Annotated in this window: 53 protein-coding genes and 1 pseudogene (1 of these 54 cut by a window edge); 21 read left to right on the top strand and 33 right to left on the bottom strand. The window is 56.4% G+C overall.

Translation table 11 applies throughout. The annotated features are described in order from the left end of the window. Both NUX24_RS05985 and NUX24_RS05990 read right to left on the bottom strand, forming a co-directional pair. A protein-coding gene (locus NUX24_RS05985) for a LysR substrate-binding domain-containing protein (protein WP_257830238.1) crosses the window boundary here: on the bottom strand, nt 1-669 show its 5' portion. 255 nt of this gene lie to the left of the window's left edge; 669 of the gene's 924 nt are visible here — the first part of the coding sequence; its start codon is at nt 667-669; the stop codon falls past the left edge of the window. A gap of 24 nt (nt 670-693) precedes the next feature. After that, the gene (locus tag NUX24_RS05990) at nt 694-1,230 is read right to left on the bottom strand and encodes a MarR family winged helix-turn-helix transcriptional regulator (RefSeq protein ID WP_257830239.1); all 537 of its coding nucleotides are present in this window, start codon (nt 1,228-1,230) and stop codon (nt 694-696) included. Nucleotides 1,231-1,360: 130 nt separating this feature from the next. On the opposite strand from NUX24_RS05990, the gene NUX24_RS05995 reads away from it, so the two are divergent. Beyond that, on the top strand, nt 1,361-2,521 hold the full coding sequence (locus NUX24_RS05995) for an MFS transporter (protein WP_257830240.1): 1,161 nt from the start codon (nt 1,361-1,363) through the stop codon (nt 2,519-2,521). 298 nt (nt 2,522-2,819) lie between these two features. Here NUX24_RS05995 and NUX24_RS06000 read toward each other — a convergent pair whose 3' ends face one another. From NUX24_RS06000 to NUX24_RS06010, 3 genes are all read right to left on the bottom strand, one after another. Continuing rightward, a complete protein-coding gene (locus NUX24_RS06000) occupies nt 2,820-4,310 on the bottom strand; it encodes a hypothetical protein (protein ID WP_257830241.1) in 1,491 nt (496 codons plus the stop codon). Further along, the gene (locus NUX24_RS06005; RefSeq protein ID WP_193804410.1) at nt 4,310-5,962 is read right to left on the bottom strand and encodes a hypothetical protein; all 1,653 of its coding nucleotides are present in this window, start codon (nt 5,960-5,962) and stop codon (nt 4,310-4,312) included. The genes NUX24_RS06000 and NUX24_RS06005 overlap by 1 nt, the downstream gene beginning before the upstream one ends. Nucleotides 5,963-6,330: 368 nt before the next feature. Further along, nucleotides 6,331-6,813 carry a glutathione peroxidase gene (locus NUX24_RS06010; RefSeq protein WP_257830242.1) on the bottom strand — a complete coding sequence of 161 codons (483 nt, stop codon included), beginning with the start codon at nt 6,811-6,813 and terminating at the stop codon, nt 6,331-6,333. A 137-nt stretch (nt 6,814-6,950) separates the two neighbouring features. Between NUX24_RS06010 and NUX24_RS06015 the strand changes: the two genes are divergently transcribed. After that, a complete protein-coding gene (locus tag NUX24_RS06015) occupies nt 6,951-8,222 on the top strand; it encodes a serine hydrolase (RefSeq protein WP_257830243.1) in 1,272 nt (423 codons plus the stop codon). Here NUX24_RS06015 and paaY read toward each other — a convergent pair. The 13 genes from paaY to paaA all read right to left on the bottom strand — a co-directional run bounded on the left by paaY (nt 8,131) and on the right by paaA (nt 19,280). Then, the gene (gene paaY / locus NUX24_RS06020; protein WP_106105952.1) at nt 8,131-8,727 is read right to left on the bottom strand and encodes a phenylacetic acid degradation protein PaaY; all 597 of its coding nucleotides are present in this window, start codon (nt 8,725-8,727) and stop codon (nt 8,131-8,133) included. The two genes, NUX24_RS06015 and paaY, sit on opposite strands and share 92 nt — an antisense overlap. Before the next feature lie 9 nt (nt 8,728-8,736). After that, on the bottom strand, nt 8,737-9,669 hold the full coding sequence (paaX, locus tag NUX24_RS06025; RefSeq protein WP_047651386.1) for a phenylacetic acid degradation operon negative regulatory protein PaaX: 933 nt from the start codon (nt 9,667-9,669) through the stop codon (nt 8,737-8,739). Nucleotides 9,670-9,771: 102 nt separating this feature from the next. Beyond that, nucleotides 9,772-11,088 carry a phenylacetate--CoA ligase PaaK gene (gene paaK / locus NUX24_RS06030; protein ID WP_257830244.1) on the bottom strand — a complete coding sequence of 439 codons (1,317 nt, stop codon included), beginning with the start codon at nt 11,086-11,088 and terminating at the stop codon, nt 9,772-9,774. Nucleotides 11,089-11,115: 27 nt separating this feature from the next. Then, nucleotides 11,116-12,321, bottom strand: a complete 1,206-nt coding sequence (gene pcaF, locus NUX24_RS06035; RefSeq protein WP_257830245.1) for a 3-oxoadipyl-CoA thiolase — start codon at nt 12,319-12,321, stop codon at nt 11,116-11,118. Further along, a complete protein-coding gene (gene paaI / locus NUX24_RS06040; RefSeq protein ID WP_126328441.1) occupies nt 12,314-12,742 on the bottom strand; it encodes a hydroxyphenylacetyl-CoA thioesterase PaaI in 429 nt (142 codons plus the stop codon). The genes pcaF and paaI overlap by 8 nt, the downstream gene beginning before the upstream one ends. After that, on the bottom strand, nt 12,732-14,156 hold the full coding sequence (gene paaH, locus NUX24_RS06045; RefSeq protein ID WP_257830246.1) for a 3-hydroxyacyl-CoA dehydrogenase PaaH: 1,425 nt from the start codon (nt 14,154-14,156) through the stop codon (nt 12,732-12,734). The genes paaI and paaH overlap by 11 nt, the downstream gene beginning before the upstream one ends. 1 nt (nt 14,157) lies before the next feature. After that, the gene (gene paaG / locus NUX24_RS06050) at nt 14,158-14,946 is read right to left on the bottom strand and encodes a 2-(1,2-epoxy-1,2-dihydrophenyl)acetyl-CoA isomerase PaaG (protein ID WP_257830504.1); all 789 of its coding nucleotides are present in this window, start codon (nt 14,944-14,946) and stop codon (nt 14,158-14,160) included. Next, nucleotides 14,946-15,713 carry a 2,3-dehydroadipyl-CoA hydratase PaaF gene (paaF, locus tag NUX24_RS06055; RefSeq protein ID WP_257830247.1) on the bottom strand — a complete coding sequence of 256 codons (768 nt, stop codon included), beginning with the start codon at nt 15,711-15,713 and terminating at the stop codon, nt 14,946-14,948. Before paaF ends, paaG begins: the two co-directional genes overlap by 1 nt. Continuing rightward, on the bottom strand, nt 15,710-16,780 hold the full coding sequence (paaE, locus tag NUX24_RS06060) for a 1,2-phenylacetyl-CoA epoxidase subunit PaaE (RefSeq protein ID WP_126328438.1): 1,071 nt from the start codon (nt 16,778-16,780) through the stop codon (nt 15,710-15,712). The genes paaF and paaE overlap by 4 nt, the downstream gene beginning before the upstream one ends. Before the next feature lie 7 nt (nt 16,781-16,787). Then, on the bottom strand, nt 16,788-17,285 hold the full coding sequence (paaD, locus tag NUX24_RS06065) for a 1,2-phenylacetyl-CoA epoxidase subunit PaaD (protein ID WP_257830248.1): 498 nt from the start codon (nt 17,283-17,285) through the stop codon (nt 16,788-16,790). 11 nt (nt 17,286-17,296) lie between these two features. Further along, nucleotides 17,297-18,043: a 1,2-phenylacetyl-CoA epoxidase subunit PaaC gene (paaC, locus tag NUX24_RS06070; protein ID WP_257830249.1), complete on the bottom strand. Its 747-nt coding sequence runs from the start codon at nt 18,041-18,043 to the stop codon at nt 17,297-17,299. Between the two features lie 8 nt (nt 18,044-18,051). After that, nucleotides 18,052-18,339 carry a 1,2-phenylacetyl-CoA epoxidase subunit PaaB gene (gene paaB / locus NUX24_RS06075; protein WP_003857353.1) on the bottom strand — a complete coding sequence of 96 codons (288 nt, stop codon included), beginning with the start codon at nt 18,337-18,339 and terminating at the stop codon, nt 18,052-18,054. A gap of 11 nt (nt 18,340-18,350) precedes the next feature. After that, the gene (gene paaA, locus NUX24_RS06080; RefSeq protein WP_257830250.1) at nt 18,351-19,280 is read right to left on the bottom strand and encodes a 1,2-phenylacetyl-CoA epoxidase subunit PaaA; all 930 of its coding nucleotides are present in this window, start codon (nt 19,278-19,280) and stop codon (nt 18,351-18,353) included. A 286-nt stretch (nt 19,281-19,566) separates the two neighbouring features. Here paaA and paaZ point away from each other — a divergent pair, with 286 nt between their 5' ends. The 7 genes from paaZ to NUX24_RS06115 all read left to right on the top strand — a co-directional run bounded on the left by paaZ (nt 19,567) and on the right by NUX24_RS06115 (nt 28,837). Next, a complete protein-coding gene (gene paaZ, locus NUX24_RS06085; RefSeq protein ID WP_257830251.1) occupies nt 19,567-21,612 on the top strand; it encodes a phenylacetic acid degradation bifunctional protein PaaZ in 2,046 nt (681 codons plus the stop codon). Between the two features lie 200 nt (nt 21,613-21,812). Further along, on the top strand, nt 21,813-22,295 hold the full coding sequence (locus NUX24_RS06090) for an Hcp family type VI secretion system effector (protein WP_047651374.1): 483 nt from the start codon (nt 21,813-21,815) through the stop codon (nt 22,293-22,295). Nucleotides 22,296-22,405: 110 nt separating this feature from the next. Next, a complete protein-coding gene (locus NUX24_RS06095; RefSeq protein ID WP_223604042.1) occupies nt 22,406-22,702 on the top strand; it encodes a polymorphic toxin type 44 domain-containing protein in 297 nt (98 codons plus the stop codon). Next, on the top strand, nt 22,680-23,075 hold the full coding sequence (locus NUX24_RS06100) for a hypothetical protein (protein ID WP_047651373.1): 396 nt from the start codon (nt 22,680-22,682) through the stop codon (nt 23,073-23,075). Before NUX24_RS06095 ends, NUX24_RS06100 begins: the two co-directional genes overlap by 23 nt. 161 nt (nt 23,076-23,236) lie before the next feature. Further along, nucleotides 23,237-25,513 carry a primary-amine oxidase gene (tynA, locus tag NUX24_RS06105; RefSeq protein WP_257830252.1) on the top strand — a complete coding sequence of 759 codons (2,277 nt, stop codon included), beginning with the start codon at nt 23,237-23,239 and terminating at the stop codon, nt 25,511-25,513. Nucleotides 25,514-25,681: 168 nt separating this feature from the next. Then, nucleotides 25,682-27,655 carry an alkyl/aryl-sulfatase gene (locus tag NUX24_RS06110; protein WP_257830253.1) on the top strand — a complete coding sequence of 658 codons (1,974 nt, stop codon included), beginning with the start codon at nt 25,682-25,684 and terminating at the stop codon, nt 27,653-27,655. A gap of 72 nt (nt 27,656-27,727) precedes the next feature. After that, a complete protein-coding gene (locus NUX24_RS06115) occupies nt 27,728-28,837 on the top strand; it encodes a GGDEF domain-containing protein (protein WP_257830254.1) in 1,110 nt (369 codons plus the stop codon). Between the two features lie 39 nt (nt 28,838-28,876). Here NUX24_RS06115 and NUX24_RS06120 read toward each other — a convergent pair whose 3' ends face one another. Beyond that, nucleotides 28,877-30,376 (bottom strand): aldehyde dehydrogenase family protein, encoded by a 1,500-nt coding sequence (locus NUX24_RS06120; RefSeq protein WP_214575680.1) that lies wholly within the window; start codon nt 30,374-30,376, stop codon nt 28,877-28,879. Nucleotides 30,377-30,617: 241 nt separating this feature from the next. On the opposite strand from NUX24_RS06120, the gene feaR reads away from it, so the two are divergent. Beyond that, a complete protein-coding gene (gene feaR, locus NUX24_RS06125) occupies nt 30,618-31,526 on the top strand; it encodes a transcriptional regulator FeaR (protein ID WP_257830506.1) in 909 nt (302 codons plus the stop codon). On the opposite strand, the gene NUX24_RS06130 is transcribed toward feaR, so the two are convergent. The 4 genes from NUX24_RS06130 to NUX24_RS06145 form a co-directional block, all read right to left on the bottom strand. Next, nucleotides 31,527-31,844 (bottom strand): YdbL family protein, encoded by a 318-nt coding sequence (locus NUX24_RS06130; RefSeq protein ID WP_047958482.1) that lies wholly within the window; start codon nt 31,842-31,844, stop codon nt 31,527-31,529. A gap of 7 nt (nt 31,845-31,851) precedes the next feature. Next, nucleotides 31,852-32,043, bottom strand: a complete 192-nt coding sequence (locus NUX24_RS06135) for a YnbE family lipoprotein (RefSeq protein ID WP_014169918.1) — start codon at nt 32,041-32,043, stop codon at nt 31,852-31,854. Next, nucleotides 32,040-34,679 carry a YdbH family protein gene (locus tag NUX24_RS06140; protein WP_257830255.1) on the bottom strand — a complete coding sequence of 880 codons (2,640 nt, stop codon included), beginning with the start codon at nt 34,677-34,679 and terminating at the stop codon, nt 32,040-32,042. The genes NUX24_RS06135 and NUX24_RS06140 overlap by 4 nt, the downstream gene beginning before the upstream one ends. Nucleotides 34,680-34,806: 127 nt before the next feature. Then, nucleotides 34,807-35,130, bottom strand: coding sequence for a hypothetical protein (locus tag NUX24_RS06145; RefSeq protein ID WP_047651366.1), 324 nt, complete (start codon nt 35,128-35,130; stop codon nt 34,807-34,809). A 326-nt stretch (nt 35,131-35,456) separates the two neighbouring features. Here NUX24_RS06145 and NUX24_RS06150 point away from each other — a divergent pair, with 326 nt between their 5' ends. Continuing rightward, on the top strand, nt 35,457-36,446 hold the full coding sequence (locus tag NUX24_RS06150) for a 2-hydroxyacid dehydrogenase (protein ID WP_163353756.1): 990 nt from the start codon (nt 35,457-35,459) through the stop codon (nt 36,444-36,446). A gap of 19 nt (nt 36,447-36,465) precedes the next feature. Here the strand turns inward: NUX24_RS06150 and NUX24_RS06155 are convergent, their stop codons facing one another. Continuing rightward, entirely contained in the window at nt 36,466-37,674 is a 1,209-nt protein-coding gene (locus NUX24_RS06155) for an MFS transporter (RefSeq protein ID WP_257830257.1), read from the bottom strand. Nucleotides 37,675-38,129: 455 nt separating this feature from the next. On the opposite strand from NUX24_RS06155, the gene NUX24_RS06160 reads away from it, so the two are divergent. Both NUX24_RS06160 and uspF read left to right on the top strand, forming a co-directional pair. Beyond that, nucleotides 38,130-38,801, top strand: a complete 672-nt coding sequence (locus NUX24_RS06160; protein WP_033145409.1) for an MgtC family protein — start codon at nt 38,130-38,132, stop codon at nt 38,799-38,801. A gap of 244 nt (nt 38,802-39,045) precedes the next feature. Beyond that, nucleotides 39,046-39,480 carry a universal stress protein UspF gene (uspF, locus tag NUX24_RS06165; protein ID WP_126328429.1) on the top strand — a complete coding sequence of 145 codons (435 nt, stop codon included), beginning with the start codon at nt 39,046-39,048 and terminating at the stop codon, nt 39,478-39,480. A 45-nt stretch (nt 39,481-39,525) separates the two neighbouring features. Here the strand turns inward: uspF and dcp are convergent, their stop codons facing one another. Next, on the bottom strand, nt 39,526-41,559 hold the full coding sequence (gene dcp, locus NUX24_RS06170; RefSeq protein WP_257830258.1) for a peptidyl-dipeptidase Dcp: 2,034 nt from the start codon (nt 41,557-41,559) through the stop codon (nt 39,526-39,528). A 142-nt stretch (nt 41,560-41,701) separates the two neighbouring features. On the opposite strand from dcp, the gene ydfG reads away from it, so the two are divergent. Both ydfG and NUX24_RS06180 read left to right on the top strand, forming a co-directional pair. Then, entirely contained in the window at nt 41,702-42,448 is a 747-nt protein-coding gene (gene ydfG / locus NUX24_RS06175) for a bifunctional NADP-dependent 3-hydroxy acid dehydrogenase/3-hydroxypropionate dehydrogenase YdfG (RefSeq protein ID WP_047174824.1), read from the top strand. 91 nt (nt 42,449-42,539) lie between these two features. After that, complete coding sequence (locus tag NUX24_RS06180; RefSeq protein ID WP_023311557.1) at nt 42,540-43,226, top strand: GntR family transcriptional regulator; 687 nt, start codon at nt 42,540-42,542, stop codon at nt 43,224-43,226. A gap of 33 nt (nt 43,227-43,259) precedes the next feature. Here the strand turns inward: NUX24_RS06180 and NUX24_RS06185 are convergent, their stop codons facing one another. Further along, on the bottom strand, nt 43,260-43,691 hold the full coding sequence (locus tag NUX24_RS06185) for a universal stress protein (RefSeq protein ID WP_214575674.1): 432 nt from the start codon (nt 43,689-43,691) through the stop codon (nt 43,260-43,262). Between the two features lie 288 nt (nt 43,692-43,979). On the opposite strand from NUX24_RS06185, the gene ydfZ reads away from it, so the two are divergent. Next, entirely contained in the window at nt 43,980-44,183 is a 204-nt protein-coding gene (gene ydfZ / locus NUX24_RS06190) for a putative selenium delivery protein YdfZ (RefSeq protein WP_257830260.1), read from the top strand. 43 nt (nt 44,184-44,226) lie between these two features. Here the strand turns inward: ydfZ and NUX24_RS06195 are convergent, their stop codons facing one another. The 5 genes and pseudogenes from NUX24_RS06195 to NUX24_RS06215 form a co-directional block, all read right to left on the bottom strand. After that, nucleotides 44,227-45,690 carry a mannitol dehydrogenase family protein gene (locus NUX24_RS06195; RefSeq protein WP_257830261.1) on the bottom strand — a complete coding sequence of 488 codons (1,464 nt, stop codon included), beginning with the start codon at nt 45,688-45,690 and terminating at the stop codon, nt 44,227-44,229. Nucleotides 45,691-45,909: 219 nt separating this feature from the next. Beyond that, nucleotides 45,910-47,277, bottom strand: coding sequence for an MFS transporter (locus NUX24_RS06200; protein ID WP_257830262.1), 1,368 nt, complete (start codon nt 47,275-47,277; stop codon nt 45,910-45,912). Nucleotides 47,278-47,350: 73 nt separating this feature from the next. Further along, nucleotides 47,351-48,370: a Zn-dependent oxidoreductase gene (locus tag NUX24_RS06205; RefSeq protein WP_257830264.1), complete on the bottom strand. Its 1,020-nt coding sequence runs from the start codon at nt 48,368-48,370 to the stop codon at nt 47,351-47,353. A gap of 14 nt (nt 48,371-48,384) precedes the next feature. Beyond that, nucleotides 48,385-49,599 carry a D-mannonate dehydratase ManD gene (gene manD, locus NUX24_RS06210; RefSeq protein WP_032657497.1) on the bottom strand — a complete coding sequence of 405 codons (1,215 nt, stop codon included), beginning with the start codon at nt 49,597-49,599 and terminating at the stop codon, nt 48,385-48,387. A 111-nt stretch (nt 49,600-49,710) separates the two neighbouring features. Further along, nucleotides 49,711-49,835, bottom strand: a pseudogene (locus NUX24_RS06215) (hypothetical protein); the annotation flags it as partial. Nucleotides 49,836-49,987: 152 nt separating this feature from the next. Here NUX24_RS06215 and NUX24_RS06220 point away from each other — a divergent pair. Both NUX24_RS06220 and speG read left to right on the top strand, forming a co-directional pair. After that, nucleotides 49,988-50,326, top strand: a complete 339-nt coding sequence (locus tag NUX24_RS06220; RefSeq protein WP_008502414.1) for a DUF1283 family protein — start codon at nt 49,988-49,990, stop codon at nt 50,324-50,326. After that, on the top strand, nt 50,326-50,886 hold the full coding sequence (gene speG / locus NUX24_RS06225) for a spermidine N1-acetyltransferase (protein WP_023311549.1): 561 nt from the start codon (nt 50,326-50,328) through the stop codon (nt 50,884-50,886). The genes NUX24_RS06220 and speG overlap by 1 nt, the downstream gene beginning before the upstream one ends. 17 nt (nt 50,887-50,903) lie before the next feature. On the opposite strand, the gene NUX24_RS06230 is transcribed toward speG, so the two are convergent. Further along, nucleotides 50,904-51,614, bottom strand: coding sequence for a YnfC family lipoprotein (locus NUX24_RS06230; protein WP_047651352.1), 711 nt, complete (start codon nt 51,612-51,614; stop codon nt 50,904-50,906). 104 nt (nt 51,615-51,718) lie between these two features. Here NUX24_RS06230 and NUX24_RS06235 point away from each other — a divergent pair, with 104 nt between their 5' ends. The 3 genes from NUX24_RS06235 to dmsD all read left to right on the top strand — a co-directional run bounded on the left by NUX24_RS06235 (nt 51,719) and on the right by dmsD (nt 55,262). Next, nucleotides 51,719-51,985 carry a DUF1161 domain-containing protein gene (locus tag NUX24_RS06235; protein ID WP_029739394.1) on the top strand — a complete coding sequence of 89 codons (267 nt, stop codon included), beginning with the start codon at nt 51,719-51,721 and terminating at the stop codon, nt 51,983-51,985. A 131-nt stretch (nt 51,986-52,116) separates the two neighbouring features. Beyond that, nucleotides 52,117-54,555 (top strand): selenate/tellurate reductase subunit YnfE, encoded by a 2,439-nt coding sequence (gene ynfE / locus NUX24_RS06240; RefSeq protein WP_257830266.1) that lies wholly within the window; start codon nt 52,117-52,119, stop codon nt 54,553-54,555. 92 nt (nt 54,556-54,647) lie between these two features. Next, a complete protein-coding gene (gene dmsD, locus NUX24_RS06245; RefSeq protein WP_047651350.1) occupies nt 54,648-55,262 on the top strand; it encodes a Tat proofreading chaperone DmsD in 615 nt (204 codons plus the stop codon). Nucleotides 55,263-55,302: 40 nt separating this feature from the next. On the opposite strand, the gene NUX24_RS06250 is transcribed toward dmsD, so the two are convergent. After that, the gene (locus tag NUX24_RS06250) at nt 55,303-57,018 is read right to left on the bottom strand and encodes a SulP family inorganic anion transporter (RefSeq protein WP_047651349.1); all 1,716 of its coding nucleotides are present in this window, start codon (nt 57,016-57,018) and stop codon (nt 55,303-55,305) included. Between the last annotated feature and the right edge of the window lie 28 nt (nt 57,019-57,046).

Consider the following 57,046-nt stretch of genomic DNA (forward strand, 5'->3'; position numbering starts at 1 on the left):
TCCCTGCTCCAGGGTGTCGAACACGATTCCACGACTCACGTCGAGCCCGGGGAATAACCCGGTTCTTTTCAGCCAGCGCTTCCAGTCCCGCCTGTCCGGAGAGGGATGGATAAGATCGCACTGCGCAAGCTGTTGCCGGGCTGAATCAAGCAGCGACGTGGTACAAACCGGAATGAGCCATTCACTGAAGAGCAGCCTGCTTTCCGTTGACTCGCCGAAATAGCCATTACCGAGGAGGATCGCACAATCATAGGGCTCACGGCTGAAGTCAACGGTGTCGAAGTCCATCCAGACGCTGGAAATTTCAATTTTTGGCTTCGCGTGGTTCTCGCGAAAGGATTTAAGCACATTCAGAAGCCACCGCATCGTCAGGGTGCTGGGGGCTTTGAGGCGCAGAAGGTGGTTTTCGCTTCTGAATGCGCGACAGGCCCACTCAATATTCGAGAAACTTTCGCTGAGCTGTCCGGCCAGAATACGTCCGGCATCACTGACCTCCACTCGCGGCCCCTGGCGTTTAAAGAGCTCACAGTCGAACCACATTTCAAGCGTCCGGACATGCCTGCTGACCGCGCCCGGCGTGATATTCAGTGCTTCGGCCGCTTTGCTGAAGGAGTTCAGCCGCGCGGCGACTTCAAAAGCGCGAAGCGCATACAGTGGCGGTAAAGACATACATTCCCTTACTGTGAGGTTTAGCTATGCAGTGTTTGTATTATCGGCACTCGGTGACCTGTCGCTCAGGTCCTCAGATGAGAACGTCAGCAGCAGCTCCCTGAGCAGGGACTCAAGCTGCGCGCGCTGCGCGTCAGATAAGCTGCTCAGCAGCGCATTTTGGGTTTGTGTATGCACGATCAGCGCCTGTTCGATACGCTCATGCCCGTGCGGCGTCAGGCTTACGAGGGTGCTGCGCTTGTCATCCGGATCGGCAATTCGCCTGATAAGCCCAAGCTGTTCGAGATGGCTGAGCCGGTTTGTCATCGCCCCTGAGGTGATCAGCAGCGATTTATACAGCTGCGTGGGGGAAAGACAGTACGGCTCACCGGCTCGGCGCAGCGTGGCGAGCACGTCAAACTCGCCCTCGCGAAAACCAAACTGCGCCATCGCCTCCGCCCATTCTTTTCCCAGATGCTTCATCAGCCTGAGCATTCGGCCAAAAATTTTCATCGACGAGGCGTCCAGCTCCGGCATGGCGCGGCTCCACTGGCCGACAACGAAGTCTACGTGGTCTTGCATTTTCACCCCTGATGGCGTGCGAATTTATCCTGTTGTGCGGTACATCTTACGCAAAAACACATTTTATCTTAACGTTAAGATAAATGCTCGTAGCAATTTGCCCGGGCCATTAACAATCGAAAAGGACTCCATGTTGAAACGCACGTCGCCTTTACTCTTCGCCGTTATCGCATTTATCGTCGGGCTGAACCTGCGCCCTATTCTGGCTTCTGTCGGACCGCTGTTTTCCGTGCTGCAGCGCGAAGCGGGACTGACCGCCACGCAATTCAGCCTGCTGACTACCCTACCGGTCGCGATGATGGGGCTGGCCGCCCTGTGTGGGCCCTGGCTTTTAGCCAGAGTCGGCGCCGTACGAGGAATTATGCTCGGGCTCTTCATCCTGCTTGTGGCCTGCTTATTACGCGGTTTTAGCGCCTCACCGGAGAGTCTTATGGGCACCGCGTTACTGGGCGGGGCCAGCATCGGCACGATCCAGGCGTTAATGCCTGCCCTGATAAAAAAGGAATATACGCAAACGGCCAGTACGGTGATGTCGCTCTTCAGCACGGGCATCATGGCCGGTGCGGCAGTCGCCGCCGCCAGCGCCGAGCCGTTGTTCTCATGGCTCGCGCTCAAGCCCACGCTGGCTATGGCCGGGCTGTTAGCGCTGCTGGCGCTGATACTGTGGTTAACGCTGGTTAAGCAGCCTCAAGGGGAAAAAACAGCACACGAAAACGTGACGCTCTCGTCCTCCCGGACAGTACTACTGGCGATCTTTTTCGGCGTGGGAACGGGAGCCTACACGCTGGTACTGACCTGGTTGCCCCCGCTCTATATTCAGGCGGGATGGTCCGCACGCAGCGGCGGCTACATGCTGGCCTGGCTGACGTTAACCGAGGTTGTCGCCGGGTTTGCCGTCTCCGCGCTGATCGGTAAATTCCCCGACCGCCGCGTGCCGCTGATCGCCGTATTGCTGTTGCTGCTGGCAGGATTACTGTGTCTGGTCTTTGCGCCGGGTACGACGCCGGTGTTATCCACGCTGCTGCTTGGCACCGGGATCGGCGCCCTCTTCCCGCTGTCGCTCATCGTCACGTTCGATCATGCGCGAACGCCCTCGCAGGCCGGGAAGTTGCTGTCTAAAGTTCAGGGAGGCGGATACACGATCGCCGCGCTTATGCCGTTAATTGCAGGGATCGTTCGCGATAGTTCGGTCTCGCTGACCAGCGCATGGCTGATCATGAGTGCGGGAGTCGTGCTGCTGATCGTCATCGCGCTGAATTTTAAACCCGTCGTGGACGTGCAGGCACGGTGAACGCGATACCAGATTTGAGAGTCGTATTTCCGCCGATCGTAAGATAAATTCAGGGTGAATTTCACCTCATTCAGGAGTGGATATCTCGCAGACGTTACCGGAAATTGATGTCTTGTTCGTCGCCGGGTTCGGGCCCATTTCGCGGGATACGATTACGCCGTGGCTGCGGGGGTAAAGGGGGGTTGCTTTGGGCGGATTTGTGAAGGTGCCTTTTCTGCTTTGCATTGACGGATTCGCCTGGAGCCTGGCTTATCAAAGCCAGGCTCCAGGCTTTACGATATTCAACGAGGTCGTATCGTTAACCCGCTTTTAGCATTCGCCGAAGTTCATGGTCCATATATTCATCTACAGCACTGGCGTCAATTCCACCCGCTTGGTACCATACATGGAGTTCTTTAATCGCCAGAGTGCCAAACCTTGCCCAGCCGATGAGGTTCGTTCTCAGGAGGAACTGAATCATGTCTCCTCCTGAGCGAAGTGCCGCGTCGCCAGCATCCATCAAACACAAGGTTCCATGCGCAACCAGCAACATTCGTCTGAGTTCTGGGTTATTCGCAGAAGGAATACATTCCCCCCATGCCTTCTTATGGTAGCAACGTTGTTTAACCGTCCAGGTGATCCGCACAAGCAATTCGGTAATCAGGACAGGGATAGCCATCGCTAATCCATGCCGTAGGTCGTATCCTTTCTCAAAAACCTGGACGGCAATGGTCGCGAAAGACTGACGATGCTGACCAAATTCACCCACGTTAATAAACTGAAGTAAGGAAAAGAATGGAATTGGGATACCAGAGCCTCTCCCTTCAGCACCAGAAGAGCCCGCCATATCAGAGAAAAGATGGCCCAGCCAGTTTACGAAGCCACTGAATACCTTAGAAACAAAGTTATTCCCTTTAAGCTCAAAAGTTTCGGTATCTACGGAAACCAGTTTTCCGTCTGCCACAAAATGTGCCGTGCTGGTAAATTGATCAAGGATAGAGAAAAATAAACCGACCAGGTCCGGGGAGTGGGCAAGACTTTTAATATGGTGATTCTTCGTATTCATCCTGAAGAGACCGTCAACATCGCCGCCATGCCGATGGTCATAATTGACCTTAAATTTTCTCTCCAGAAAGCCGATAGCGCTTTTTGTAGGATCGCTCCCTTCTGAACCGCCTTTCCATCCAAATGCTGAGGCGAATTTCTCGACTGCTCCGTCCACCGCATTATCTGCAAGCCTGGTCAGTTTTCCTTCACCTGGTGCGCCTACCAGAAAAATATCGATAAGCCCGCCAATAACGCCACAGGTGCCGGCGATCATGTAATCATATTTATCGCAGCGGGCGGTCTTTAAAGTAAAGTCTTCCTGAATGCGTTTCTCCAGAGCAATTCTCTGAGTTGGGGACATCAGGGCGCTAAACGGATCGACCTTTAAATCGATATTGTGCTTATGAGCATAGTCCGATACGGACTGGGAATAAGTTTCCCAGTCCGTATCGCTCGTGAACGCTATTGTTTCAATCATCGACAGTTTACTGATACTGGACGATGGCGGGATCAAACCGGATTCAAGGTAATCGCTGAATTCACTGGAAACCGTTGTATGGATGTTCTCATCAAAGGTGATACCTGCGTGTTCCAGGACGCCCTCCATAGCGAGAATCATTTCATCTAAAGCAGCATCTGTATCAGTTTGCAAAGCGTTAAGGGCGTCCAGAGCGGCATCAAGGTCACTCAATTGACCCTCGCTTTGTTCAAGCTGGTGCTTCTGCACCAGCAAGGCCGATACCTGAGTATCCGGTTTTTTCATTATGAGAACAATCCAGTCAGTTTGCCTTTAATAACGTCCCCCGCTCTGAAATAACCGATGCCTTCAAAGATGGCGGCAAGTTTTTCTAATTGCTGAGTGGATGTGTTTTCTTTAATCTTACGTTTTTTCACTTCAACGCTCTTACCATCATGTTGCTCTTCAACAATGCATTCTTCATAGTATGAAAGAACGATATCATGGAATTGTTTTTTGACAGGTTCTCTGGTCAGCGAACTAAGTTTAGCCTCATCAAGGTAGACAGGGCACTTAAGTTTGAGTGCACTGTTTTGCATTTTATTCGATTTCTTATTCAATTCATCCGCCGCGCCGGTCAATGCATTCATCATCTTCTGGAGCTTTTGAATTTTTTCACCTTGCCGATTATGCGCATCCAGAGCGTCGTTAAACTTACCAGAAATATAATTGAGATCATTAATTAGCGCGGACAATGTGGATTGTGTCTGCTTGATGACTTCATTAAGCATAAGCTCCCGGCGCTTGGATTTATCCAGTTCATTAGCACCCGTAAGATGACGAATCCCTTTATAGGCACCCACACCTATTAACACCGCAACACCAATACCCGTTGCCATACTTGAAAAGCCCAGCACGCCGCCAAGTCCAAGCGTTGCGAGGCCAGACGTGATGCCCGCAGCGGACATACCGATGACAGAGCCAGAAAGATAGACAGCAGCGAGCGGCACACCTACCGCACCGGCTTTTGCCGTAAGTTCTTTCATGCTGCGTTTCAGCGCATCATCGGAAAAATCTTCTCGTAACATCTTAAAGTCTTGCTGAATAGCCATCACCGCAAGTTCTATTTCTTCGTCAGTTACGCCAAGCAGGGGTTGCACCTGCTGAAGAAATGGAAAGTTTTTATATTCACCATCATTAACACTCATGAAAATGCTAATCAGGTCTTTAACAAGAGAGATTTTTATTGACTTGTTATGGCCAGGCACGCATTCCCGGTCAACAATCGCTATTAACTCTTCGACCGACATTAGACTGGATTCTGCACCGATGTAACTACGCAGCGTAAATCGGGATTCGGTCGTTAACTCAAGTCGAGTCATCAACAAGAGAATTTCGGCAAACTCTTTTTTATCAACCTGACCGTCATCGGAGAACGCCATGTTAACAATGATTTTGACGTAAGCCACTTTAAGAGCTTCTGACATTTCAGCAAGGGTGATGAGCTGATCTTCTTCTTTGAACTCATCAAAGTCACTGATGGTATGCTCAAGAATGTCGCTCAGCCTCTTATAGTTGCACTCCATCAAACTTTTGAGTGGTTTTACTTCGCCATTTTTTAGTTTGAGGGAGACAAATTCTGTTCGCTTTTCCTTGCCTTTATCATTTACTGTGACATCTTCTATATATTCTACGGTTTCAATATTGTTGTAGTAGACGTCATAAGGACTTTCAAACGCTTCTTTTATAACCAGTTTTTCGCCGGTAAAAACGATGCCATCTTTTGCACTACCAAATACCGTATTGTCATAAATGGCCAGCACAGCATTCAGGTTATCAGAGACATTGAATGCTTTAGCGACGTTATTCAGTTTTTTTTCAGGGATACCTGGAGCAACAAAAACGTTCTTACTTACTGAAGGTAAATTTTCCTTAAGGAAGGAATTGACGTTATTCACAACTTTCTCCTTATTCGTTGCAACGGATCGACGAATAATCGACCCCGGATTTTTACAAATTGTGATTATATCCACCTGGAGTGTCACATTTTGTCATTAGCTCATAGGTATATGAGTAAAAATACAAAGAGGAGTATGCCATCCGCACAAGTAAATCATTCACGAAATAGTCAAAGGTATACGGTGCTGTTCTGCCGTTTGAGTGGCATAAACTGATAACATGTTTTAACTCAATAGCTTAAACGAAAGCTGATGTCATCATCACGATGATGCAATGTGCTGCATTTGCGCATTCTACGGGCGTATTTAAGTAACATATTGAACATGGAGGGAACAGAGATGCTGGTTAATTCCATTCACCAAAACTCTCACCTCCCCAAAACTTCCACAATCGCCCCCTCCATTTTCTCTGGGGTGGTCATCGGAGCAAAACGCTTCAGTGGTTTGCCGTCGCGGCCAATCAGAAACTTAGTAAAGTTCCACTTGATCCGCTCCCCCAGCACGCCGGGCAATTCGTTTTTCAGGTAACGAAACAGCGGGTGCGCCACATTGCCGTTGACCTCAACCTTCTCAAACATCGGGAAGCTCACGCCGTAGTTGATGTAACAGGTCTTCGAGATTTCGTCGGCGCCGCCGGGTTCCTGTTTACCGAACTGGTTGCAGGGGAAGCCCAGCACCACTAATCCTCGATCGGCGTATTGCTTGTATAGCGCTTCAAGGCCAGCATATTGCGGCGTGAAGCCGCACTGGCTGGCGGTATTGACGACCAAAACCACCTTTCCCGCATAGTCGGCCATTGAGATAAGGCGGCCATCCAGGCGGGTGGCGGAAATTTGATAAAAGCGAGTCATACTGAAATCCCTCAAGGCAGGCCGAAAAGTCACGGTGACCATCAACAGGGCCGCCGCCGTTTAGAAAGTTTACATTCAGGCAGGCTATTTGTGATACATTCCTGGCGCGTCAATGACCACCACACTCGCTATCAGGTATGCAGAACATAACAAAAAAAACTCGCTGGCTTCTGCTTACTCTCCCACTCCTCAGCGGTTGTGGCACGCTCTCGCAAATGTCCTCCCCGGAAGGTACTCAGGAACTTCTCACCCATGATTCGCTGGATGGCGACGTGGACAGCGTGGTGCGTCACTATATGGCGCAAAAATCCGTTCCCGGGATGACGGTCGCGGTGATCCATAATCACGGCTCGCCGCAGTTTTACACCTGGGGCGTAACCGATGCGGTCAATCGTTATCCGGTCAGGCCCGACACCCTGTTTGCGCTCGGCTCGCTCAGCAAAGGGATCACGGCGGAAGTGGTGGCGTGCCTGGTGAATGAAGGGCAACTGAACTGGAACGATAGCCTGGCAACATTGCTTCCGCCGGCTACGCCGCTTAGCGCGGATGCACAAAAAATCACCCTGCTTGAACTGGTAACACACACCTCCGGCCTGCCGCGTCAGAATATGGATGTTCCTATGCTTGGGAAATTCATCGGCTATTTAAGCACGGGCGAAAATTTCTACGGCGAGCTGGATAGCGATAACGTGCTGCGTTACCTCGCCGACTGGCGGGCGCCAGAGAATAAAGTGCCGCAATACTCCAATACCGGCTACGCCCTGATCGGCTATATCCTGAAGCACAAAACCGGCGAAGATATCCAGAGTTTAGCCTCGCGCTATATTTTCCGTCCGCTGCAAATGTCTAACAGCAGCTTTATACCCCTGCAGCTCAAAGGCTACCCGCAGCGGGCGCTCGGCCACGCGGGCGATCAGCCGAAATTCATCCCGCGCGGACAGCTCACGCCGGACTGGCATTTTTCCAACAACATGGTGGCGGCAGCGAGCTTATACAGTAACGCCGAAGATCTGGCGAACTATGCCCGCTATCACGTATCGACGACGCATAATCCCTTGCTGGACAGCGTCTTTGCCGAAGTGAGAAACACCGATATTCAACGTCCCGACGGAGTACAGGGTATTGCCTGGACCACCGACTTTATCGGTCTGGAAAAAATAACCTATCAGGTCGGCTATATCGGCGGCTACTCCAGCTTTATCGGTTATGACAAAGAAAAAGGCAATGCGGTGGTGGTGCTGCAAAATACCTTTAACTGGAGTAATTACATTGGCATCGCGCTGTTGATGGATATGGCGAAAAAAGACGGTCAGAGCCCTACACCGCCGACTTCGGCCTTAAATTCTCATCAAACGTCAGTCGTTTCCGGTCAGGCTCAGCCTCGCGCAGCGGCTCCACCTGGTGCATAGTGAGCTTGCAGCGTTCCACCAAAACCTGATACTCCCGCGTGCCCTGCCGTTTCCACGCCAGCTCCTGCTCGCTGAGTTCACGAATCGCTTTGGCCGGGCTGCCGATAATCAAATGGTTGGCGGGCATCTCCGCTTTCGCCTTCACGAACGCCGCCGCGCCGACGATGCTGTTTTCACCGATGACCGCGCCGTCCATCACCACCGCGTTCATGCCCACCAGCGCATTGCGGCGGATCACGCAGCCGTGCAGAATGGCGCTGTGGCCGATATGCCCGTCCTCTTCCACCACCGTGTCCTGCTCCGGGAAGCCATGCATCACGCAGTTATCCTGAATGTTGGCACCGTCTTTCACCACGATGCGGCCAAAATCACCGCGCAGGCTGGCGTTAGGACCGACGTAAACGCCTTTACCCAGAATCACGTCCCCGATCAGCACCGCCGTCGGATGAACGTAGCTCTCGTCAGGCACGACCGGCGTCAGACCGTCAATTTGATAAACTGGCATCTTCGCTCCTTATGCGCTTGTAAGACCACCAAAGCGTTGATAGTAAAGCGTGCCGGGCACGGGCAGTTCGCCCACGGAGGTTTCGCCCTTCTCGCTGACAAACGCCAGCGCCCCCGGCGCGACACGCTGATAGATATTAATGCAGAGCTGTCGGGCGCTTTGCCCCGCCCAGTGCGCGGGCAGCAACTCTTCCGGCAGCAGCGGATCTTTCAGCACCACGCGACGATAAAAATGAATCAGCAGCAGTTGGATCTGGAAACAGCGTTCCGGCGTCAATTCCTCCGGCGTGGCCTCTTTCAGCAGCGGCAGCAGCGGCCGGAACGAGTTGATAAAGGACTCGTACATCGCGTTTTGCTCGGTTAACTGCCAGCACTCCTCCACCCGCGAACGCAGCGCGGCGCGGGAGAGCGCCAGCGGCGAGTGGGCTTCAAAGAAAATCACGTTTTCCGCCACGCCGGCATCGTGAAGCAGAGACTGCACGTCCGCCAGATGCTGCGACGGCGAGGCCATCAGGCTCGGCGCCAGCGTGCCAAACCCCTGCCAGATCAGCTGTTTTTTGACGTCTGCAAGGGTGTTTTTGTCCAGCCCCTCGGAGAGCAGCAGCAGCCATTTGCCGTCCCAGGCGGGCAGTTCCGCACGGTAGATCTTATTTTCCGCGCGACGCGTCAGGCGTAGCCCCTTATCGCTCAGGCGGTAAAAGCTGCGACGTCCGATGCGGGAAACGTCCAGCCAGCCCTCTTTGTTAAGGCGAAACAGCGCGGTACGCACGAAGCGCTCGCCAAACCCCATCCCTTCCAGTAAGGCGGCCAGGCTGCCGAGCCAAATCTCACCGCCGCGATGGGAAAGCGCGTCACCGTATAGCGAGGAGATAAGCGAGGTCCCGCTGACGGGAACGGAGCTGACCGCGTGCTGGATAAAGGCGTCGAGTTTCATGTGATTCATTCTGTTGTAATTTTTGTCCTGGATGAATCATAGCATAGGATTATGGGGTGTACCCTCACCCTAACCCTCTCCCTTTGGGAGAGGTCCGGGGTGAGGGAAAACTTAGCCGTTGGCCGCCGCTTTACGCAAGTCAAACACCCGGCAGGCTTTCCCCTCCGAGCGCGGGATGCTGCCGCAGTTAACAATCATTACGTCAGTGGAGATTCCCACCATTGACTTAATGCGGTGGCGCAACTGGTGGCACACCTGGCAACGCTGCTCGTGGGTCAGCGTGAGGCTACTCTCTTTCAGCTCCACCTTCACGGAAAGTGAATCAAGATGCCCGCGACGGTTCACCTCCAGCTGGTAGTGTGGAGAAAGGTGCTCGAACTTCACGATCTCCTCCTCCAGCTGCGACGGGAAGACGTTGACGCCGCGGATGATCAGCATATCGTCACTGCGGCCGCTGATCCGGTCCATGCGGCGCATGGTGCGGGCAGTACCCGGCAGCAAACGGGTCAGGTCGCGGGTGCGGTAACGGATCACCGGCAGCGCCTCTTTGGTCAGCGTGGTGAACAGCAGTTCGCCCTGCTGGCCGTCATCCAGCGGCGAGCCGTCGTTCGGGTTGACGATCTCCGGGTAGAAGTGGTCTTCCCAGATGGTCGGGCCGTCGACGGTTTCGATACACTCCATCGCCACGCCCGGGCCCATCACCTCGGAGAGACCATAAATGTCCAGCGCCGTAATCCCTAAGCGTTTTTCAATTTCGCGCCGCATTGCCTGCGTCCACGGCTCGGCGCCGAAGACGCCCACGCGCAGGGAACAGCCGCTGGCATCGCCGCCCATCTGGCGCTCCAGCTCCTCAATCAGGTTGAGGCAGTAGGACGGCGTCACCATGATCATGTCCGGCTGGAAATCACGGATCAGCTGCGCCTGTTTCTCCGTCTGGCCGCCGGACATCGGGATCACCGTCGCGCCTAAACGCTCGGCGCCATAGTGCGCGCCCAGTCCGCCGGTAAACAGGCCGTAGCCATACGCCACGTGAATTTTGTCCTGCGCGCTGCCGCCCGCAGCGCGCAGGGAGCGGGCCACCAGATTGGCCCAGTTGTCGATGTCGCCCTGCGTGTAGCCGACAACGGTCGGTTTGCCGGTGGTGCCGGATGACGCATGAATACGCACCACCTGCTCCATCGGCACGGCAAAGGTATCGAACGGATAGTTATCCCTCAGGTCCTGCTTGGTGGTGCACGGGAATTTGCGGATATCCGCCAGCTCGTTGAAATCGTCAGGGTGAACGCCCGCGGCGTCAAACTTGCGTTTGTACATCGGCACGTTGTTATAGGCGTGATGCAGCGTCCATTTCAGACGCGCGGTCTGCAGCGCCTGTAACTCATCAAGGGAGGCCGTTTCAATCGGATCAAGCTTTGTTGTATTTGTCATTGTAGGGTACTCGCATTGTTTTTATGCTCAAACACGCTCAAGGATCATGGCAATGCCCTGACCCACACCGATGCACATCGTACACAGCGCGTAGCGCCCGCCGCGTCGGTGCAGTTCATTGCTCGCGGCAAGCGCCAGCCTGGCGCCGCTCATGCCCAGCGGGTGGCCCAGCGCGATCGCGCCACCGTTAGGGTTGACGTGCGCGGCATCATCCGGCAGGCCCAGCTGACGCAGCACGCCCAGCGCCTGCGAGGCGAAAGCTTCGTTAAGCTCGACAACGTCCATATCGTTAATGCTGAGTCCGGCGCGCTCCAGCACCTTGCGGGTCGCCGGGACCGGGCCAAGCCCCATCAGACGTGGCTCCACGCCTGCCGTCGCCATCGCCACGATCCGCGTGCGCGGAACTAACCCCTGCGCCTGCGCCATCTTCTCGCTGGCGACGATCAGCGCCGCAGCGCCGTCATTGACGCCGGAGGCATTCCCCGCCGTGACCACCCCGTTCTTACGAAACGGCGTTTTTAGCCCGGCGAGCTGCTCGAGCGTGGTGTCCGCGCGCGGATGTTCATCCACGCTGAACTCTGTGACCGCCCCTTTTTTGCCCGGCACCGGTACCGGCACAATCTCCTGCGCCAGAATGCCGTTCTGCTGCGCCTGAGCGGTACGCTGCTGGCTGCGCAGCGCGAACGCGTCCTGATCGGCACGGCTGATATTTAACAATTCAGCTACATTCTCTGCCGTTTCCGGCATGCTGTCAGTTCCGAATTGCTGATGCATGAGCGGATTCACAAATCGCCAGCCGATGGTGGTATCAAAGATCTCCGCCTGACGCTGAAACGCGGCGGTGGCTTTGCCCATCACAAACGGCGCGCGCGACATCGACTCCACGCCGCCCGCGATCATCAGCTCGCCATCGCCCGCCTTAATGGCGCGCGCCGCAAAACCAATCGCGTCCAGCCCCGAGCCGCACAGGCGGTTAAGGGTGGTTCCGGACACCGTCTGCGGCAGCCCGGCGAGCAGGGACGACATGCGCGCTACGTTGCGGTTATCTTCCCCCGCCTGGTTGGCGCAGCCGAAAATCACGTCGTCGATCCGCTCGAGGTCGAGCTGGGGATAGCGGGCCAGCAGCGCGCGCAGCGGCACGGCACCGAGATCGTCGGTTCGGACTGCGGAAAGCGCGCCGCCGTAGCGTCCCACCGGGGTTCGAACACCATCACAAATAAATGCGTCACGCATCTGCCTCTCCTGTCACGCTGCCGCCGATGCGGTGAGATTTCCCGCGAAAAAGGGCGACGGTTTTCTGTTGTTGATTCTGGATTTCAATGTCGTACACGCCGGTCAGCTTGCCCTGGTGCATCACCCGCGCGGTGGCGGTGAGCGTGTCCCCGGCAAAGCCCGGACGCAGAAAATCAATCGAGCAGCCTGAGGCTACCGCCGCCAGCCCCTGGCTGTTGCAGGCGTAGGCAAAGGCGGTGTCTGCCAGCGAAAAAAGCTGTCCGCCATGGCAGGTTTGGTGGCCGTTCAGCATCTGCGCGGTGATGGTCATGGACACCACCGCGTAGCCCTCGTCCATCTCGACAATGTCCATCCCCATCGCCTGCGCGCAGGCGTCCCGTTCGTACATCGCGCGGGCGTTATGCCAGGCGTTATGACTCATAGCTACTCTCCAGAAGCGCGCGCTGGCGCAGCAGTGAACAGGGGCGATAGCGCTCTTCGCCGTAATGGCGCTGCAGGTTCTCCAGCAGCGTCAGCAGGCGCTGCCAGCCCAGGCGCTCGCCCCAGGCGATCGGCCCGCTCGGGTAGTTAACGCCCAGGCGCATGGCGGTATCGATGTCCTTCTCGCTGGCGACCCCTTTTTGCAGGGCATCCAGCGCTTCGTTGGCAATCATGGCCAGCGTCCTCCAGACCAGCAGGCCGGGATAATCGGCAATTTGCACTACCCGATGCCCCTGCTGCTGCAGGTAGCGGATGGCCTTTTGCGTCGCGGTGTGCGGGTTGCTGGCGGCGGCTGCAATGATCGCCACGTCACGCTCAATGCGGTCCACCACCACCACCGGGCCGTTGAGCCGCAGCGCCAGCGCCTGAGCGGTTTCGCCCTGCGTTTCAATCAGGTACACATCATCAATTTCGGTGACACCGTCACGTATTCTTTCCACGCGCATCGGGCTGTAGCTGTCTTTCACCGACTCAACCCACTGCACGTCAGGTTTGTCACCCTGCCAGTCGTAGACGCCCTTCCCGCTCTTTTTGCCCAGCCTTCCCGCCAGCACCAGCTCCTGCTGCACCAGCGAAGGCAGAAAACGACGCTCCTGCCAGAAGGCGTTAAATACCGAGCAGGTCACCGCGAAATTCACGTCCTGACCAATCATGTCGGTCAGCTCCAGCGGCCCCATCGGGAAACCGCCGCCGTCGCGCAGCGCGGCGTCGATGACTTCCGGCGGGGCGACCTGCTCTTCCAGCGCGCGCCAGGCTTCGGAATAAAACGGACGCGCGACGCGGTTGACGATAAATCCCGGCGTTGACTGGCAGCGAACGGGCTGTTTGCCCCAGTTCAGCGCCAGCTCGCACAGCGCGTCTGCCACTTCCGGAGAGGTCGCCAGCCCGCTGACCACCTCCACCAGCTTCATCACCGGCGCCGGGTTGAAGAAATGCAGCCCTGCGACGCGCTCTGGGTGGTGGACGTCGGCGGCAATCGCCGTGACGGAGATGGAAGAGGTGTTGCTGGTCAGCACCGTCTGCGGCGGACAGATCTCTGCCAGCTGTGCAAACAGCGCCTTCTTCACCTCCAGACGCTCAGAGGCCGCTTCTATGACCAGATCGGCCGCGGCGAGCGCCTCGATATCGGTGACCGGAACCAGCCGACCGAGGATCTGGCTCCCGGCATCGGCGGAGAGTTTTCCGCGCGTCACCCGGGAGGCCAGACGCTGGCGGATCCCGTCGATGGCGCGCGATATCGCATCGCTGGAGATATCGTAGATCAGCACCTGATGACCATGGCTGGCGGCGACTTCGGCAATGCCGGCGCCCATCGTGCCGCTGCCGATCACGGCGACAGTCCGTATGTTCAGCATCTTATTTCCCCGTAAAGTTCGGCGCGCGCTTCGTCAGGAAGGCGCTGACGCCCTCGCGGTAATCGTCGCTGCGCCCGGCCAGGCGCTGGTAGTCGCGTTCCAGATCGAGTTGGGCGTCCAGGGTGTTGGTTTCCGCGGCATTGATTGCCTGCTTGATCAGCCCCAGCCCGAAGGTCGGTTGAGACGCAAAGTGCAGCGCCATCTGCTGCGCCGTGGTGGAGAGCTGGTCGTCATCCACCACCTGCCAGATCATCCCCCAGGCCTGCGCCTGTTCGGCGCTGAGCTTATCGCCGAGCAGCGCCAGCCCCATGGCGCGGGCGCGTCCGGCCACGCGCGGCAGCAGCCAGGTGCCGCCGCAGTCCGGCACCAGGCCGAGCTTGCTGAAGGCCATCACGAAGTTGGCGGAACGGGCGGCAATGACCATGTCGCAGCCGAGCGCCAGCGTGGCCCCCGCGCCGGCCGCTACGCCGTTAACCGCGCAAATCACCGGCTTCGGCAGTTTTGCCAGGCGGCGCACCAGCGGGTTATAGAAGGTTTCAACGGACATCCCCAGATCCGGCGCCGGGCCGTTGGGGTCGACGTTGCGGTCGTTCAGATCCTGACCGGCGCAAAATCCGCGTCCTGCCCCGGTGATCAGCAGGCAGCGGATAGTGTCATCGCGCTCGGCCTGTTTCAGGCACTCGGCAAGCTGCTGGTGCATCACGTCGTTAAAGCTGTTCAGACGCTCCGGACGGTTCAGCGTAATGGTCATTACGCCCTGCTCAACATGACTGAGAATAAATTCCACAATTAGCGTCCTTTAAAGTCGGGGGTGCGTTTTTGTAAGAAGGCGTCGATGCCCTCCCGGCGATCCTCTGTGGCAGACAGCAGCGTAAACAGCTGGCGCTCATGCGCGAGTCCGGCGTGGAGCGGCACCTCCTGAGACTGGCGCAGCGCCTGTTTCGCCGCCTGCAGCGCCAGCGAAGAGTGGCGCGCCATCAGCGCCGCCTGCTTCAGGGCATACTCCAGCGTCAGCGATGCCGGGAAAACGTCGCTCACCAGCCCGGCGCTCAGCGCCTGCTGCGCGGAAATACTCTCGCCGGTCAGCACCATTTTGCTGGCCAGCGATTTCCCGACGCTGCGGATAAGGCGCTGGGTGCCGCCCGCGCCGGGCATAATGCCCAGCGTGATTTCCGGCAGGCCAAAGCGGGCGTTGTCACCGGCAATCACCACGTCGCACAGCAGCGCCAGCTCGCAGCCTGCGCCCAGCGCGAAGCCGTTCACGGCGGCAATCAGCGGTTTAGGAAAAGCGTTAATCCGCGCCCACAGCCGCGGGCGAATATCGTTCATGGTGGCGGGCAGGTCTTTCTCCGCCATTTCACTGAGATCGGCCCCGGCGGCAAAGCAGCGCTCGCTGCCGTAAATCACGCAGACGGCGATGTCGGCATCCACGGCGGCGGCCTCAAGCTGCTCGGCAATCTGGGTTAACAGCGCGTTATTGAGGGCGTTGCGCGCCGCCGGACGGTTCAGCGTCAGCTGCAGCACGCGGCCATGACGGGTAACAATCAGTTCGCTCATGCCATCCCCTTCGCGTCGAAGTCGACGATCACGTCGGCGGTTAACGGCAGCGACTGGCAGCTCAGCACGTATCCGGCGGCCAGCTCGTCCGGCTCCAGGCTGTAGTTAGTCGCCATGTCCACCTTCCCGCGCAGCACTTTGCATTTACAGGTGGCGCAGACGCCGCCCTTGCAGGCATACGGAAGATCCGCCCCCTGACGCAGGGCGGCATCCAGAATGCTTTCGTCGTCCGCCGTCAGAGTGATTTCACGGTCGCGCCCGTCCTGACGCACGGTCACTTTTTGTCCTTCCGCCTGGACGTGCACCGCGCGTTTAGCGGTGGTCCCCGGGGTGTTAAAGCGCTCAAGGTGAATGGATTTGTCCGGCATCCCCAGCGCCTTCAGCGTCGCTTCGGCGTCGTCCATCATCGCCGACGGGCCGCAGATAAACGCCTCATCGTACTGGCGGAAGTTGATCAGGGTTTTCGCCAGCGCCTGCAGCTTTTCTCCGTCGATGCGGCCATATAGCAGGTCGCTGTCCAGCCGCTCCTGGCTGAAGATGGAGACAAGCTGCAGCCGCTGCGGGTATTTGTCCTTCAGGTCCGCCAGCGCCTGGCGGAACATCATGCTCTGGCTGCTGCGGTTGCCGTAAATTAGGGTGAAATGGCTGTTGGGTTCGGTCGCAAGCGTCGCGGAGATAATCGCCAGCATCGGGGTGATCCCGGAGCCTGCCGCAATCGCCAGATAGTGCCCCTCGCGCTCTGCCCGCGGCTGGTAGCCAAACTGCCCCTGAGGAACCATCACCTCCAGCGCCATACCCGCTTTGATCTCATCCCGCGCATAGCGGGAAAAGCGCCCTCCGTCGATGGCTTTGACCGCCACGCTGATTTCGCCCGGGGCGATACTCCGGCAGATGGAGTAGCAGCGGCGCAGCTCGTCCCCGTCGAGCTTCGTTTTTAACGTCAGGTGCTGGCCGGGGCGGAAGCGGTAGGCGTCCTGCAAATCGTTTGGCACGGCGAAGGTAATCGTCACCGCGTCGCGGGTTTCGGGTTCCACTTTTGCCACTGTTAATGAATGAAACGTTGTCATGGCAGCCTCAAATACATTTGAAATAGTCGAAGGGCTCGCGGCAGGTGTTGCAGCGGTAGAGCGCTTTGCAGGCCGTCGAACCAAATTCACTGATAAGCGCGGTGTCGGTGCTGGCGCAGCGCGGGCAGCTCACCTCCACAGGCGCGTGCGCGTGGCAGCTATGCCCCACGGGCGGGCTGATGCCGTACGCCCGCAGGCGCTCGCGCGCGTCGGCGGTCATCCAGTCGGTGGTCCAGGCGGGTTCAAGCTGGAGCACAATGTGCACCGGGGTGAAGCCGTGGGCTGTCATCGCGTCGCGGATCGCCCCCAGCAGGTGTTCCGTTGCCGGGCAGCCCGAGTAGGTTGGCGTGAAGCCAATGACCCAACCTTCCCCCTGCGCCTTCACGCTGCGCACCATGCCTAAATCGGTGATGGTTAATACCGGCACTTCCGGGTCCGGGATCTGGCTTAGCAGCGACCAGATCTGCGGGATTTGCGCGGGCGCGATGTCGACGAGGCGTTGCATAGCGTTCTCCTTTACCACTGCTGACCGGGATACGCGCGCTGGAGATACTGCATTTCCGCCAGCATCGGGCCCAGATGTTCGGTATGTAGCCCCTGCTTGCCCCCGGTGCGGTACGCCACCTCTGCGGGCACCTGCAGGCAGGCTTCGTTCAGACCGGCATACACTTCGCTTTCCCAAGGCTGGCGCAGGAGGCGCGGGTCAACCGCCACGCCGGCGTCAATCAGGGCCAGCTCGACGTCATCAGCTTCAAACAGCTCCGCCGTAAAACGCCACAGGCTATCGATAGCCTGCTGCATTTTTTGCGCGGACGTTTCGGTCCCGTCGCCCAGACGCACCAGCCAGCCGCGGCTGAAGCGCAGGTGGTAGCGCGCCTCTTTAATCGCTTTGGCGGCGATGGCGGCAAGCTGGCCGTCGCTGCTTTGGGTCAGCCGTTCGTACAGCGCCACGTTCCAGGCATCCATCAGGTACTGGCGGGCAATGGTGTCGGCGAAGCTGCCGTTCGGCTGCTCCACCAGCAGGACGTTGCGGAACTGGCGCTCGTCGCGGCCAAACGCCAGCGTGTCTTCATCGCCCTGGCCTTCCCGCTCCGCAGCATAGGTCAGGAAATTGCGCGCCTGGCCCAGCAGGTCGAGACCGATATTGGCGAGCGCGAGGTCAATTTCCAGCTCCGGCGCGTGGCCGCACCAGGCGCCGAGGCGCTGGGAGAGCACCAGACCGTTGTCGCCCAGACGCAGGGCATAGGCAGTCACTGAATTCATTCGTTGCCTCACATATGCTCGATGCCGTCGGGGATGGTGTAGAACGTCGGATGACGGTAAACCTTGCTCTCCGCCGGGTCGAAGAACTCACCGCTCTCTTCCGGCTGGGAGGCGACAATCTCGCTCGCCTTAACCACCCAGATAGAACACCCTTCGCTGCGTCGGGTGTAGGCGTCGCGCGCATTTTCCAGCGCCATGCGATCGTCGGCGGCATGCAGACTGCCCACGTGACGGTGGGATAACCCCTGTTTGCTGCGTACGAACACTTCGTAGAGCGGCCAGTAGACATTGCTCATCGTGATTCCTCTTAAGCCACTTTGCGGGCGTGTTGTTTTTCCGCGTGCGCCAGTGCGGCTTCGCGCACCCACGCCCCCTCTTCCCAGGCTTTACGTTTGGCGGCCAGGCGCTCGTGGTTGCAGATGCCGCGCCCGCTAATGACCTCGTCAAACTCATGCCAGTCGATCTCGCCGAAGCGATAATGACCGCTTTCTTCATCAAATCGCAGGTCGGGATCCGGCACCGTCATGCCCAGCATCTCCACCTGTGGCACCGTGTTGTCAACAAAGCGCTGGCGAAGTTCGTCATTGCCGAAGCGTTTGATTTTCCACGCCAGGCTCCGGGCGCTGTTCGGCGAGTTATCGTCGTTCGGCCCGAACATCATCAGCGCCGGCCACCAGAAGCGGTTGATGGCGTCCTGCAGCATCTGACGCTGGGCCTCACTGCCCTGCGCCAGCGCCATGCAGGCCTCAAAGCCCTGACGCTGGTGAAAGCTCTCTTCTTTACAGATTTTCACCATCGCGCGGGCATACGGACCGTAGGAGGTCCGGCACAGCGCCACCTGGTTGACGATAGCGGCGCCGTCCACCAGCCAGCCAATCACGCCGATATCGGCCCAGCTCAGGGTCGGATAGTTGAAGATGGAGGAGTATTTCATCCTGCCGTCGAGCATCTTCTGGTAGATGTCCTCCCGCGCGCAGCCCAGCGTTTCCGCCGCGCTGTAGAGGTAAAGCCCATGTCCGGCTTCGTCCTGCACCTTCGCCAGCAGGATCGCTTTTCGGCGCAGCGTCGGCGCGCGGGCGATCCAGTTCCCCTCCGGCAGCATGCCGACAATTTCGGAGTGCGCATGCTGACCAATCTGACGGATCAACGTCTTACGGTAGGCGTCAGGCATCCAGTCCTGAGGCTCAATCGCCGTCTCCTGCGCTATGTGCTGCTCAAACCGTTGTTCTTGCGTCACGTCATCACCTTTATGATTCGTTAGTTTGCAAATTAAGGCGTAATGTTGAATCACTTTGTTTTTTTAAAAGTTACACACAGGTTAAATATAACCCCAAGAATTGTTTCCTGGTTTTGTGATGCCGCTCGCAAGGCTTTTGCGCCAGGCCTTTCAGAAAGCGCCTTTACGCGATGAGATTCATCCAACCAGATCACAATGTTAACAATTCATTAAAAACCAAGCTTGATTTTTATGATTCACTATCAAACTATTAATGAGTAAATCACGTAACATTTGGAGATAAGCGATGCAGCAGTTAGCCAGCTTCTTATCCGGTACCTGGCAGTCTGGCCGGGGCCGCGAGCGCACTATTCATCACGCCATCAGTGGCGAAGCCCTGTGGAGCGTGACCAGCGAAGGGCTGGACATGGCGGCCGCCCGTCGCTATGCGATTGAGCGCGGCGGGGAAGCGCTTCACGAGATGACCTTTATCGAACGTGCTGCCATGCTGAAGGCGGTGGCAAAGCACCTGCTCAGCGAGAAAGAGACGTTTTATGCCCTGTCCGCCCAGACCGGGGCGACGAAGGCGGACAGCTGGGTGGATATTGAAGGGGGGATCGGCACCCTCTTCACTTACGCCAGCCTGGGCAGCCGCGAGCTGCCGGATGACACCCTGTGGCCGGAAGACGAGTTAATCCCGCTGTCAAAAGAAGGCGGCTTTGCCGCGCGCCACGTCCTGACCTCCAAATCCGGGGTAGCGGTGCACATCAACGCCTTTAACTTCCCCTGCTGGGGGATGCTGGAAAAGCTGGCGCCGACCTGGCTTGCCGGCATGCCCGCCATCATCAAACCCGCTACCGCGACCGCACAGGTGACGCAGGCGATGGTGAAATCCATCGTCGACAGCGGGCTGGTGCCGGACGGTGCCATCAGCCTGATCTGCGGCGGCGCGGGGGATCTGCTCGACCAGCTCGACAGCCAGGACGTCGTGACCTTTACTGGCTCCGCCAGCACCGGGCAAAGCCTGCGCGTGCACCCGAATATCGTGGCGAATTCGATTCCGTTCACCATGGAGGCCGACTCCCTGAACTGCTGCGTGCTGGGGGAAGACGTTACGCCAGACCAGCCGGAGTTTGCCCTGTTCGTCCGGGAAGTGGTCCGCGAGATGACCGCCAAAGCCGGGCAAAAATGTACGGCCATTCGCCGCATTATCGTCCCGCAAAACCAGATTGACGCCGTGAGCCAGGCGCTGATTGCCCGCCTGGAAAAGGTGGTGATGGGCGACCCGGCGCAGGAAGGGGTGAAGATGGGTGCGCTGGTCAACGCCGAACAGCGCGCGGACGTGCAGGAGAAAGTGGAGCAGCTGATCGCCGCTGGCTGCCAGATCCGTCTGGGCGGCAAAGCGGATTTGCAGGCCGCGGGGGCGTTCTTCCCACCGACCCTGCTGTACTGCCCGCAGCCGGACGAAACCCCGGCGGTGCACTCAACCGAAGCTTTCGGCCCGGTTGCGACGCTGATGCCGTATCGCAACGCGCGCCACGCGATGCAGCTTGCCCGCGCGGGCGGCGGTAGCCTGGCCGGTACGCTGGTCACCGCCGATTCGGCGATTGCCCGCCAGTTTATTGCCGGCGCGGCGCGCGCCCACGGGCGTATTCAGATCCTTAACGAGGAATCATCAAAAGAGTCTACCGGCCACGGCTCCCCGCTGCCTCAGTTGGTGCACGGTGGCCCCGGGCGCGCGGGCGGCGGCGAAGAGCTGGGCGGCCTGCGCGCGGTGAAGCACTACCTGCAGCGCACCGCGATCCAGGGCAGCCCGACGATGCTGGCCGCCATTGGCAAGCAGTGGGTGCGTGGCGCAGCGGTGCAGGAAGACCGCGTGCATCCGTTCCGCAAATACTTTGAGGAGCTGCAGCCGGGCGACAGCCTGCTGACGCCGCGCCGCACCCTCACGGAAGCGGACATTGTGAACTTTGCCTGCCTGAGCGGGGACCACTTCTACGCCCATATGGACAAGATCGGCGCTGCGGAGTCGATCTTCGGCGAGCGCGTGGTGCACGGCTACTTCCTGATCTCCGCCGCGGCGGGACTGTTTGTTGACGCGGGCGTCGGGCCGGTTATTGCTAACTACGGCATGGAGAACCTGCGCTTTATCGAGCCGGTTAAACCGGGCGATACCATTCAGGTGCGCCTGACCTGCAAGCGTAAAACGCTGAAGAAACAGCGTACCGCCGAGGAAAAACCGACCGGCGTGGTGGAATGGGCGGTTGAGATCTTCAACCAGCACCAGCAGGCCGTGGCGCTCTACTCCATCCTGACGCTGGTGGCGCGTCAGCAGGGGGATATTTTATCTTGAGCCTTAACTCTTAATCCGCTGATATGTTGCGTTAAGAGAAAACATAGACTGGATGGCATTGGGAGACCAAACCATCCAGCCAGCCTGGTCTGAATAAGTTACAACCAGAAACAGTAATCGAATTGACCATATTGTTATCATGGTTATTATTTTCTGACGTGAATGTTTTTTAGTGCAATTACATGGAAGGTTAATTGAATATGGCAATACCCGTATATCTTTTCTTAACGGACGACGGCGGCGCAAAAATCACAGGCTCAGTGGATATTCGTGACCGCGAGGGAAGCATTGAAGTCACCGGCTTTACCCATAACCTCCGCCTGCCAACGGATCCTTTGACCGGTAAAATCACCAGCAAACGCAACCATGCGCCAATCGTTTTTCAAAAGGAAATTGATTCATCTTCTCCTTACCTAATGAAAGCCGTTGCTACTGGGCAAACCCTCAAATCAGCGGAATTTAGGTGGTATCGCATAAATGACGCTGGTCAAGAGGTAGAATATTACAATATGCATCTCGATAATATTCGCGTCGTTTCCGTTACGCCATTGATGCATGACACTAAAGACCCGACGAAAGAAAAACACAATCATCTTGAAGTCGTTGAGCTACGGTACGACAAAATAACCTGGACATATTGCGACGGTAATTTGCAATTCGCCGATAGCTGGGCAGAGCGTTAACTATGCGTGTGCCTTCATATTCTACTCCATACGATATTGCTTCATTTTCGCCCCCGGGCGTTGACGTTGTCAGCCATATGGTCATCGCTCGATTTCATGGCGGTCCCTCAATGATGACGTACATCTGGTTTTATCAAATGGTGAGAAATCATGGCCCGTGGGACTATAAGCAAGGCCGTTCGCAATACGCTAACTTTGGAAATTTTCATTACGGTGCGGTTGGCGCGGCGGCGGGAATTCCTGATGGAGTGCTGCTACGCGGTGCAGGTACTGCGCAGATCCTTGCTGGCACAAGCGATCCGGTAGAATTTGCTAAATATCATGGTGCCAGTGCTTATGGAGATGACCCTGTTGATCAGTTATGGATTAGGGCAGGAATAGATTATGCACGACGTTCGGGATTTTAACTGGCGAATCATAGTGGCGGTTGTCATTTTTCTGGGGTTTATCTTATACCCTTTCCGCGATCTGTTTACCGTGTATGAAAAATTTCAGGAAAAAATTATCGTTAATGATCGTTTAGCTCTCTACATAACCCAGGTTGAAGCGAGTTCTTTATCCAGAAATACGTTTCACTTTTATCTCTATGATGCGAAAAAAAGCACTGAAGATTTTATGTCTCACGTATCAGATATCAAACCTGTCATGGTTACCAACGATGCTAAAGCCACAGCAACGGTAACAAACGGAGATATTTATCTCCGCGTTCGCGGAAATATTTACTCTTTCACTACAGTTGGGTTCGACGTACGCATTTATCTGGATAGATCACCTTACTGATCCCATGAAGCCTCTATCTCGGGGATGTGACGTATCCCCGCTCTTTTTTTAACCTGGCAAGGCTGACAAATAATCTGGCAGATGCAGGCAAACGCTTTTCTCATGGGCCTGTCAGGATAAGGCTGTCACAACACAATAAACACAACAAGATGAGGTCTACGATGGGAAGCAATTCTTCTTTTTCTGCCCGTAGAACGGCGCTGGCCATGGCCGTTGCGCTGTGTTGCGCCTGGCAATCCCCTGTTTTCGCCCACGGCAGTGAGGCGCATATGGTCCCAATGGACAAAACGCTGCAGGACTTTGGCGCGGACGTTCAGTGGGATGATTACGCACAGATGTTCACCATTGCGAAAGACGGCGCCTATGTGAAGGTCAAGCCGGGCGCAAAAACCGCCATCGTCAACGGTAAAACCCTCAAGCTTGAGGTGCCGGTGGTGATGAAAGGCAAGAAAGCCTTTATCTCTGAGAGCTTCATCAACGATGTTTTCCAGTCTGGCCTTGACCAGACCTTCCAGGTAGAAAAACGCCCTCACCCGTTAAACGCGCTGACGGCGGACGAAATTAAGCAAGCCGTAGCGATTGTGAAAGCCTCGGCGGACTTTAAGCCGAATACCCGCTTTACCCAGATCGCCCTGGCAGAGCCGGAAAAAGCCAAAGTGTGGGACTTTGTGCTCAACGGTACGGCGGTGGATGCCCCGCGTCAGGCGAAGATCGTTATGCTCGATGGCAAGCACGTTATCGAAAGCGTGGTCGACCTGAAGGATAAAAAAATCCTGCGCTGGGAACCGGTTAAAGACGCCCACGGCATGGTGCTGCTGGATGATTTCACCGCGGTGCAGCAGATTATCAACGAGAGTTCAGAGTTCGCCGAGGTGCTTAAAAAACACGGCATCACCGACCCGAAAAAAGTGATTACCACGCCGCTGACCGTCGGCTATTTCGACGGTAAAGACGGCCTGAAGCAGGAAGATCGCCTGCTGAAGGTGGTGAGCTATCTGGACGTGGGCGACGGCAACTACTGGGCGCACCCGATTGAAAACCTGGTCGCGGTTGTCGATCTTGAACAGAAAAAGATCCAGAAGATTGAAGAAGGCGCCGTTGTTCCGGTTCCCATGACCCCGCGTCCCTATGATGGCCGCGACCGCGTAGAGACGGCGAAAAAACCGCTCAACATCACTGAACCGGAAGGCAAGAACTACACCATCACCGGGGATATGGTGCACTGGCAGAACTGGGATTTCCACCTGAGCCTGGACTCCCGCGTCGGTCCGATGATTTCAACCGTCACCTATAACGATAACGGCAAAAAGCGCCAGGTGATGTATCAGGGGTCACTCGGCGGCATGATCGTCCCTTACGGCGATCCGGACGTGGGCTGGTACTTTAAAGCCTATCTCGACTCCGGCGACTACGGTATGGGCACCCTGACCTCACCGCTGGTGCGCGGTAAAGACGTGCCGTCCAATGCGGTGATGCTCAATGAAACCATCCCGGATTACACCGGCGCACCGATGGAGATCCCGCGCGCGATCGCCATTTTCGAACGCTACGCCGGGCCGGAATACAAACATCAGGAGATGGGTCAGCCAAACGTCAGCACCGAGCGCCGCGAACTGGTGGTGCGCTGGGTGAGTACCGTGGGCAACTACGATTACATCTTCGACTGGGTGTTCCATGAAAATGGCACCATCGGCATTGATGCCGGTGCGACGGGTATCGAAGCGGTGAAAGGCGTGCAGGCGAAAACCATGCACGACGCCACCGCCAAAGACGACACCAAATACGGCACGCTGATCGACCATAACATCGTGGGCACCACGCACCAGCACATCTACAACTTCCGTCTTGATATGGACGTGGACGGCATCAACAACAAGCTGGTGGCGATGGATCCGGAAGTGAAGCCGAATACCGCCGGGGGCCCGCGCACCAGCACCATGCAAATCAATCAGTACGATATTGATACCGAGCAGCAGGCGGCGCAGAAGTTCGACCCGGGCACCATTCGGCTGCTGAGCAACACCAGTAAAGAGAACCGCATGGGCAACCCGGTTTCGTACCAGATTATCCCTTACGCGGGCGGTACGCACCCGGTGGCGACCGGCGCGAAATTTGCCCCGGACGAGTGGATTTATCATCGCCTGAGCTTTATGGACAAACAACTGTGGGTGACCCGTTACCATCCGGATGAGCTCTACCCGGAAGGGAAATTCCCGAATCGCTCCATCCACGACACGGGCCTGGGACAGTACAGCAAGGATAACGAGTCGCTGAACGATCAGGACGACGTGGTCTGGATGACCACCGGCACCACCCACGTCGCCCGTGCGGAAGAGTGGCCTATCATGCCGACGGAATGGGTGCATACCCTGCTTAAGCCGTGGAACTTCTTCGACGAGACGCCAACGCTCGGGAAGAAGAAAGACGAACAGAAATAAATAACCTACCGGGCGCAATGCCCGGTTTTTCATCTATTTTCTTGCTGAATACCTCTCCCCGATTATAGTTATTTCTACCTCGTATATTCCTATTGCATTTCTTGAACCACTTTCAGTCAGGACGCGAATTTTCCACAAGCGACGTAATACATCACTGAGAGGTTTAGGATGAAATTCAATTTGATCGTCAGGAGTCTTGCTCTGGCTGGACTTGTTATTTCCGTCAGTTCCGCGTATGCCGCAGAAGCCCCGAAGGATGCCACGGCAGCAACGCAACAAGCCAATAATGCCCTCTTTAATCAGCTGCCTTTCTCCGACAACACCGATTTTACGAACGCTCACAAAGGCTTTATTGCGCCGATTCCTCAGGAAATTATCAAAGGGGAGCAAGGGAATATCATCTGGGATCCACAGCAATATTCGTTTATTAAAGAAGGCGATAAATCACCGGACTCCGTTAATCCCAGCTTATGGCGTCAATCTCAGCTGATTAATATTAGCGGCCTGTTTGAAGTGACCGACGGCGTATATCAGATCCGAAATCTTGATCTGTCAAATATGACCATCATTGAAGGGAAAGAAGGTATTACCGTGGTTGACCCGCTGGTGTCGGCAGAAACGGCGAAGGTCGGGATGGATCTCTATTTTAAAAATCGCGGCAAGAAGCCTGTCGTCGCCATTATTTATACCCACAGCCACGTTGACCACTATGGCGGCGTGCGCGGCGTGGTGGATGAAGCCGACGTGAAGTCCGGCAAAGTGAAGGTCTACGCGCCAGCCGGGTTTATGGAAGCGGCCGTTGCCGAGAATATCATGGCGGGCAACGTGATGAGCCGCCGCGCCAGCTATATGTACGGCAACCTGCTGAAGCCCGATGCCAAAGGTCAGGTAGGTGCCGGTCTTGGGACAACGACCTCCGCCGGGACGGTCACGCTGATTGCCCCGACGAACATCATTGAGAAAGACGGGCAGAAAGAGGTCATCGACGGCCTGACCTATGATTTTATGCTCGCACCGGGATCCGAAGCGCCATCGGAAATGCTCTGGTATATCGAAGAGAAAAAACTGATTGAATCAGCTGAGGACGTCACCCATACCTTGCACAACACCTACTCGCTGCGCGGGGCCAAAATCCGCGAGCCGCTGCCGTGGTCGAAGTACATCAACCAGGCGATTGTGCGCTGGGGTGACAAAGCTGAAATCATCATGGCGCAGCACCACTGGCCGACCTGGGGCAACGAAAACGTCGTCAAGCTGCTGAAAAGCCAGCGTGACCTCTATCGTTACATCAACGACCAGACGCTGCGTATGGCGAACGAAGGGCTGACGCGCGACGAAATCGCCGCTAACTTCAAACTCCCGGATTCACTGGCGCATACCTGGGCCAACCGCGGCTATTACGGTTCGGTGAGCCATGACGTAAAAGCCACCTATGTGCTGTATCTGGGCTGGTTTGACGGCAACCCGGCGACGCTGGATGAACTGCCGCCTGAAGAAGGCGCGAAGAAATTCGTGGAGTATATGGGCGGCGCGGATGCCATCCTGAGCAAGGCAAAAACCGACTTCGACCAGGGGAACTACCGCTGGGTGGCGCAGGTGGTGAGCAAAGTGGTCTTTGCCGATCCGAACAACCAGGCGGCACGTAATCTGGAAGCGGATGCGCTGGAACAGCTTGGCTACCAGGCTGAATCCGGTCCGTGGCGTAACTTCTACCTGACCGGTGCGCAGGAGCTACGTAACGGCGTGGTGAAAGGGCCAACGCCGAATACCGCCAGCCCGGACACGGTGCGCGCGATGACGCCAGAGATGTTCTTTGACTATCTGGCTGTCCATATCAACGGACAAAAAGCGGGTGACGCCAAATCGGTGTTTAACATCGATCTGGGCAGCGATGGCGGGAAATACAAACTCGAGCTGGAAAACTGCGTGCTGAACCACACGGCGAACGCGGAAGCAAAAGATGCGGATGCTACGCTGACGCTTAACCGTGACACCCTGAATAAAATCATCCTCAAGGAGGTGACGCTGAAACAGGCTCAGGACGGCGGAAATATTAAAATTACTGGCGACAGCGCGAAACTTGATGCCATGCTTAACTATATGGACAAGTTTGATTTCTGGTTTAACATTGTGACACCGTAATGGTGCACGCATAAGGGCGGCTCGTCCGCCCTTTCCTGCTTCACGTGTTAGCCAGACAGGGTAAAAGCGTCAATGGAAAAAAGAAAAAAACCGACACTTGAACGGGCAACCTGGCCAACGCGCCATGCTATGGTCATGCACGGGCTGGCGATGAACCTGCCGTGGCTGGCCTTCGTGAATATCAGCTTCGCGGTGATGATTCTGCTCCGGCACGTCCTGCTTAAAACCAATGATTCCCTGTATCCCCACCAATCCACGCATCTGACGAAAATGGTCGACGCATCGATGCTCGGCATTATTCTCCTTTCTGCTGCGCTGATCCTGATGGCGTGGCGGCGCATCGCCGGTATCAGCGTGGTGCTGTTTATCTGTAGCGTCATCTGGTCGATATCCTGTTACTGGTTTATCACCCATTTAATGCTGCCCCACGTCTGGCCGCTGTGCGTGATTCTATTACTCGCCGGATTAACCGCCCTCTATTTCTATCCTGCAGGGCTACTCGCCTTTGTGCTCCCGCTCTGGATCACCCTGCTGGTCGCGAGCTGGATACTCAATAGGGGTTTCAACCTTCACTTTGTCATTATCTGGAGCGTCTTTACGCTGATCCTGGTATGCGGGCGTTTTATCCTGTTGAGCTGGTTTGACGAGGCCTGGCGACGTAACCAGCAAAATCAACTGCTGATTTCACGGCTGAACGCGCTGGCGCATCAGGATCCGTTAACCAAAACCGCCAATCGCCGGAAAATGGAAGTGGTGCTGGAGAACGCGGTTGAGCAGAAAAAAATTTTCTCGGTAATCATGCTGGATATCGACTATTTCAAACGCTACAACGACACCTACGGGCACCAGGCGGGTGACGACTGCCTGACCCGCGTGGCGAGGGTGCTAAAGCAGTCGGTGCGCACGCCTGAGGATGTGGTGTCACGCTACGGCGGCGAGGAGTTCATGGTGATCCTGTTTAACTGTCCGGAAAACATCGCAGAAAAGGTGGCCTTACGCATTCAGGACGGCCTTCGCGCGGAGTCCATACCGCACAGCGCGTCAACCGTTAGCGATCGTGTCACCGTGAGCATGGGGATTGCGAGCATGGCGGAAGGGTTAGCGGGCACCGAGATCATCGCCCGCGCCGATGCGGCGCTGTATCGTGCGAAGGAGGCCGGGCGGGATCGGTGGTCGCTGTAAATAAAGCCGGGTGGCGCTGCGCATACCCGGCTTGTTTTTTTAATACCGCACGCACACCGACTTGGTTTCACACCAGCCGTCCAGCCAGTCCGGACCAAAGTCACGTCCGGTGCCGGACTGCTTCATGCCGCCGAACGGCAGGTTGGCGTCAATCAGCGTATGGCTATTCACCCAGACGGTGCCCGCCTGCAGCCGGTCGGTATACTCCAGCGCCTTGCTGATGTTCTGCGTCCAGACGCTAGCCGTCAGGCCATACTCGCTGTCGTTTGCCAGCTGGAGCGCCTCTTCCCCGTCGGCGACGCGCACCACGTTGACCACCGGGCCAAACACCTCTTCACGCGTCAGGCGCAGTGAGGCATCCGGGTTCACCACCAGCGTAGGCGAAACGTAATAGCCTTTGCCTTCCGGCCCCCGGTTACCGACGATCAGCTCCGCGCTGCGCGACTTCGCTTCATCAAGGAAGGTCTGCACCTTGTCGCAGTGCGCGCGCGACACCAGCGGGTTGATAAACGCCTCCGGCGACATGCCCGGCCCGACGCTCAGGGATTTCACCGCCTGCTCAAACCCGCTGACCAGCGTGTCAAACAGCGGCGCTTCAATGTAGATGCGCGAACTCGCCGCGCACACCTGCCCCTGGTTCAGGAAGCTGCCGGTCATCAGGCCTTCGATCACCCACGCCGGGTCTGCGTCTTTTAGTACGATGGCCGGGTTTTTCCCGCCCAGTTCCAGAGTCACCCCGGTTAGCGTATCCGCCGCCGCGCGGGCAATTTGCTTACCCGTCGCCGTTGAGCCGGTAAAGCTCACCTTTGCAATATGCGGATGCGAGGTCAGCGCTGCGCCGCACACCGCGCCGCTCCCGGTCACCACGTTGAACACCCCGTCCGGGATGCCCGCTTCGCTTGCCAGTTCCGCCACGCGCAGCATGGTCAGCGGCGTGGTCTCCGACGGCTTGATGACAATAGAGCAGCCCGCGGCCAGCGCAGGCATCACTTTCCACATCCCGATCATCAGCGGGAAGTTCCAGGGCACAATCCCGGCCACCACGCCAACCGGCTCTTTACGCGTCCACGCCTGATAGCGGGCGCCCTGCGGCAGCGGGATGGAAAGGTCGAGGGTCTTACCCGTAATTTTGGTGGTCAGCCCGGCGGTATAGCGCATCCAGTTCAGGGTGCAGCTGACTTCAAACATGCGGGAAATGTTAATGGATTTGCCCTGCTCCAGCGTTTCAAGCTGGGCCAGCTCCTCGCTGTGCTGTTCAACCAGATCGGCGAAATGAAGCAGGATCCGCTCGCGCTCCGCCGGCAGTTTTCCGGCCCAGCTGCGGGCGACAAACGCGCGCCAGCCGGACATGACGGCACGGTCAACGTCATCGACGCTGGCATCGGCAGTCGAGGCAATAACCTCGCCCGTGGCCGGGTTAAAGACGTTCAGCCGTTTTTCACTATCCGACGCGGCCTGACGCCCTTCAATCCACAGGCCATGCTGTCGGTCTAAAAATTGTTGCACGGCAGGCTGAATGGCCACCTGTGATTCAGACATAGGATACTCCTTCGTTATTCTTCGCAGGGTGTTCATCCAGTCTAAGTGGGGTTTTGCGTTCTCGCTTTTGTCTCTGTGACATTCGCTTTGCCACCTGTGACAGGCTCCGCAAATCGCGATAATTGCCGCTTATATCGCTGTTACCGGTGAGTGTTCTTTCCTATAGTCAGCCTCATAGCTCTGACAAAATGCAACACAAATGCAACAATGCGAAAACGTTGACGGTGCAGTGAGAGAAACGATGGCGTGTGCAAGCGAGCAGGAACAGTATCAGCAGTGGCTGGCGCAAATTAACCAGGTTTGCGGGCGTTTTAACGCGCAGCCCACCGGGGGGAAATTCTTCGGCGAGCTGGAGACCAGCTATGCGCGTAGCCTGAAGCTCAGCACCGTGACCGCAGGCGGCGTAAACCTGTTCCGCTCCCGTCAGGAGATCGCTCAGAGTAATGATGCCTGGTTCTATACCGTGTTCCAGCTCGAAGGCAGCGCGGAAATTGAGCAGGATGAGCGTCGCGCGCTGCTCAGAACCGGTGATATCACGCTGATTGACGCGTCGCGTCCCTGCTCGATCAACTGGCGGGAAAAATCCCGCCAGATTTCGCTGCTGGTTCCGCGTCAGATTATTGAGCAGCAGTGTCGTTTCCAGGAGATAAGCTGCGCGACCGCCCTTTCCCGCACCTTGCCGACGGTACAGCTGAGCCACCGCCTGCTGATGGAGAGCATGAGCAATGCCGACCTGAGTGACCGTGAAAGCGAAGCGGCGCTCGAAGCGATGATCTGCCTGCTGCGCCCCGCATTCCAGCAGCGTGAAATCATTCAGCCGCGCAAGGAGCGCCAGTTCCAGCACGTAGTGGCGCTGATTGACGACCATATTCAGTCTGAATCGCTGCGCCCGGAATGGATTGCCGCCGAGAGCGGTATGTCCGTGCGCAGCCTGTACCGCATGTTTGCCGAGAAAGGCCTGGTGGTGGCGCAGTACATCAAAAACCGTCGTCTGGATCTCTGCGCGCAGGCACTACAATCTACCGGTGATGATGAAAAGCTGGCGGGCATTGGCTACAGCTGGGGGTTCACCGACCATAGCCATTTTTCTACGGCGTTTAAGCAGCGTTTTGGCGTCTCGCCGGGTGAATACCGCAGGCGCTACCGCTAACTACTTTTTGAGCCATTTTCCGTTAATGCCCTTCACGTATTCGCCCGGCTGCGCGCGGGCAACCAGTTTCTGACCTGCCATTTTAGCCACTTCATCAACCGGCAAATTATTGCTGTCAGCCAGCTTCTGGTAGTTTTCCGTGCGCGCCGCATTGATACGACTGACCAGCGCCAGCGTTTCCGCGTCCTGTTGAATCGGGGCAAGATAGCCGCTGAGGGTTTCCCCCACGCGCCCCTGCGCCCGGGCATCGTTTAAGGTCAGCGCAGCCGCCTGCACGTTCATCCCCAGCGCCAGTAAAATCAGAGCTAATCGTTTCATTGCATCCTCAGAACAGATCGCTGCGCGATTTCAGCAGGGTTTCGACGTCTTTATCGACCTTAATGTGGATCTCATGTTCGATTTTGACATTCATATTGATGGTAATCGGCTCCTTTGGCGCAGCGACTTCAATGCGCGGCGTACAGCCGGTCAGTAGCGCGGCAACGGCAACGGTGAGCACACCAGCCATCTTTTTCATTGTTGTTCCTCACTTTCCTTGCCAGTCAAACTGCGGGGAGCAGGTATCGCCGCATGTTGCTCAAACCAGGTTTGCAGGTTGTCCCCAAAGCGCAGGCTGCGCCAGAGGGTAAAGACATTCTCATCATGGGTATAGTTCAGGTTGACGGAGCTGCTTTTGCCATCGACGCGGCTGGTCCCCTTGATGGTCGCCTGCATGGTTAATTCACCCAGATTATCTAAATTGATTCTCGTCCACGAACGCGAAATTTCCATATAGCGGAGCCAGTTAATCGCCGCGCCCGCCACCATATTATCCTTCACGATGGCGTCTGCCGTATCTTTGTCGATGCGTAGCGTCATTGGTCCCGGGTTGGTCAGCCAGCCATCTTTAATGATCCATTTTTCATTGTCCAGCCAGAACGGCAGCGCCCCGCTCACCGGCCCCGACATGGCAAACTGTTTCGGATTAACGGCGCTGATCAGCTCGCTGGAGGAGATATTGTCCACGCGCAGCAGGGCCGGATCGTGCTGCGGCATCCGCAGCTGCTGCATGGTGATCTTCCCGCCGAGGGTTTCCACCTTCACGTTGGTGAGGAGCAGCGGATTGTCCTCCGTCCAGGGATAGTCCCCCTGTAAATCGGCGGTAATGTTGCGCGCGGTCACCAGGTTTTCCACTTCGCCAATGCGCAACGTGACCGGACCGCGCGTGCCGAGGGACCAGGTTCCCTCGCTGAAGCGGAAAGGCAGCACAAAATCGACGCCGTTAATCTGGTTATCCGGCATCCATGCGCTGCCGGATTTCAGCACGCCGTGCCCACCGGCCTCAAAGCCCTGATCGGCCGCCGCCGAGAAGGCGACCTGCGCGTAAAGCTCTCCGTCGCGCAGCGTCATTTTCCAGTCCGGCGGGATCAGCGGCTGGAAGACGGTGAGGGACTGTTTCGGCCACCAGGCCTGCCCGAGAAGGCGTACGCCATCCCAGCGTCCGTTCACCTGTACCGGGCCGATTTTGTCCGCATGGAGGTCGCCCTTAAACTGGAAAATGGTCGGGTCGGTGCCGTCGACGCTGAAGGTCAGGACCGAGGGCGGCAACGCGCTGCCGCCGGAGAAACGGGTTTGCCCGGCGTTGAGCGACAGCGCGCCGCTGAAGGTCGGTTTTTCGGGGTCACGCAACCAGCGCACCGGTTGATCCAGCACCAGGCGCGGCTTGCTGACCTCCATCGTGCCGTACTGGAGCTTGTCAAAACCGGTGGAGAGCGCCGTCAGCTCAATAAGATTGTCGCGCCACTCGCCTTTCCCGGCGACATCCCAGCGGGCATGCATCGGCGTAAAACCGCCTTTCCCCCAGTAGCGCCACTGCCACAGGCCGTTATCAGGTAAAAAGTCGTTGGCCTGGCCGTCCAGGTGGAGTTCAAAATCCCCCATCTGGTTTTCATGGGCGCGCAGAATCGCCTGTAATCGACCGTCCACGCCCTTCTGCGTCAGCTTCACGCCCGCCAGCGGCCAGCGAATTTCATCGATATCGAGTGAGTTAATGATGCGTCCGCGCGAGCGGAGCAGCGCGCCCGGCTCAAAGGCCAGCTGCGGTTCATACAGGCTGCCGGTCAGCGTTGCGGGCAATTTTGCGTAAAGAATAAGATCGTTTTGCTTCGCCTCGCCGCTCAGATGCAGCGGCATGTCGCTGTTTTCCATGCTGAGCCTGCCGGGCCCGATATTCAGTACCGCGTTGCCTTTCCCCGCATCGCCTTGCGTCAACACGTTCAGTCGTCCGGTCAGCGTGGCTTTCTCCAGCCCCTGCTGCCAATTGTCAGCGCGAAGGGACACCCGACCGCTCAGCGGCATCCCCGAGAGATCCCAGTTCCAGCGCCCGTCGCTGATGTTCAGCTGCTGCGCGGTGATCTGCCACGGCAGGTCGAGCAGCGGATCGGAATTGTCCCGCGCCATCACCACCAGCTGACCCTGATTGTCTTCCCAGTCCAGATCGGCATCGACCAGAGACGTCAACTGTGGCACGTTAAAGGTCGCCACCGCGTGGCCTTTCACCGGCACGCCGTCCGGCACCAGCGGCAAGGTAAACTCGCCCACCAGCTTAATCGGCTGCGGCTGGTCCGGGAGCTGTACATCAAACTGGCTGACCGAGAGCGTCTGACCGCGCAGCGTGCCTTTAATGCTGACCTGCTCGCCTTTATAGGCGATCTCCTGGGTGGACGGGGTCAGCGACGCATGCAGCTCGCCCTGCCACTGCTGCCAGGGCGACAGCGTCAGACGGTGAACCGTGATCCAGGTATTCGGTAATACCGCCTGCCACTGCGCCAGCGTTTTAGGGGCGACCGTTGAGGGTGCAGACTGGGGGATTTTGCTCAGACAGACGGAGTTAAGATCCAGCGCGCCGACATCCAGCTTCCAGCGGCTCGGATGTGACAGCGTCACGTTATCGATGCGGGCAATTTCGCAGTCTTCAACCAGATAGCGAAGATCGGGGATCACCAGCGCGTGGCGGGTCAGTTTCGGACTCTCTTCGAAAGCGATGCGCGTCCCGACGGGCAGCCAGATCCCGGCGAGCGTCGGTACCCACTGGGCAAGCGTCATCAGCAGCGTCAGCGGCAACAATATGAACAGCAGTAAAAGCGCAAGAGCGGCTTTGTATTTACCCTTCATGGGCAGTTAATATCCTGATTTAGCGAAAGAATTAAGCCGGCAGTGCCGATCATTGTCGCATGTTTAGCTGGTCAGTTGAAGTCAAAGCCAGGTTTAAGGATAGATGCTGTAACGCTAAGTTGCGAAACTAGGGCCTGTTCCGAGGCATCGCCAGAAGGTAAAGCATGGCGAATATCAACGCCCCCCAATACACCGAATCGTACCGCCAGGGATCAAAATCAATATGTAAAAATCCGCTAACAAACGTATAGCCGTTGGCAAAAACGTTAATTTGAATGGCAGCAATGGCTATCACAAATAGCGTATAGGCAATGAACAGAGGGTATTTACGCAGCCTGTTGACCTTGAGTTTCCCCATCAACAGTAAGAATAAAACCGCAATAGATACAACAAAATAGTACAAGGCGGGCAGCATCGGCGGAGATATGGACAACCCCAATTGTTGCGACATGCATCATTCTCCATTTTTGTCAGAAACTCACCCGGTTCCTAATATCTTCCCATCACATCCGGAAGCATTGCAGTTTTCACACCCTCTTGCCATTCTTTAACCTAATTCAGACAGGCGTTTCTCGCATCCTCTACCCACTCCATTTTCCGCTACATGCTCTGATCAGATCCGCGCCGAAGATTTCTCGTAGTAAGAATATCATGGAGTTAGGGTGTACATATGCTCTAGAATAATTGATAGAACTTATTGAATTCAATAATATTTTAGAAATTGTAAGATAATTTTAATCATGCTAACGTGAATGCAAAATCACTGGAGAAAGTCTTATGAAACTCGCGGTATATAGCACAAAGCAGTACGACAAAAAGTATCTGCAACATGTTAACGAGGCTTACGGGTTTGAGCTTGAATTTTTCGACTTTCTGCTGTCCGAAAAAACCGCCAAAACGGCGCACGGCTGTGAAGGCGTCTGCATTTTTGTTAACGACGACGGCAGTCGTCCGGTGCTGGAAGAGTTGAAAAAACAGGGCGTGAAGTATATCGCCCTGCGCTGCGCGGGCTTTAATAACGTGGACCTCGACGCGGCGAAAGAGCTGGGTCTGAGGGTGGTGCGCGTCCCGGCGTACTCCCCGGAAGCGGTCGCGGAACATGCGATTGGCATGATGATGTCGCTCAACCGTCGTATTCACCGCGCTTATCAGCGCACCCGTGATGCCAACTTCTCCCTGGAAGGGCTGACCGGCTTTACCATGTACGGCAAAACCGCGGGCGTGATCGGCACCGGTAAAATCGGCGTCGCCGCTCTGCGCATTCTGAAAGGCTTCGGCATGCGTCTGCTGGCGTTCGATCCATACCCGAGCGCCGCTGCGCTGGAGCTGGGCGTGGAATACGTCGACCTGCCGACCCTGTTCTCCGAGTCTGACGTGATCTCCCTGCACTGCCCGCTGACGCCGGAGAACTACCACCTGCTTAACCAGGCGGCGTTTGACCAGATGAAAGATGGCGTGATGATCATCAACACCAGCCGCGGCGGGCTGGTTGACTCTCAGGCCGCTATCGAAGCGCTGAAAACTCAGAAAATTGGCGCGCTGGGGATGGACGTGTACGAGAACGAACGCGATCTGTTCTTTGAGGACAAGTCGAATGATGTGATCCAGGACGACGTGTTCCGCCGCCTGTCTGCCTGTCATAACGTGCTGTTTACCGGACACCAGGCATTTCTGACTGCCGAAGCGCTGATCAGCATTTCAGAAACCACGCTGGGTAACCTGCAGCAGCTGGAAAAGGGCGAAGCGTGCCCTAACGAACTGGCGTAAGCGTGACGCCGGGTGGCGGCTATGCCCCACCCGGCGTACTGTCTGTTTCCCAGCTCCGGTGCGCAAAGCACCACCAGAGCAGGACGGCCACCAGCGCAATCGCGCTCAGGACACTGAATGCCGTGGCAAATGAGTAATGACCCGCAATCGTGCCGGTTAACGCCGGGCTCATGGATGCCCCAACCCCCTGCATCAGCATCACCACGCTCTGCCCGGCATTAACGTGCCCGCTCCCGCGCAACAGCACCACGATAAACGACGGAACCACAACCCCCAGGATCCCTGCGGCCAGCCCGTCGAGGATTTGTACCGGGATCATCATGAGCGGCGCGTCCGTAGACGCCGCCAGCGCGGCGCGCACCGGCATCACCAGCAGCGCCAGCATAATCAAGCGCCAGTAGCCGTAGCGGTCTATTCGGTGGGCGACCCAGATGGCGACGGGGATCATCACGGCCTGAGAGATGATAACGGTGCCCGCCGCGTACAAACCGGGGTTGATCGAGGCGGGCGCAGCGGCCACCCTCATGCTCAGCATCGGCAACAGCGCGGCGTTCGCCAGGTGAAACAGCAGCAGCGTCAGTCCGGTCACAAACAGCGCCCGGTTTTTAATCAGCACGGCAAAGCCGGGAACCGGCAGGCTCGCTGAGGAAGAGAGCCCCCTCGCCGCGTCGTTATCGATATCCTCGTTGCGGATGGCAAGCAGCGCGCAGAGCGTTAACAGCGTCGTACAGGTCATCAGCAGGAAAATCCCGCCGACGCCCCAGTACCAGGCAATGCCCCCTGCAATCAGTGCGGTAACAAAGTTGCCGCCGTGATTGAACGCCTCATTTTTGCCCATCTGCGCGCTGAACCCGCTCTGGCCGGTCAGCCCCAGGGTAATACCGGCGATCAGCGGACCGACAAACGCCGCGCAGATACCGGAGACAATTTGCGAAACGGCGACAACAGCGCTCTGCTGGCTAAACCAGAGCAGGAGCGTGCTAAGAGTGATGAGCAGGCACACCAGCGCCAGCACGGTCCGCTTGCTGCGCGAGGTGTCGGTGATGAATCCCGCCGGCAGCGTGGCCAGTAATCCCGCCAGCCCACCGGCCGTCATCAGGATGCCGATATCATCGGGAGCCCAGTGGCGCTCGGTCAGAAAAATACCGAGAAAAGGACCGAGGCCATCGCGGACATCCGCGATGAAAAAACTTGTCAGGCACAATGCCCGCAGCGAACGAAGAGACATACTTCCTGCCTTTGTCTGTTATCGCCAGTAAAAAAGGAAATGTAGTATAGCGGGTATTTTTGAAAATCAGATGACGTCTTAAAAAATATGTCTCCCGTACTTAAACAATTCATAACGGAGGCTGTTTTTTCGCTTTACTCATTATCGACCCTGACTATACTGGCAATAAATTTTCACAGGAGTCCTTCGTTGGAAAGTTATTTTATAGTCGATACGAAGGTAAGCTAGCGCGATTTTCTCGCTGCTTACCTGAAACGGTGGGCAGCAATCCTCTGTAAGCGATTGTATCCCGAAATAGTAAAACCACTCAATTTGTGGGGCATCGCATGTTCATGTTTACACATTCACTCTTTCCGCCACCGTCGTCCTGACACGTTTAGCATTTAAACGGCGTTATGATGTGCTTAGCAAAGCACTGACGCTTATTATTTATAACGTTAACAGGCGACAGGCTGATGTTCCCTTATATCTCTCATCTGCTCGCAGCGATGCTGCTGGGCGCAATTATTGGCGCGGAAAGACAGTGGCGCCAGCGTATGGCCGGACTTCGTACCAATGCACTGGTTGCCACGGGTGCGGCAGTGTTCATTTTAAGTTCGGTATCGACTTCTCCTGATAGCCCGGGGCGTATCGCAGCGCAGATCGTCTCCGGCATAGGCTTTCTTGGCGCAGGCGTCATTATGCGTGAAGGAATGAATATTCGAGGTCTGAACACCGCCGCGACGCTGTGGTGCTCGGCCGGAATTGGCGTGCTCTGCGGATTAGGCCAATTCTGGAATGCCGCGATGGCCAGCCTAATTATTCTCTGCGCCAACATATTGCTTCGCGAAGCCGCGCAGCGAATTAATCAGCTGCCCGTGCTCCATGAAGGCGAAAAATGCTATGTACTTAAAATCACCTGCAATGATGAGCATGAAGATGCGGTGCGGCAGAGCGTCGTAAATATGGCGAAAGAATTGACGTTAAGTCTGAAAGCGATTTATTCGGCAACGGCGCAAGCTGAAGGTAAAACTGAAATTCGCGCGGAGGTGATGACCCGGGAGGAATACCGAAAATTACTCGATCTGATTATGGGTAATATGGGCGGAAATAAAATTATCGCGTCCGTCAGCTGCCACGCAATATGAACAAGGTACCGGGCCTTGCGCCCGGTTGAGGCTTTGGCTTTTGCAGAAAACGGACCGTGACGCGGAGAGATTCATCCCCGAATCCCCCTGTTCGTTGTCACGCCACGTTGACGAGTTCGCAGGCCGGTTCGACTGTACGCCTATCACATAACCGAAATTTGTCCCCGTTATGACAGCTTGCTCTCTGTTTTCCTGAAATTAACGGTCTACCCTGAATTGTGTGAAAAACACTCAGGAGGGACAAATGTATAACTCAATTTTGGTTCCAATTGACATTTCGGAGGATAGCCTGACGCACATGGTTATCCCCTTCGTTCAGGCACATACAGCACTTAACACAGCTAAAGTTCACTTTCTTACTGTCATTCCATCACTTCCGTATTATTCATCATTAGGTTTGGCCTACCCGGTAGAAATGCCGAAGCTGAAAGAATTCCAGCACGCGGCCTTAGCGAAGCTGGATGAAATCGTTAAGCAATTCAAAATTCCTCCCGACAAGATACAGACTCACGCCGTGACGGGAGCTCCAAAAGATGAAATCCTTAAGCTCGCTGACACGATTGATGCCGACCTGATTATCATCGCTTCCCACAAACCTGACATATCGACGTATCTGTTGGGTTCGAACGCTGCGGCAGTGGTGCGGCATGCGAAATGCCCTGTGCTGGTTGTAAGATAAAAAAACCGGGCTTCACGCCCGGTTCTGTTTTCTGCCCAAAGGGCTCTATTCGCTCAATCCGCGATTTTCCAGCATCGGTTCAATCTTCGGATCGAGCCCGCGCCAGCTGCGATACAGTTCAGCCAGATCCGTGCTGTTACCACGGGACAAAATCCCCTCGCGGAATTTTTGTCCGTTTTCACGAGTCAGGCCGCCCTGTTCCACAAACCACTGATAGCCATCGTCCGCCAGCATTTGCGTCCACAGGTAGGCGTAATATCCCGCCGCGTAGCCGCCGCCAAAAATATGGGCAAAATAGCTGCTGCGATAGCGAGGCGGTACGGCGGGCAGATCCAGCCCCTCTTTTTGCAGTGCTGCCGCTTCAAACGCGTCTACGGTCGAAACGGCTTCGCTGATCCCGTGCCAGTTCATGTCCAGCAGCGCGGCAGCCAGCAGCTCCGTCATGTCATAACCCTTGTTGAAATGGGTCGCGTTGAGCATGCTTTCCCGCAGCGCGTCCGGCATCGGTTCACCGGTTTCGTAATGGCGGGCGTAGTGGGTAAATACCTGTGGATGGCTGGCCCAGTGCTCATTAATCTGTGACGGGAATTCAACGAAATCACGCGGCGTATTGGTGCCGGAAAGCGTAGCGAAACGCTGGCTGGCAAACAGACCGTGCAGCGTATGGCCGAACTCGTGGAACAGGGTTATCACATCATCCCAGGAGAGAAGCGCAACGCCGCCGTTAGCCGGTTTTTGGTAGTTACAGACGTTGTAGATAACCGGACGGGCAGCAAGCTCGAAGGATTGCTCGACGAAATTCCCCATCCAGGCCCCGCCCTGCTTGGAATCGCGGGCAAAGAAGTCGCCGTAAAATAGCGCCATGCCGTCACCGGTGTGGTCGAAAATTTCCCAGACCCGGACGTCCGGGTGATACACCGGGATATCGAAGCGCTCCACAAAGCGGATGCCAAACAGCTGGCTTGCGGCCCAGAATACGCCGTCGTGCAATACGGTATTGAGCGCAAAATAGGGTTTGATTTGCGATTCATCGAGGGCATATTTTGCCTGACGCACGCGCTCGGCATAAAAGGCCCAGTCCCAGGCCTGCACGGTGAAACCGCCCTGCTCGTCATCAATGACTTTCTGAATATCGGCCTGCTCGCGCTCTGCCCGGGCGCGGGCGGCGGGCACAATGCCGCGCATAAATTCCAGCGCGGCGTCCGGGGTTTTCGCCATCTGGTCGGCGATACTCCAGCTGGCGTAATCGTCAAAGCCCAGCAGGCGGGCCTGTCGGGCGCGCAGCGCCGTAAGGCGGAGGATCAGCGCGCGAGTGTCGTTTTCATCCCCTTTCTGGGTGCGCGTCCAGCCTGCGTTGAACAGGTTTTCGCGGGTCTGACGATTGCGCAGCGCGGAAAGCGCCGGCTGCTGGGTCGTGTTTAGAAGCGGGATCAGCCAGCGATCGTTTAGCCCTCGCTCCTCGGCAGCCTGCGCCGCGTCGGCGATCTCGCTGGCGCTGAGCCCATCAAGCTTGTGCGCGTAATCCACCACCAGCCCACCCATCTTATCGGCAGCCAGCAGACGCTGATTGAACTGGCTGGTCAGGGTCGCCGCCTCGGTATTCAGCGCCTTCAGCTCGGCTTTTTCCGTTTCATTGAGACGCGCCCCGGCCAGAATAAACCGCTGATACGTCTCCTCGACCAGCCGACGGGATTCGGCGTCCAGCGCGGCACGGTCCTGCCAGACGCTCTCCACGCGGGCGAAAAGCGTGTCATTCAGCCAGATGTCGTTTGCCAGCGCGGCAAGCTCGGTGGAAAACTGCTCCTCAAGCTCTTGCAGGTACGCATTGGTGTGTGCGGAGGTCATGGCGAAGAATACGCTGCTGACGCGCGAAAGCATGGCGCCGCTTTTCTCCAGCGCCAGCACGGTGTTGGTGAAGTCCGGCGCAGCGGCTTGAGACACAATGGCGTCAATGTCCGCCCGCTTCTGGCGAAGCGCTTCATCGAAGGCCGGGCGATAGTGACCATCGTTGATTTCATCAAAATGGGGTGCCTGATAGGGCAACAGGCTGATGTCAAAAAAGGGATTCGTGGCCGTCATCTTTCACTCCTGAGTACGGGTATCCTCCCAGAGTAGGCCAGGCCGTCATCCCCTGCAACGCCGTCATACAAATGTTGCCTTAACGCACCCTCTGCGGCCGTGCTATGTTAGTACAACACAAAAAGCGTTGAGGAACAGTGAGATGATTATTTTAGTTACCGGGGCAACGGCAGGTTTTGGTGAAAGCATCACGCGTCGCTTCGTCGCCAACGGGCACAAGGTTATTGCCACGGGCCGTCGTCAGGAGCGCCTGCAGGAGCTGAAGGACGAATTAGGCGACAGCATCCTGACCGCGCAGCTGGACGTGCGTAACCGCGCGGCCATTGAAGAGATGATTGCCAACCTGCCCGCCGAGTGGCGCGTCATCGACGTGCTGGTCAACAATGCCGGTCTGGCGCTGGGCATGGAGCCCGCCCACAAAGCCAGCGTGGAAGACTGGGAAAACATGATCGACACCAACAACAAAGGGCTGGTCTATATGACCCGCGCGGTGCTGCCGGGCATGGTCGAGCGCAACCGCGGCCACATTATCAACATCGGCTCCACCGCCGGAAGCTGGCCTTACGCGGGCGGCAACGTCTATGGCGCGACGAAAGCGTTTGTGCGCCAGTTCAGCCTTAACCTGCGTACCGACCTGCACGGCACCGCCATTCGCGTCACCGATATCGAGCCGGGCCTGGTGGGCGGCACCGAGTTTTCCAACGTGCGCTTCAAAGGCGATGACGCGAAAGCGGGCAAAACCTACGAAAATGCGAACGCGCTGACGCCGGAAGATGTGACCGAAACGGTCTGGTGGGTGGCGACGCTGCCAAAACATGTCAACATCAATACCGTGGAAATGATGCCAGTTAGCCAGAGTTTTGCCGGACTTAGCGTCCATCGTGGCTAAATCTGCCCTTCCCGGCCTGCGGGCCGGGTCTGTTTCGGGTTATAAAAGAATGGTAGTATGTTCAGGCTAACTCTCTGAGAAATGACAACTCATGGCCGCTGAATCGCAACTCAATCCCACCCAGCCCGTTAACCAGCAAATCTATCGCATTTTGCGACGTGATATTGTCCATTGCCTGATCCCACCGGGAACGCCGCTTTCTGAAAAAGAGGTCTCCGTGCGTTTTGACGTTTCCCGTCAGCCGGTACGTGAAGCGTTTATTAAGCTTGCTGAAAACGGACTGATTCAGATCCGCCCGCAGCGCGGCAGCTACGTGAACAAAATTTCACTCTCTCAGGTACGCAACGGCTGTTTCGTTCGCCAGGCCATTGAATGTGCGGTGGCGCGCCGTGCCGCAACGCTTATCAACGACAACCAGTGTTACCAGCTGGAGCAGAACCTGCACCAGCAGCGTATTGCGATTGACCGCAAGCAGCTCAATGATTTCTTCCAGCTTGACGATGAATTCCACCAGAAACTGGCGCAGATTGCCGATTGTCAGCTGGCCTGGGATACCATCGAGAACATCAAGGCCACCATTGACCGCGTGCGCTACATGAGCCTCGATCACGTTTCCCCGCCGGAAATGCTGCTTCGACAGCATCATGATATTTTCAGCGCGCTGGAAAAACGCGACCCGGACGGCGTGGAAAAAGCGATGACGCTGCATCTGCAGGAAATTAGCGAATCCGTGCAGCTTATTCGTCAGGAAAATAGCGAGTGGTTTAGCGAAGAGTAATATGCGCCGCCCCTTTCGGGTGCGGCGGCGTGATTAGCGAACGACTAACACCGGGATCGTGGCGTAGCGCAGAATAGATTCCGCATTTGAACCCAGCAGATGCGTGGAGATGCTTGGATTTTTCGACCCGATGACAATCGCATCATATTTCCCCTCCTTGCTCAGCTTGATAATTTCATCGCGGACGTTGCCAAAACGCACCATGCTGTGAATATTCTCAGGGGCGATATCGAACAGTCTTTTTAACTCGTTCATTTTCTTGCCGGATTCTGCGGTCATATACTCTTCAAACTTTTTAATATCGGCGTTGAAACCGCGCAGCAGAGACCGGCTGCTGGCTGGCAGAATGTTGACCAGGGTAATCGACGCGCCTTCAGCCTTCGCCAGGTTTGCCGCGTGGCGAACCGCTTTGTCGCTCAAATCCATTTCAAACACGTCTACAGGCATCAAAATGTTCTTATACATAAGCCTGACTCCTTATTCCGATGAAAGGTTTATTTCCTGCACACAGGATGACATCAGGAATATAAACCAACCCTCAACGCTTCCCTGTCGAAACTATCAATTAATGAAAATAACGGTCCACTTTGTAAATTACCGTCCTGAACCGTCAGCGCCCGACGGAATAAAGAAAAAAGTGTGAGTTTGATCAAAAACAAAAACATGAAGCGCGGACAGGCGTATTTATATGCCCCGTGAACGGCAAAACCCGAAATAGCGCCGTAACGAACAGGTTAGAGAGGAGAATATACCATGATGACATACGACCGTAACCGCAATGCAATCACCACCGGCAGCCGCGTCATGATTAGCGGCAAGGGTAAAACCGGCGTGATTAAAGCGATCCACAGCGACGGGCTGGATGCCGCGCAGGTACGCCGCAGCAAAACGGTTGAAGTGGAAGGATGCGAAGGTAAGTTCGAGCCGATTGAGCTGATTCGCCTGGGGATGCACTAAGCTGTGCGCAGACATGCCGCCGCGCACGGCGGCATGTGCTGAATTACCGTTGAGACGCGTACTGCGCGACGGTCGCTTTCGCCCCCTGTTGCAGCAACGACCGGTACGCGGCCATCACCGCAGCCACAAAGCGCGGCTCCTGCGGTAACTCTTTACCAAAGATGGCCTCAATGCCGAGCAGCGCGTTGACCCGGCTTTCCCCTTCCGCACTTCCCTTCACCGCCGCCTGAATCACCGCGAGCTGCGGATCGCTCACGTCAATGGCGTTACCCTGCTCATCCACGCCGCCGACATAGCGCATCCAGCCAGCCACGCCCAGCGCCAGCAGCGGGAAAGGTTTCTGGTGGACCAGGTGCCAGCGCACGGAGTCCAGCATACGCTGCGGGAGCTTCTGGCTGCCGTCCATCGCGATTTGCCATGTCCTGTGGCGCAGGGCCGGGTTGCCGTAGCGGGCAATCAGGAGATCGGCATACCGACCTAAATCAACGCCCTTCACTTTCAGCGTGGGCGCCTGCTCGTTAAGCATCAGCGCGCGCGCGGCGAGGCGGTAGTTCTCATCTTCCATACAGTCGTTGATATGCGGATAACCGGCCAGATAGCCCAGGTACGCCAGGAACGAGTGGCTGCCGTTGAGCATGCGCAGCTTCATCTCTTCAAACGGGATCACGTCTGACACCAGCTCGGCTCCGGCTTTTTCCCACTCTGGACGTCCTGCCACAAAGTTGTCTTCGATCACCCACTGGCGGAACGGTTCACAGGCGACCGCCGCCGGGTCACGCACGCCGGTCAGCCGTTCAATTTTATCCAGCGTATCGGCCGTAACCGCCGGCACGATGCGGTCCACCATGGTTGACGGGAAGGTGACGTTAGCCTCGATCCAGTCCGCCAGCTCGCCGTCTACCGCCCGGGCGTACGCGCAGGTCACATTGCGCATCACGTGGCCGTTCTCCGGCATGTTGTCGCAGGACATCACGCTAAACGCAGGCAGACCCGCCGTTTTGCGACGCGCCAGCGCTTCCACCACCACGCCCGGCGCGGATTTCGGCTGGTGCGGGTTTTGCAGGTCGGCGACGATAAAAGGGTGATCGAGCATCAGTTGGCCGGTCGCCGGCGAGTGGCAGTACCCTTTCTCGGTGATGGTCAGCGAGACAATCGCCACCTGCGGTTCGCACATTACCGCCAGCACGCTCTCCAGCCCGTCAACCTGCGCATGCAGCGCTTTTTTGACCACGCCAACCACGCGGGATGTCCATGCGTCGGCAGACATCTCCGCCACGGTGTAGAGGTTATCCTGCGCGTTCAGATCGGCAATCTGCTGCTCGCCGCCAATCAGGTTAACCTCACAGTAGCCCCAGTCGCTGCCGTGCCCGGCGGCGAGAATGTCGGCATACACCGCCTGATGCGCGCGGTGAAATGCGCCGAAGCCTAAATGTACAATGCGTGCTTTAAGGCTGTCGCGATCGTACTGAGGCAGCGTCGCGTTGGCCTGTAATAAGGTTTTTTCCATGATTAAGACTCGTTAATTAGAAAGCCGTGGATCGCTGCCACTTCTTCAGAAGCGACAGCGCCCGCTGACTACACCAACTAGAATGGCAGCTGGGGTAAAAAATAACTGCCATCAACCATACTGATACTGCCGTTTGAGATTTTGATTTATATTAACTTTTGCTCATGTGGTCTGACATAAAGATAAAGTTATGTGACAGGTCACTTAAGTTATGAACCATTAGCGTCGCGATGACAGCGCGCCGTAACCCACGCTCTCTTCCGGCGTGGACTCCGCTGCGTCGTGCGCCGCGCTCAAATCACGGTCGCGCACTTCCGGCATCAGGACAGCCGAGAGCAGCCCAATCGCGGAATAAGCCACCAGCATGGCGACAATCGGCCACCAGGAGCCGGTCATATTGCAGAAGATCCCCGCTAGTACCGGACCAAAGCCCACCGCCACCAGGCCGCCCGCCTCTTTGGAGATAGCCATGCGGGTAAAGCGATTTCGCGAGCCAAACATCTCCGCCATGGTGATATTTTCCAGCGCAAACAGCCCCAGCACGGCGAAGTTATGGATAACGATGATAGAGAGCATAATTGTCCCCGGCGCATAGCTCTTATCGACAATAATCGACAGCATCGGGTACGCGAGAAGAATGGCGGAGATATTGAGGATAATGTACGGCAGACGGCGCCCTACTTTATCGGAAAGCCAGCCCAGCACCGGAATGGAGATAAACCCGAGAATGGAGCTTATCATCAGCGCATCGGTAGGGATGGCTTTATCGAACAGCAGCGTCTGGACCAGATATCCGGCGAGGAACGTCTGGATCAAACCCGAGTTGCCTGCCTGACCAAACCGCAGGCCGGTCGCCAGCCAGAAGGATTTACTTTTCACCATTGAACCGAGCGAGGTGTCCGGCTGTACGGTTTGGGCATCGTTCACTTTCTCAAAGACCGGGCTCTCCTTGAGGTTCATACGCAGCCAGATGGCGAAAATCATCACCACCACGCTGGCGAGGAACGGCACGCGCCAACCCCAGGCAATCAGCTCTTCACGGTCGAGGGCAAAGAACATCACCGCCCAGATCGCCGTGGCGCTCAGCGTCCCGCAGTTTGTGCCCATCGCCACCAGCGAAGAGATGATGCCGCGTTTCCCTTTTGGCGCGTACTCCGCCAGCATGGTCCCGGCCCCCGAGATCTCAGCCCCGGCGCCCAGGCCCTGAATGATGCGCAGCGTCACCAGCAGAACGGGAGCAAAAATCCCGATCTGCGCGTAGGTCGGCAGGACGCCAATCAGCGTGGTGCAGATCCCCATCATGGTGATGGTGATAAACAGCACCTTCTTACGACCGATGCTGTCGCCCATCCTTCCAAAGATAAAGGCACCGACAATGCGTGCGATATAGCCTGCGCCGTAGGTTCCCATCGCGAGGATTAGCGCCATCGCGGCTGACTGTTCAGGGAAGAAGATCTCGTGAAAGACCAGGGCAGCCCCCAGCGAGTAAAGCTGAAAGTCCATAAACTCCAGGGCGGTGCCCAGCCAGCCGGAAACGGCGGCTTTCACCAGATCGGAGGTGGTTCTTTGAGGTTGTGCTTGCGTCATAATGGCTATCTCTGAAGGGTAAGATGCGTACCACATAGAGCCTGTCTGCGCAGGCTCTTAACCGCGTAAAGGATTATTTCCCGAACGTGAGCAAGACTTTGCAGCACTGCCGCTGGTCTTTCTCAAACAGTTCAATGGCGTCTGTTACATGGTGATAGTCAAAGGCATGAGTGATCAGTTTTTCCGGGTCGATCAGCCCTTTTTTCAGCCAGTCGATGACGACCGGGAATTTGTTGGCATTGAGGCGCGAGGAGAAGATCGCCAGCTCTTTGCCGGTGATGCCCTGCTGGACAATCTGGCTCGGCTCGCTGGAGAAACCCATCAGCACGATACGCGCCGCCGGAGAGGCCAGGGTAATCGCCTCCTGCAAAATCGCCGGATGACAGGCGGCATCAATAATTAACGTCGGTTTGATGCCCCTTTCGTCCAGCGCGGCCTGCAGCGACTGCTCGCCGTTATTCAACACCCAGTCCGCGCCGCTGCGCTGGGCCATTTTCAGGCGTTCGTCGATGCGATCAACCACGATAACCTGCTTCACCTTATAGACGCCTTTCAGCGCCTGCACGGTGACCAGCCCCATCGGCCCTGCGCCGTAAATCAGCGCGACGTCCTGCCCGGTGGGGCTGGCCTGCCCCGTCACGTTGGCGGCGATGGTGAAAGGCTCCACCATGACGGCGTGTCTATCCGGAATGTCATCGGGGATAGGCCAGGCATTTTTAGCGGGTACCGCCGCATATTCGCTGAAGCCCCCGTCGCGGTGTACGCCCAGCACCACCAGCGAGGTGCAGACGTTCGGTTTTCCGACGGAACACGGATAGCAGCGTCCGCAGCTGATCACCGGATCGACCGAGACGCGCTGGCCCAGACGGGCACTGTCAACACCCTCGCCTACGGCGTCAATCACGCCAAAAAACTCGTGGCCGATCGTGCGTGGATATTTCGCAAACGGGTTATGGCCGCGATAGAAGTGGCTATCCGAACCGCAGATCCCCGCCAGCGTGATTTTGACGCGAACTTCACCTGCACCTGCCGCCGGGAGTGGCCGCTCTTCAATCACCAGTTCGTTCGGCTGTTGAATCACTACGCTTTTCATCGTGCGCTCCTCGTTTACCAGTTCCACAGCGTGCCGTCCTCAAGACGGGCCACCGGCAGATAGGCCGGATCGTACGGATACTTCGCTGCCAGTTTTTCATCAAATTCGATGCCCAGGCCCGGCCTGTCGCCCGGATGCATATAGCCGTTATCAAAGCGCCAGCTGTGCGGGAAGACCTCCAGCATCTGTTCGGAATAGCCCATATATTCCTGGACGCCAAAGTTTGGCACCCACAGGTCGAAATGCAGCGCGGCGGCATGGCATACCGGCGAGAGATCCGACGGGCCGTGCGAGCCGGTGCGTACCTGGTAGAGCGAGGCGAAGTCCGCGATGCGACGCATCCCGGTGATCCCGCCCGCGTGGGTAATGGTGGTGCGGATATAGTCGATGAGCTGCTCTTCGATGAGCTGCTTGCAGTCCCAGATGCTATTAAATACTTCGCCCACGGCTATTGGCGTGACGGTGTGCTGGCGAATGAGGCGGAAGCAGGCCTGGTTTTCCGCAGGCGTTGGATCTTCCATCCAGAACATGCGGAATTCTTCAATGCTCTTGCCGAAGCGCGCCGCTTCGATTGGCGTCAGGCGGTGGTGCATGTCGTGCAGAAGATGTTCATTGAAGCCGAATTTACTGCGCACCGCGTCGAACAGCTTTGGCGTGAAATCGAGGTATTTTTCGGTGGACCAGAGCTGCTCTTCCGGCCAGTCGCCTTTGGTCGCAGGTTCGTAGGCCAGCCCCTTCCCTTTAGCCATGCCGTAGGTGGTTTTCATGCCCGGCACGCCGCACTGCACGCGGATCGCCTTGAAGCCCATCTCTTTATGGCGGGCGTAATCTTCCAGCACGTCGTCAATGGTGTGACCGGTCGTGTGGCAGTAAACCATCACCCCTTCACGGGATGCGCCGCCCAACAGCTGGTAGAGCGGCATGTTGGCCGCTTTGGCCTTGATGTCCCACAGCGCCATATCCACGGCGGAGATGGCCGACATGGTGACCGGGCCGCGACGCCAGTAGGCACCCTTATAGAAAAACTGCCAGATATCTTCGATGCGGTGCGCATCGCGGCCAATCAGCTGCGGGCAGAGATGGTCTTTCAGGTAGGAAGCAACGGAGAGTTCACGCCCGTTCAGCGTAGCGTCACCGAGGCCGACAATCCCCTCGTCGGTGGTGATTTTAAGAGTGACAAAGTTCCGCCCCGGGCAGGTAACAAACACGTCAGCCGCGACAATCTTCATAATTCCTTTCCTTACATCATTCGTTGTGATGCTTGAAATTTACCCATCAACCCTACTACCATACAAGTATGATGATCATAAAATCGGCTAACGATCACAAAACCGGGCGATTAGCGCGACGCTTGCCGGGATGAGCAGCAATACGGATCCCCCCTTCTTCAGCAAGCGCAGGGCAGGAAGCAGCCGATGATTTCGCATAGCGCGGTAGCAAAAAAAAGCAGCGTCGTTTTGAGCATATTTCACGTCAGGTGAGGATTTATTTAGACATCATACCTGATGATATCCTTTACCTTTCCATACTTGCACCGCGGGTATGACGTATTTTCGCTTTGGTGTAGAATCTGTTCAGGGTAACTTGATTATCTGCACCCGTTTAAAAGGAAACGCTATGACCACATTAAGCAAACGCCTTTGTCTGACAGCCCTGCTGGCGCTGTCATCGTTCGCCTTTGCCGCCTCTGCGACAGCGGAAACCAGCAAGCTCATTATTGAGTCTGGTGACAGCGCGCAAAGCCGCCAGAACGCCGCCATGGACAAAGAACAATGGAATGACACCCGCAGCCTTCGTCAGAAGGTCAACAAACGTGCTGAGAAAGAGTGGGATAAAGAAGATGTCGCTTTTGACGCGCGCGATAAGTGTCAGCAAAGTGCAAACGTCAACGCCTACTGGGAGCCAAACACCCTGCGCTGCCTGGATCGCCGCACTGGCCGCACGGTAGCCCCGTAATGTCGGCGCCCTGCGACGTTAAGCTTCGTCCGCTGGAGCGTGAAGACCTGCGCTTCGTCCACCAGCTCGACAATAACGCCAGCGTAATGCGCTACTGGTTCGAAGAGCCGTACGAGGCCTTTGTTGAGCTGTCCGATCTCTACGATAAGCACATTCACGATCAGAGTGAACGTCGTTTTGTGGTGGAGTGTGAAGGCGAAAAAGCCGGTCTTGTGGAGCTGGTTGAAATCAACCACGTTCACCGTCGGGCGGAGTTTCAGATCATTATTTCCCCTGAGCATCAGGGAAAAGGCCTTGCGTCACGGGCGGCGAAGCTGGCAATGGATTACGGATTCAACGTTCTGAATCTCTACAAGCTTTACCTGATTGTGGACAAAGAGAACGAGAAAGCGATCCATATCTACCGCAAGCTGGGCTTTATGGTGGAAGGCGAGCTGATTCACGAGTTCTTTATCAACGGTGAATACCGCAATACCATTCGCATGTGCATCTTCCAGCATCAGCACCTCGCCGGTCATAAACCGTCAGGCGCCAGCCTGCTGAAACCGACCGCGCAGTAACCTGCGCGGTTTTATTTTCAGTAATATTCAATCGTGTTCTTGATGGTGTACTTACGCTCAACGGCGGGTTTGACGCTGTCGTCCGTGATCGTCAGATCGCAGCTCACCGGATTATTGTGCCTGTCGTAGTCGCAGCTCTGCTTCACGTTACCCAGCGGCTTGTCATTCAACATGCTCACTGCCGAGTAATCCATTCTTTTGCGAACGTCTTTAGACGGCGTCGACTGGACGGACAGATGCTGATCGCCAGAGACGGTGGTTTTACCCAGCGGGTAGCCATCCGCATCGTAACGATACTTCACTTCCATCTCTTTGCCGTGCGCCGCTACCACAAAACCGTTGTCGTCGGTATCCCACGTTATCCCTGCTGACGGCAGTTCGGCCAGCTGGCATTTCCCCTGCAGCTTCACTTTTCGCTGCTGGGTTTCCGCATCAAGATAGTAATTGGCATCCAGCACCAGCGCCACGCCGGTATTGGCCTCCAGGTCGTGCAGTTCCAGGGTATCGAAACACCCTTCCGCCGACACGGTGCCAGTCACCCGTTTGGACACTTCGCCCTTCTCGTTGAGCAGCGTCTGGGTGAAGTCTTTCACCGGGCCGCGCAGCGGATCAAAATCAAATTCATTCGAGAAACTCGCCATCTCGGGCGTAAACGACAGCGGCGCGGAGCTGTTATCACACCCCACCAGTGTTGCTGCCAGTAGCGTTATCGCTGCGTATTTCTTCACATTTATTACCGTACAGGGAGATTATTCCCAATCATATTAGCAAATACAGTTGTTTACACGAAGCCTGCTAAAATTAATCTCTACACAGAGAAAAGGAGCTACAGATGAAACGGTTACCCTGGATTACCGCCCTGCTGTTAATGAGTGCCTCAACGGCCGCCCTGGCGGCACCGGATTCCTGCGAGCGCGTGAAAAGCGACATTCAGCAGAAAATTATCAACAACGGCGTGCCTGAATCAGGTTTTACGCTGAGCATTGTGCCGAACGATCAGGCTGACCAGGCGGGCACGCAGGTGGTAGGCCACTGCGCCAACGACACCTTTAAAATTTTGTACACCCGCACAGGCAACGGGGCTGCTGAAGCGCAGTAATTTAGCCTCAATCCCCTTTGATTTGATGAGGATTAAGATCTAATACCCCCAAATCAGTAACACTCACCCCATCATTAGCCCGGTTATCATTTCGGGAAAAATAATACGTAATTATAATGATGGGGTGAGCCATGTCCGATACTGAACATCACGGCGGAATTAGCCGTCGAACTCTCGTGAAATCTACGGCAATAGGGTCTCTGGCGCTTGCCGCCGGCGGGATCTCGCTTCCTTTCGGCTTAAAGAGGGCCGCCGCGGCGGTGAAGAACGCCGTCCAGCCTGCTGAAGATAAAGTGGTATGGGGCGCCTGCTCGGTCAACTGCGGCAGCCGCTGCGCGCTGCGTCTGCACGTCCGCGACGACGAAGTGTACTGGGTCGAAACGGATAACACCGGCGAGGATATTTACGGTAACCATCAGGTGCGCGCCTGCCTGCGCGGACGTTCTATTCGCCGTCGGATCAATCATCCTGACCGTCTCAACTACCCAATGAAACGCGTGGGCAAACGCGGCGAAGGCAAGTTCGAGCGCATCACATGGGATGAAGCGCTGGACGCCATCACCGCCAGCCTGAAAGGGGTGGTCAGCAAATACGGCAACGAAGCGGTGTATATTAACTACTCCTCCGGAATTGTCGGCGGCAATATCACCCGCTCCTCTCCTTACGCTTCGCTGGTGGCGCGCCTGATGAACTGCTACGGCGGTTTCCTGAGCCACTACGGCACCTACAGCACGGCGCAAATCGCCTGCGCGATGCCTTACACTTACGGCAGTAACGAAGGCAACAGCACATCTGATATCGAAAACACCAAACTGGTGGTGATGTTCGGCAATAACCCGGCGGAAACGCGCATGAGCGGCGGCGGGATTACCTATTATCTGGAGCAGGCTCGCGAGCGGTCCAACGCACGCATGATCGTTATCGACCCGCGCTATACCGATACGGCAGCTGGACGCGAAGATGAGTGGATCCCTATTCGTCCGGGTACCGATGCCGCACTGGTGGCGGGCATTGCCTGGGTATTGATCGACGAAAACCTGGTCGACCAGCCTTTTCTCGATAAATACTGCGTTGGCTACGATGAAAAAACGCTGCCGGAAGGCGCGCCCGCTAACGGCCACTACAAAGCGTACATTCTCGGCCAGGGCGATGACCGCACGGCGAAAACGCCGGAGTGGGCCTCACGCATCACCGGTATTCCCGCGGATCGCATCATCAAGCTTGCCCGGGAAATCGGCTCCGCAAAACCGGCATACATCTGCCAGGGCTGGGGACCGCAGCGCCAGGCGAACGGCGAGCTAACGTCCCGCGCCATCGCCATGCTGCCAATTCTTACCGGAAACGTCGGCATCAACGGCGGTAACAGCGGCGCGCGCGAGTCGACCTACACCATCACCATCGAACGTATGCCGATACCGGATAACCCGGTCAAAACGCAAATCTCCTGCTTCAGCTGGACGGACGCCATCGCCCGCGGACCGGAGATGACTGCCTTGCGCGACGGCGTGCGTGGGAAGGATAAGCTGGACGTGCCGATTAAGTTCATCTGGAACTACGCGGGCAATACCATCATCAACCAGCACTCCGATATCAATAAAACCCACGATATCCTGCAGGATGAAAGCAAGTGCGAAATGATTGTCGTCATCGATAACTTCATGACGTCGTCAGCGAAGTACGCCGATATTATTTTGCCGGACCTGATGACCGTCGAGCAGGTAGACATCATTCCGAACGATTATGCGGGTAATATGGGCTACCTCATTTTCCTCCAGCCCGTGACCGCGCCGAAGTTTGAGCGTAAGCCTATCTACTGGATCATGAGCGAAGTGGCGAAACGCCTCGGGACGGATATCCATCAGAAATTCACAGAAGGACGCACGCAGGAACAGTGGCTGCAGTACCTGTATGCCAAAATGCTCGAAAAAGACCCTCAACTGCCGTCCTATGACGAGCTGAAAAAAATGGGCATTTATAAGCGCAAGGATCCGAACGGACACTTTGTGGCCTATAAAAAATTCCGCGAGAACCCGGAAGCCCATCCGCTGAAAACGCCATCGGGTAAGATAGAAATTTATTCCAGCAAGCTGGCGGAGATTGCGGCCACCTGGGAGCTGGAAAAAGATGAGACCATCAGCCCTCTGCCCGTCTATGCCTCGACCTTTGACGGCTGGGACGCGCCCGAGCGCGCGCAGTTCCCGCTGCAGCTGTTCGGCTTCCACTTCAAAGCCCGTACCCACTCGAGCTACGGTAACGTCGACGTGCTGAAAGCGGCCTGTCGCCAGGAGGTGTGGCTTAACCCTGTCGATGCTGCAAAACGAGGCATTAAGAACGGCGATACGGTGCGCGTATTTAACGATCGCGGCGAGGTGCGAATTGAAGCGAAGGTCACGCCACGCATCATGCCCGGCGTGAGCGCCATGGGCCAAGGAGCGTGGCATGATGCCAATATGAATGGCGATCGTATCGACCACGGCTCATGCATCAACACGCTGACGACCCATCGACCTTCTCCGCTGGCAAAAGGCAACCCGCAGCACACCAATCTGGTGCAGATCGAGAAGGTGTAGAGGTGAAACACGAGACCCTGGTTTATTCTGTGGTCACTATTATCGGTTAACACAGTCGCGCGGGCGTCATCCGCGCGAGCAAGGAAGGTTTAATGAAAGACGTCTCACATCGTGAATCGTTCGCGTTCAGCGCCCGGGTGCTGGGCGCGCTGTTTTATTTCTCGCCGGACAGCGAGCAGGCCGCGCCGCTGGTGAAAGCGCTCACCGCTGGCGAATGGGTTCAGGACTGGCCCCTGCCTTCGGAAACGCTGCAGCCCGTTGCCGATACGTTTGCCTCATCTTCCGATGAGCCGCTGGCGGACGCCTGGCAACGGCTGTTTATTGGTCCGTATGCCCTGCCCGCGCCGCCGTGGGGCTCCGTCTGGCTGGACCGTGAATCCGTATTGTTTGGCGACTCGACCCTCGCGCTGCGCCAGTGGATGCGGGAGAACACTATCGCATTTGAAATGCAGCAGAATGAGCCGGAAGATCATTTCGGTACTTTGCTGCTGCTGGCGGCGTGGCTGGCCGAGAATGGCCGCGAGTCGGAGTGCGATCAGCTTCTGGCGTGGCACCTGCTGCCGTGGAGCACCCGCTTCCTGTCGGTGTTTGTCGACAACGCCGGGCATCCGTTTTATACCGCGCTGGGCAGGCTTGCACAGCTGACGCTCGCGGACTGGCGATCCGGGTTACTTATTCCGGTTGCGGAAAAGACGCTGTATCGCTAAGGGATGTGGCTTGCTCGCGGTTGGCGGGCAAGCCTTTAGCTTATACCTCGCCACCTGATTCACTCGCACTCTCTTTGCTTTGAATGAACCGAAGTGCCAGATAGAGGTCTGGTGCCAGAATCATGTCATCATCATTCATCGTTGGCCGGCTATCTTTAAACCAGCGCGTTAATTCCGTTTTTCTGCCCGCAAGGATTAACGTAATCTGTCGACCTTTCAGATCGCGCTTTAACTCATTAATGGTTGCCAGAACGCTGATGTCTGAATAGGTGAAGCAGGCTACGGCATCAATAACCACCCATTTAGGCTGTACTGCTGCACCATCAACCAGGTTCAATACCCGACGTTTAAAATAAGCCACGTTAAAATAGGTCAACGGGGAGTTAAATCGATACATCAGCACGCCCGGGACCATTTTAATATCGGTTGTATTACCTAATGAGTGAATCATTCCATTTTCGTCAGTGCCCAGTAAGTGCTCAGAGGGACGAAACACCGTACGCAGGAACTGTAACAGGCCAAGCAACACCGCAAGGCCGATCCCCTGGATAACGCCGATAATTAACACACAGCCAAACGTGAAAAAGGCCAGGCGAAATGCCTGTTTATTTCTGCGTCTCAGGTTCCATAGTCCACGTAAATCAATTAATGACCATGATGCATACATTAAAACAATACCTAACGCAGATACCGGAATAAATTGTAATGGCTGAGTGAAAAACACTACTACAATACCGATGAGTAAGGCTGCGACGATGGAAACCAGCTGACTTTTCCCACCCACTGAATCATTAACTGCGGTCCGGGAATCGGCTCCACTGATTGCAAACCCCTGAGATAACCCCGACATAATGTTCGCAATACCCAGCGCCCGGAACTCTGCATCAGCATTAATTTCATAGCCATTTTTCGCAGCGAAACTGCGGGCGGTCAGCATCAGGCTGACAAAACTGACTAAAGCCAGGTTCAGCGCTGGGATCACTAAATCACGCATCGGACCGGGCTGAAACGCGCCCCAGTTGACCACGGGTAAACCAGGCTGGAAGCCTTCCCCCCCAATAGTGGCAATACCATACTGTTGCGCCGATGTCGCCCATACCAGTAGCGTTGTCATCACAATGGCAATCAACGGTGCTGGCCAGTGGCTGCGATACGTTTTGATCGCCATTAAAATAATTAACGTTAAAAACGATATCCCAATGGTTAATAAATGACTGTCGGAAAGTCGGCCTGGCAAGGCCATTATTTTCTCAATAACCTGCGCTTCATCGAGTTTTATCCCCAGCACCTTGCCTAATTGCCCGACAATAATCGTCACGGCTACGCCATTAAGCAAACCCGTGAGAATGGGATGAGAAAGCAAATCGGCAAGCGCGCCCAGGCGGAATTTACTGGCAAGCAGGCACCACCCGCCCATCATCAACGTCATGATGATGGTCAGCTGCCAGTGCAGTTCGGGATTACCTGCAGAAAGAGGAAAGACGACGGCCGCAATCACCGCGCAGGTCGTGGCATCAGGGCCCACAATAAGCTGACGTGAAGAACCAAACAATGCATACGCTATCATCGGTAAAACGCAGGAATAGAGCCCCACTATTGCCCCAACACCTGCCAATTCAGCATAAGCAATGGCCACCGGTAGCGCGACAGCCGCAACGGATAAACCAGCTTTAACATCCTGTTTTAGCCAGCTTTTATCGTAGGCTAACAAATTTTGTAGCCCTGGCATGTAGTTCAACAATAGTTTTCCGAACACGTTGTTCTCCGGATAGGGATATTAGCCA

The organism is Enterobacter sp. HG048 (assembly GCF_024702055.1).
Taxonomy (GTDB): Bacteria; Pseudomonadota; Gammaproteobacteria; order Enterobacterales; family Enterobacteriaceae; genus Enterobacter; species Enterobacter dykesii.

Bases quoted from the DNA above. Each gene is read 5' to 3' on its own strand.
- NUX24_RS05990 (WP_257830239.1), bottom strand. From the start codon at position 1,230: ATGCAAGACCACGTAGACTTCGTTGTCGGCCAGTGGAGCCGCGCCATG.
- NUX24_RS05995 (WP_257830240.1), top strand. From the start codon at position 1,361: ATGTTGAAACGCACGTCGCCTTTACTCTTCGCCGTTATCGCATTTATC.
- NUX24_RS06000 (WP_257830241.1), bottom strand. From the start codon at position 4,310: ATGAAAAAACCGGATACTCAGGTATCGGCCTTGCTGGTGCAGAAGCAC.
- NUX24_RS06010 (WP_257830242.1), bottom strand. From the start codon at position 6,813: ATGACTCGCTTTTATCAAATTTCCGCCACCCGCCTGGATGGCCGCCTT.
- NUX24_RS06015 (WP_257830243.1), top strand. From the start codon at position 6,951: ATGCAGAACATAACAAAAAAAACTCGCTGGCTTCTGCTTACTCTCCCA.
- paaY (WP_106105952.1), bottom strand. From the start codon at position 8,727: ATGCCAGTTTATCAAATTGACGGTCTGACGCCGGTCGTGCCTGACGAG.
- paaX (WP_047651386.1), bottom strand. From the start codon at position 9,669: ATGAATCACATGAAACTCGACGCCTTTATCCAGCACGCGGTCAGCTCC.
- paaK (WP_257830244.1), bottom strand. From the start codon at position 11,088: ATGACAAATACAACAAAGCTTGATCCGATTGAAACGGCCTCCCTTGAT.
- pcaF (WP_257830245.1), bottom strand. From the start codon at position 12,321: ATGCGTGACGCATTTATTTGTGATGGTGTTCGAACCCCGGTGGGACGC.
- paaI (WP_126328441.1), bottom strand. From the start codon at position 12,742: ATGAGTCATAACGCCTGGCATAACGCCCGCGCGATGTACGAACGGGAC.
- paaH (WP_257830246.1), bottom strand. From the start codon at position 14,156: ATGCTGAACATACGGACTGTCGCCGTGATCGGCAGCGGCACGATGGGC.
- paaF (WP_257830247.1), bottom strand. From the start codon at position 15,713: ATGAGCGAACTGATTGTTACCCGTCATGGCCGCGTGCTGCAGCTGACG.
- paaE (WP_126328438.1), bottom strand. From the start codon at position 16,780: ATGACAACGTTTCATTCATTAACAGTGGCAAAAGTGGAACCCGAAACC.
- paaD (WP_257830248.1), bottom strand. From the start codon at position 17,285: ATGCAACGCCTCGTCGACATCGCGCCCGCGCAAATCCCGCAGATCTGG.
- paaC (WP_257830249.1), bottom strand. From the start codon at position 18,043: ATGAATTCAGTGACTGCCTATGCCCTGCGTCTGGGCGACAACGGTCTG.
- paaB (WP_003857353.1), bottom strand. From the start codon at position 18,339: ATGAGCAATGTCTACTGGCCGCTCTACGAAGTGTTCGTACGCAGCAAA.
- paaZ (WP_257830251.1), top strand. From the start codon at position 19,567: ATGCAGCAGTTAGCCAGCTTCTTATCCGGTACCTGGCAGTCTGGCCGG.
- NUX24_RS06090 (WP_047651374.1), top strand. From the start codon at position 21,813: ATGGCAATACCCGTATATCTTTTCTTAACGGACGACGGCGGCGCAAAA.
- NUX24_RS06095 (WP_223604042.1), top strand. From the start codon at position 22,406: ATGATGACGTACATCTGGTTTTATCAAATGGTGAGAAATCATGGCCCG.
- NUX24_RS06100 (WP_047651373.1), top strand. From the start codon at position 22,680: ATGCACGACGTTCGGGATTTTAACTGGCGAATCATAGTGGCGGTTGTC.
- tynA (WP_257830252.1), top strand. From the start codon at position 23,237: ATGGGAAGCAATTCTTCTTTTTCTGCCCGTAGAACGGCGCTGGCCATG.
- NUX24_RS06110 (WP_257830253.1), top strand. From the start codon at position 25,682: ATGAAATTCAATTTGATCGTCAGGAGTCTTGCTCTGGCTGGACTTGTT.
- NUX24_RS06115 (WP_257830254.1), top strand. From the start codon at position 27,728: ATGGAAAAAAGAAAAAAACCGACACTTGAACGGGCAACCTGGCCAACG.
- NUX24_RS06120 (WP_214575680.1), bottom strand. From the start codon at position 30,376: ATGTCTGAATCACAGGTGGCCATTCAGCCTGCCGTGCAACAATTTTTA.
- feaR (WP_257830506.1), top strand. From the start codon at position 30,618: ATGGCGTGTGCAAGCGAGCAGGAACAGTATCAGCAGTGGCTGGCGCAA.
- NUX24_RS06130 (WP_047958482.1), bottom strand. From the start codon at position 31,844: ATGAAACGATTAGCTCTGATTTTACTGGCGCTGGGGATGAACGTGCAG.
- NUX24_RS06135 (WP_014169918.1), bottom strand. From the start codon at position 32,043: ATGAAAAAGATGGCTGGTGTGCTCACCGTTGCCGTTGCCGCGCTACTG.
- NUX24_RS06140 (WP_257830255.1), bottom strand. From the start codon at position 34,679: ATGAAGGGTAAATACAAAGCCGCTCTTGCGCTTTTACTGCTGTTCATA.
- NUX24_RS06145 (WP_047651366.1), bottom strand. From the start codon at position 35,130: ATGTCGCAACAATTGGGGTTGTCCATATCTCCGCCGATGCTGCCCGCC.
- NUX24_RS06150 (WP_163353756.1), top strand. From the start codon at position 35,457: ATGAAACTCGCGGTATATAGCACAAAGCAGTACGACAAAAAGTATCTG.
- NUX24_RS06155 (WP_257830257.1), bottom strand. From the start codon at position 37,674: ATGTCTCTTCGTTCGCTGCGGGCATTGTGCCTGACAAGTTTTTTCATC.
- NUX24_RS06160 (WP_033145409.1), top strand. From the start codon at position 38,130: ATGTTCCCTTATATCTCTCATCTGCTCGCAGCGATGCTGCTGGGCGCA.
- uspF (WP_126328429.1), top strand. From the start codon at position 39,046: ATGTATAACTCAATTTTGGTTCCAATTGACATTTCGGAGGATAGCCTG.
- dcp (WP_257830258.1), bottom strand. From the start codon at position 41,559: ATGACGGCCACGAATCCCTTTTTTGACATCAGCCTGTTGCCCTATCAG.
- ydfG (WP_047174824.1), top strand. From the start codon at position 41,702: ATGATTATTTTAGTTACCGGGGCAACGGCAGGTTTTGGTGAAAGCATC.
- NUX24_RS06180 (WP_023311557.1), top strand. From the start codon at position 42,540: ATGGCCGCTGAATCGCAACTCAATCCCACCCAGCCCGTTAACCAGCAA.
- NUX24_RS06185 (WP_214575674.1), bottom strand. From the start codon at position 43,691: ATGTATAAGAACATTTTGATGCCTGTAGACGTGTTTGAAATGGATTTG.
- ydfZ (WP_257830260.1), top strand. From the start codon at position 43,980: ATGATGACATACGACCGTAACCGCAATGCAATCACCACCGGCAGCCGC.
- NUX24_RS06195 (WP_257830261.1), bottom strand. From the start codon at position 45,690: ATGGAAAAAACCTTATTACAGGCCAACGCGACGCTGCCTCAGTACGAT.
- NUX24_RS06200 (WP_257830262.1), bottom strand. From the start codon at position 47,277: ATGACGCAAGCACAACCTCAAAGAACCACCTCCGATCTGGTGAAAGCC.
- NUX24_RS06205 (WP_257830264.1), bottom strand. From the start codon at position 48,370: ATGAAAAGCGTAGTGATTCAACAGCCGAACGAACTGGTGATTGAAGAG.
- manD (WP_032657497.1), bottom strand. From the start codon at position 49,599: ATGAAGATTGTCGCGGCTGACGTGTTTGTTACCTGCCCGGGGCGGAAC.
- NUX24_RS06220 (WP_008502414.1), top strand. From the start codon at position 49,988: ATGACCACATTAAGCAAACGCCTTTGTCTGACAGCCCTGCTGGCGCTG.
- speG (WP_023311549.1), top strand. From the start codon at position 50,326: ATGTCGGCGCCCTGCGACGTTAAGCTTCGTCCGCTGGAGCGTGAAGAC.
- NUX24_RS06235 (WP_029739394.1), top strand. From the start codon at position 51,719: ATGAAACGGTTACCCTGGATTACCGCCCTGCTGTTAATGAGTGCCTCA.
- ynfE (WP_257830266.1), top strand. From the start codon at position 52,117: ATGTCCGATACTGAACATCACGGCGGAATTAGCCGTCGAACTCTCGTG.
- dmsD (WP_047651350.1), top strand. From the start codon at position 54,648: ATGAAAGACGTCTCACATCGTGAATCGTTCGCGTTCAGCGCCCGGGTG.